Raw genomic sequence first — 57,323 nt, forward strand, 5'->3', positions numbered from 1 at the left:
CCTGGACAGTGAGGTACCACCCAGTAAGACGCATCCCCTGCCCTACCTCAAGGGTGTTGACGTAAGCGCAGCAGCCGCGGGATCAGCACCCGCGTATCGGGCACGAACGGCCAGGCCGGATCGGCCAGATGCGTTTCGAGCTCCGCATCGGTCCACCACCAGCCGTCCACGATCTCTTCGGGTTGATGGCGGATCGGACCGTCCCAGCGCGCCTCGTACGCATACAGGTGACACCGCATGGGCTCACCCGCCCACTGCCCGTCCCACGCCGCCGAGGCGAGCTCGGTCAACGGGAGCCCAGAGATGCCCAATTCCTCGGCCAGTTCCCGGGTTGCGGCCTGCACCGGCGTCTCCCCCGGGTCGACGACACCGCCGGCGAGGCAATCGTGCATGCCAGCGAACACCGCCTTCGTCAAGGTGCGGCGGTGGACGTAGACACGTGTGCCATCCACAGAACGCACCAGCACCCCGGCGCTCGCATGCCACAGGCCCTCGGCATAGACCCGTGAACGGGGCTCCGCGCCAATGACATTGCCACCGGCGTCATACACCGCGACGAGTTCTTCGGTCACGTCGTCACGTTACCGGCCGGCGCGCCGGTGTCGCGGCTACGGCGTAACGATGTTGAACCAGAACGGGAAGGTGTCGAGCAGCCCGACGAAGTCCTCCACCGACTGCTTGTCGCCTTCCAGCGTGACGTTGTTCGCCGAAATGGCGTCGTTCAGGTTGACCTTGCCCATCTGAATGTCGTTCATGGTCGCCTTGGTCAGCTTCAGCGTGGCATCGGACTGCGGCAGCAACCCGTCCGAATAGTTCAGTACACCGTTCTCCACGGTCAGGCCGTACTGCTTCTTCAGATCGGTGAAATCGACGTTGAGCGCGATCTTCTTGCCTGCGGCCTTGGGACCGTTCAACCGGACACCGAGGTAGTCGAACATCATCTCCGGCGGCATCGCGGCGATGGTGTCCGGACTTGCGGTATCGGTACCGCCGGATGTCGGTACCCCGTTGCGCAACTCGTAGGCACCTTGCAGATACACCGAACGCCACGGGCCGGATTCAGCCTGGTAGCCCATCTGTTCGTAACTGTCGGCCAGCAGGTTCTTGCCGTTCACGCTGTCGGGGTTGGCGAAGACGACCTGCTTGAGCACCATCGCGGTCCAGCGGTAGTTGCCGTTGTCGAAGTCCTTTTTGGCCTTGTCCAGGATGGCGTCCTCCCCGCCCATGTACTCGACATACTTCTTGGCCGCCGCTACCGGCGGCAGGTCGTCGAGGTCAGACGGGTTGCCGTCATACCAACCCATGTAGCGCTGGTAGACCGCGCGCGAGTTGTGCTTGAGCGTGCCGTAGTACCCGCGGTCCGGCCAGAAGTTGTTCAGTTCGGGCGGAAGGGCGATCTCCTCGGCGATCTCCGAACCGATCATGCCGTTGTTCATCATCCGGACCGACTGGTCGTGCATGTACTTGTACATGTCACGTTGCTTCTTCCAGTAATCGATGATCTTGTCGCGACCCCACATCGGCCAGTGGTGGCTCTGGAACTTGACGTCGGTGTTGGGGCCGTAGGTGCGGATGGTGTCGTTGAGGAACTGTGCCCACTTGAGCGCATCACGCACCTGCGCCCCGCGCAGGGTCAGCAGGTTGTGCATGGTGTTGGTGGTGTTCTCAGCCATCCACATGGCCTTGAACTGTGGGAAGAAGGTGTTCATCTCGGTCGGCGCCTCGGTGCCGGGAGTCATCTGGAACTCCATGTCGACCCCGTCGATGGTCATCTTCTGGCCCGTGGTGGTGATGATGTCGGTCGGAATGATCAGCGTCGGCAGGCCGGTGGAGACCGTCATACCCAGGCCACCGTTGACCCCGCCCTCGGCATTACGCGGGAGCAGTGCGCCGTACATGTAGACCGCGCGCCGGCCCATCGCGTTACCCGCGATGACGTTCTCACTGACGGCGTCCTCGACGAACGCCTGCGGAGCAATGATTTTGACCTTGCCCGAGTCGACGTCGGCCTGATTCACGATGCCGCGTACGCCACCGTAGTGGTCGACGTGGGAATGGCTGTGGACGACGGCGAGTACGGGCCGGGTGCCCAGGTGCTGATTGGCGAGATCGAGTGCCGCCTTCGCGGTCTCCGGTGAGATCGCCGTATCGATCACGATCCAGCCCGTGTCACCTTGGACGAACGTGACGTTCGACAAGTCATAGCCGCGTACCTGGTAGATCCGGTCAGCCACCTTGAACAGGCCGTACTCCATGCACAACTGCGCATTGCGCCAGAGACTCGGGTTGACGGTGTCCGGGGCCGGCTTGTCGGCGCCGATGTACTTCTTGTACTCCTCCAGGTCCCAGACGACGTTGCCGCTGGCGTCTCTGATGGTCAGTGTGTCCGGACGTGCCACGAGATTCCGTTGCGCGTCCTCGAAGTCACCCTTCTCGTTGAACGGCAGGCTGTCGAGCACCTTCTGGTTCGCCGCCTTGGTGGCCTCGGTGGCGCCCTTGACATTGTTGTCGGTGTTCAATCCCGCACTGCCGCTGGCGGATCCGCTGCCGGTCTGGTCGTCACACCCGGCCACCAGGGCGGTCGCGACACCGGCCACGGCCAGTCCCCCGAGCATTCGGCGTCGCGGCAGTTGCGCTCGCAATTCGTGAGGCTTATCGGTTTGATATGACTTCGAATTGTGATCCATGCCCGCTAATTATGCCGCGCTATCGCGCGATTCGAGCACAATTCGCCCTAGCGACCGACTTCACGCTTTGAGCACCTCCACCACCGGCGCATAGTCGGCAAATCGAATTGCCCAGCAAGCAAACGAGTGTCGGCCTTCGACAGAAGAATCACCAGGCCCACCAAATGGCGTCACACCGTCCACCAATTCTTTCCGTCGGAGACCACATCCACCGCCACGCCACAGGTGAGCGTGAAATCGCACTCACCGTCGATCACCTGTCCCGAAATGGCGTTCAGCGTCGCATCGGAGCCGGAAACGTTCTTGACGGTATACCGGCATGTGTTGTGCGCAGCGGTGGGCAACGTGACGGACGAAACCCCGGATGCGAGCAGGTATACGTACTCGACCCCAGGTGAATTCCCCAACGTCGCGCCTGAAGACGACAACGTATCGACCACCCGTCGCGGTGCTGCCGTCAGATTTCCCGATGTGTTGCCTGCGATCCCGACATTGAGGCCCTCGGCCCGCACCGGCGCCACGCGGTATCCGTTGTTGTCCCACTGGTTTCCGGATATCGCGATGTCGTCGACATACCGGGCATCCACCGCATAGCTCCAGCCCGCACCCTCATCGGTATTCGCGATGAAGTTTCCGGTGATGTTGAAACCCCTGGTCCGGTGGCCGGAATCGACGGAATAGATTCCGATGGCGGGATATTCGTCCGGTGCGCCCTTACCGCCGTTCGTGATGTTGTTCCCGACGATCGCCACCTGCTCGTCATCCGCCTCCAGCCACGGCGGCATCGTGAAGATGATGGCTTCTCTGCGTGCCCCCTCGCAGATGTTGCCGATGATCGTCAGCTGTTTGTTTCCGCGCAGCTCGATGTTGTGCTGCGGGGCCCCGTTGAGGTGATTGGCGAGGACCCGGACCGGACCGGCCTCGATCGACAGGTTGGGACCGGTCGATCCGATGTTGTTGTTGACGATCCACGAGTCGTAGAACCGGTAGGTGGTGTGGATGCCGTAACCCGTGCTCTGTTCGATGAAGTTGTCGTCGATCCAGTTCAGCAGGCCCTCGGCACGGGCGTTGAGCCGCATACCGTAATCGGTCCAACCGACGATCCAGCAGTGCCTGACGTAGCTCTTGTCCAGATCGACGTCGAGGCCGGGAGATCCCTGAGTATCCGCGTCTATCTTGAGGTTTTCGATTCGGCATTCGGTCCAGCGCCCGCTGATCGGCGCGACCTTCGCCTTGACCCGCAACCGTGCCGCGCGTTCACCGTCGCCGAGCAGCCAGACCTGGGAGAACCCGTGGGCGCCGTTACCGATCGAATCAGACAGTGCATAGTCGCCCGCGGGAAAGAACACGGTGCCGCCACCCGCGTCGTCGGCTGCCTGTATCGCCCGCAGTATCGCCGCATGATCGTCGGTCTTTCCGTCCCCGGTGGCACCGTGCGACCTCACATCGATCACAGACATGGTGCCCAATCTATGGCGAATTCCGGGTATTCGATCGGGTATCCGGTCACGTACCGCACCCTCCGATGAAAAGATGGTGGATGCCCGCCGCCAGCTGTGGAAAACCAGGTAAGGGACGTTCGATGGTTCGAGTCACAGTCCTGCTCTCAGTCGCTCTCGCCGTACTCACGGCGTGTGGCGGATCTCCGACCCAGGGATCGGCGGAAGACCCGGACAGCGCCGGCCACGTCGTGTCGCAGGCGCCGTTGGACAACCTGGTGCCCGCGCTGCGCGAGGCAAGTGCGGAAGCCAAGTCCATGACGTATGCCTCTCGCAACGGGGTCAACGACGCGGTCTCGCACGTGACGGGAACGGTGTTCGTCCCCAAGGGCAATCCACCCGCGGACGGCTTTCCCATCGTGGCACTGGGCCACCGGACCGCGGGCACAGCCGCGGACTGCGCCCCCTCGCTGTCACCCGACCTGCGCGGCGAGGCATCGACGGTGGTGGACCTGCTGAACGCCGGCTACGTCGTCACCGCGCCCGACTACCAGGGTCTGGGACAGCCGGCCAAGCCCGACGACTACGACTTCCACCCGTACCTGGACTCGACCACCGCCGGCTACAACGTGATCGACGCGGTACGGGCGGCCCGCACCATGGTTCCCCATACATCGACGTCTTGGGCGGCACTGGGTGCTCGTGAAGGCGGGCAAGCCGCCTGGGCTGCAAACGAACTCATCGACAACTATGGCTACGACCTCAACTTGGTCGCCACCGCGTCGCTGGCACCGATGGCGAACATCGATGCCCTCGCGGACGCCGCGATGGCCGGCACGCTGAACACCGACCAGAAACTGGCCTACGTCGCCTACCTCGCCGCCTTGAAAGATCAGTACTACTACGACTTCGAACTCGACGATTACCGCCGGGGCGCCGCTCAAGAGAATTGGGATGCCCTGCTCGGCTGCAACGACGCCGCGCAACGAATTTCATTGGCCGAGAAGCTGACCGCCGATGACCTTCGTCCCACCGGTCCCGAAGCACTGCAGACGTTGCGCGGCTACCTGCAGAAGACGAACCTGCCGCAAGGACCGACCGCGGCACCGATGTACGTCATCTACGCCGGCAAGGATTCGGTGATCCCCGCCGCCTCGACGGAGCGGGCACTCACCGAAGCCTGCATGATGGGCGACGGAATCCAGATCGCATTCTGGCCCGACCAAACGCGCGAACAGGTCCAACCCGCAGCGGCATTGGGCTGGCTCAACGATCGGATGAAATCCGTTCCGGCGGCCAATGACTGCCCGGCGTTCACCGCAGCGCATCCGCGGTGACCGGTCAGCTCCTGCCGACCGGCTCGTTCACCCGGTACAGCCGCCAGTCCGGTTGACCGTCACCGTCATTGGGTATCTCCAGCTCCAGTGTCGCCACCTCGGCACCCGTGTCGTACAACGTTGGGTACCGCACGTTGAGCGCATCCGAAGTGCCACGGCCGGTTGCCGGCACCGCGAGCAGATACTTGACGCCGTTCGCGCTCGGATCATTGAGCAACTCGGTGAAGTCGGGGTCTGACGGGATCACGAAAACCCGCGGCCGGCTGGAGGCGGCCAGAATGCCGAACCCGTAGACGGTATCGGTGATCACCGAGCTGTCCGGTAGATGGAGGTTCTCCAGATATTGGGCGATCTCGCGCTCCGTCTCAAACGTCCGGGCGATCTGATGCTCGATGGCCTTGCGCTCGGTCACGTTGTACGGATCCGGGTTCAGCACCGCACCGAGTCCGTATTCCTGTGGCGCGTACTTCGGTTGAGCCATGCCGAGCATCGTCACCGGGATACCGATGGCGACCGTGGCGGCGACGGCGATGTACGGCGCGGCGGACCTGGGTTTGACTGGTTCGGCGGTCTGGGCCTGCGCATACCTGCCCCGGCGCGTCGGTGTCCTGAAGACGCCGTCCGGTACCCCGAGCATCGCCATGGTCACGCTCAGCGGTATCGCGATGATGAAGAACCGCAAGAACGGAAAGGTCGATCCCGAGGCGTAGCTGTACGACTGGAAGGCCAACACCGCCCCGAACAAAGCCAGGGGCACGATCAACATCTGCCAGTTCGGACGCCCCCACCGCTGCATCACCGCCCACAACGCCAGCGGCAGCATGGTCGGCGCCAGCAGCATGATGCAGATCGCGGCGAACGTCAGGCCGTCGAACAGATTCGGCGCCGTCTGCCCGGATTGCTCGAGAATCGCCGTGTTGCCGTACTGGGAAGTGAACTGGGCGAACGCCTCACCGGTGATCAACCAGCCGGCGGCCGCCCAGCCCAGGAACGCCAGAAAGCCGGGGCCTGCGACGATCAACATGTCCAGAATGGCGCGCCGCAGCCTGGGCGGTGGTTTGGCCCGAAGGTACGTTGTGATGCCCACCAGGAATCCGGCTGCGGCCACACACGCCGCTGCGTCGTAGCGCGTGAGATAGGCCAATCCCATCGCGATACCACCCGCGGCGACGAGGTGGTGCACGTCGTCGTCGACCATCCAGAGAATGAGCCGACGCACGGCCCACGTCATGAAGAAGATGAACGGCGCTTCGCTCATCCCGTTGGACCCATAGAAGACGATCATCGGGTTGAGCGCGAACAACAGTGTGAGCGTCACCGAATATGCTCGGGGCAGGCCACGGTCGGTGCCCATGCTCAGCATCTGCACTGCGGCGCCGGCCATGAAGGTCGCCGACATGATCGTGCCGGCGAACGCCTTGCCAGCGATGTCCGGCCAGATCGAACCCAGCGCGACCGCGGGTATCTGCACCATGGCGGCCACCGGGGTGAAGATGAACCCGAGCGCGGCAAGATGCGGATCTCGACTGAACAGCACCGACTGGGTGGCCACCACACGTGACAGCGTGTCGCCCATGATGAACCCGTGCTGGACCTGCAACCAGTGCCCGACCGCAAGGTAGACGAAGAGCATCACGACGAAGATCGTCAGCTTCAGGCGGAAATCCGACCGCCCGGTCAACGCTGACATCACGCCGATGCCATCTGCTCGTGGGCAGCCTTGTCGTCCGGACGCTCGGCCAGCCCGTGAAAGGTCTTCTCCCAGAACGACGGCTGCCGAATCATCTGGTAGGCGCCCTTGGCGGCCGCGATGCTCATCATCAGCCAGAACAGCGGCACGCTGAGCGCGGCGAGCAGTAGATCAGATCGATCGTCCTCCCGCAGGGCGATCATGTTCATGTACATGACCGTGAAGTTTCCGATGATCATCGCGAACAGCGCCGGGAAGTAGATCAGTGCCGGGAACACGGAGCCGACGACGGCCGGCTGCCCCAGGAACCACAACACGGTGATGAACCAGAACAGCAGGTTCAGCACCGCGATGATGGGCGTTCCCGCCAACACCAGGTTGAACCGGACGAAACTGCGCAATCCCAATGTGCGGTACAGCTTCACCGGCTGCCGGGTGTGTACCAGCCAGGTCTGAAGGTAACCCTTGTACCACCGCGAGCGCTGGCGAATCCAGTTGATCACATCGCTGTTGGCCTCTTCGAGGGTGTATGAGTCGATCACCGCGGTGTGATATCCGTGCGACGCGATGCGCAGGCCGAGGTCTGCATCTTCGGTGACGTTGAACGGATCCCACGCGCCGATTCTCCGCAGGATGTCCCGGCGGAGGTGATTGGAGGTGCCGCCCAACGGAATCGGAGAGGTGCTCACCATCATGCCGGGCAGCAGATAGCCGAACCAGAGCGCATACTCGGCGGTGAACCACGCCGTCAGCAGATTCTGATGGCCGTTGTGATACACCAGCTTGGCTTGCACACACGCCACGTCGTCGGGCAGGTCGCGGAACGCCGCCACCACCCGGCGCAGCTGCAGCGGTTCAGGCAGATCCTCTGCGTCAAAGATCGTGACGATATCCCCCGTGGCGAAATGCAGACCATAGTTGCACGCCTTGGGTTTGGTGCGCGGCTCGGCCGGCGGCACCAAAAGGATGGTGATGACGTCGGATTCGCCACAGGCCTTCGCGGCGTCGATCGTGATCTGATCGTCGGCTTCGAGCAACAGCAGCACCTGCAGACGGTCTCTGGGGTACTCCAGCGCATCCATGGCCGCGATGAGATCGGCGACGACCTCCGGCTCGTTGTAGGCGGGCACGAGGATTGTGTACGGAGGCAATTCCTCATCGGGAATCGCACGCGCCACGTCGTCGGGAATCACGATCGGACGCGACGCCAACCCGCGCTTGAAGATCAGCACCCGGTCGCCGAGCGTCAAAAGGTAGGCCAGCGTGCACAACCCGATGAGCGTCACGGTGGTCTGCAGGGGACGCCAGATGCCGAAGGCGATCACGATCGCCAGCAGACCCCACAGCACCGGCTTCTGCCAACCCGTCAACGGTTTGGATGCCGAATGTATGGGATCGTCTTCGCGCAAGCCGTTGATCGCCCGGTTGAGTGCATAATCGCGCTGCTCGGCGGTGACGGTCTCGGGGTCGAATCTGTCGTCGAAACTCACTGACCGGCCCCCTTCACAAACTGTTCCGCCACCAGGGCACGGCCGAACTCGGTGAGCAGCTCGGCATCTTTGTATGCCGGTTTGCGCTGCACCAATACGGAATTGCCACGGAACAGCACGGTGAACAGGTTTCGCAGCGTGGAAACCAAGCCTCGCTGCGGATTGGGGAACGGCGCGTCGGGTAGGTGGTTGTCGACCGCGAAGATGTCGATGACCTGGTCCTCTTTGTCGTCACCCCAGGCGAAACGCAGCACATCCCAGCTCACCAGCAGCCGGTCATCGATCGCCGAGAAGAGATTTCCCGTCACTCCGTAGCCGAGATCGACCGGTCGCGGTCTGCTGAGCCGAGTGCCGGTGGTGTCATAGAGCACCTGGCCTGGGTATGCGTCGAACGAGAACGGCAACTCGCTGACGATGCTGTCCACCATCAGGTTTCGCCGCGCCGATAGTTTGTCGAACCGCGGGTCCCCGACATCTGCGGTCATCCGCTGGCGGATGAGTACGGCTTGATCCCCGTAATACCGCTTCACCCCGGTGTATTGCTGCTCGCCGGTGATCGACCAGCCAGGCGGTGCGGCCAGTCGCATGCCCGGGCTCAGGTCGTACGGTGCGCTCCGACTGATCATCGTGGCACTCAGCTGCTTCGGCAGCGGCATCAATGAGAGAGCAACCGCGACCGCGACGACCAGCGGAATTGACGCCCAGATCTGTTTGGCGGCAAGAGGTTCGACCTTACGGACGAGCAGACCTTTCGGTTGACCGCGACGCGTGTAGACAAAGGCCGCGAGCCCCACCGCGACGATCGATGCCAGCGAGGGAACCATCTGATAGACGATGACCGGCGCATGCGGCCACAGCTTGTCCATCACGAACAGGATGACGAAACCGAACGCGAATGCGACGAGCGCACCGACCACCGCGCGCTTACGGGTGCGACCCACCGCAATGGCGGTGGCCGCGGCGGCGATCAGCAGGGTCCCGACTCCGGCGGCGAAGTTGCCGCCACCCAGTGCGATGACGACCACCTGATACGGCAGGGCCGAGATCAGCGACAACAGCACCCATACCCAACCGAACCGGGCCACCGGCCGTACCCCGAACAGCACGAAACTGCTGCTGAGCATGAACAGCCAGAGCGCCAACAGATCCAGCCGCATCAGGTGGAAGAACTCCGAATAGCGCTTCAGCAAGACACCCTGCACCATGAGCGCCAGCCCGAGCCCGATCACACCGACGATGACGTCTGTCTGCCGATCATGGATCGGCAGTTCGGTGCGGCGCCGAAAGGTGATCCCCCACGCAGCCAGCGCGGCGGCGATCGGGACCATCCAGACATAACCGATGAGACCTCCGGCCAGCGTGGTCTCGACCAGGTTGCGCAGACTCGCACGGAATGCCACCAACGTGAGCACCCCGATCAGCGCCCAGCGCGCCACCAGCCGGACCGTCGGAGGCAGACCGAACCACCACTGCGCCAGCCGGTCCCAATCGCGCCGGGTGCCTTCCAGCGTCGTCGTCACGACTGTCCCCGGGACCGCCCACGCCATGCGACCAACCCAGCCCCCAGCGCCGCGAGCACCACGACGCCGGCGCCGACCCACAGCCGCAAATCCTTATGAGTACCGGCCGTCGCGCTTTCCTCTTGGCCGGCGGCCGGAGTGGTCAGGGTGAACGGCGCCCGGCCCGGCATGGCGAGTGCGGCGTTGCCGGACAGACCAGACCACCGCATGACGTCGCCGTCCAGCCAGTTCAACAGCCGGTCCAGTTCCTGGGGGGCCTGGCTGGACGTGGCTACCAGCACCGAGCGTCCACCTGAGTAGACGGTCTGCAGGGATCCGAAGCCGACCGTCGGATCCAACGTCAACGTGGATGAGTTGCCCGATCCGTCAACGTTTTCGACGGTGATCACGCCCTCGGAATTCACCGCGACGGGCAGCACGATCCGCCCGTCGTTCCAGCCGTCGGCGCTGATCAGCAACGCGGGACTGGGCGAGGCGACGGCGTCGCCCAGCGAGCGGACCTCGGCATCGAAGGGACGTGAGCTCAGGCGCTGCAGCCCCGTCAGGATCTGTACCGCACGACGCAGGTTCGCGAACCCCGAGTCCATCCCTACCACGACCCGCGGCATCAAGGCCTGCGGCAACGACTGAAAACCAGACGGGACAGGAGGTTTGGCCAGCTTGGTCTCCACCGGGGTTTCGCCGTCGATGGTCAGGGTGATCGGCTGGAACTCGCCGCACCGACCGGTGTTACCGGCCGCGTCGACCGCGATGTCCAGATTGGTGTAGCGCTGCAGAAGCCAGTCGGGTACGTCGACCCACCTGTCGATCCTGCCGTTTGCCTCGGTAGACCAACGGTCGATGGTCTGCCCACCGATGCTGACCACCACCTGGCCCGCGGTGCTGGCCGGCAACGGGGTGTACGACCCCTGCAGGTGAACTCTCACATCGCGCACCGCACGGCCCAGCCGGGTCTGGTCCAGCGGAACCGTGACACGCGGATTTACCAGCGCGGTGGCGTTGACGCCGGGCTGGCCGAGCTTACGGATCGTGGTGTGGTCGGGCGGCAGCTGCGGAGTATTGGAAAGCGGCCCCACCACGGCCTTCGACTGCACGGCAAGCTGCGAGATGTCACTGGACAGCAACCGGGCCTGGTTCGTGACCTCTCCGGCAGGGCCCGAGATGAGCAGGGCCGGAACACCATTGGGACCCTGCAGGCTCAGTCCGGGCGCGTCTCCCTCGCGCACGATCACCTGCCGCTCCAGGGGCTGTGGCGGCGCCACCGGACCGCCGTCGGTCGTCACGATGTCGACGGCGGGACGTTGCAGGCCATACCGCGCCACCACCGCCGTCGCGATGCGGATTGCGGCGTCGGACTCGGATTGCGACGGATTGGGCGGGACGAACAGAGTGAGCTTGCTCAGTACCGGCGGCAAGAAGTCGGCGATCACCGTCGGTGGCTGTTCGGTACCCGTGAATGCAACGTCGCTGTTGATCAACCGCAGCGGGTTCGTCGGGTCATATGCGCAGTAGTCGTCCGGCACGGTCAGGTAGCTGGTCAGTTGCACCGTCACTGCGTTTTCCACGACCCGGGCGCCGGCCAGCGGAATCGTGATCGGCGATTGATCCCGCGGCAACGGCACCCGCGACAAGACCCGCTGATCCTGGCTCACCTCAAGGGTGCCGCCGCGGGTATTGACCGGAAGTTGCACCGTGGCAACCAGCTCGGCGGGGATCAGTCCGCGCGGCACCGGAATTGTCAGGGTCTGCGAGCCCTGAATGCCATATAGAGCGATATCCGGATTCAGTCCAAGCGTCCGCAAGTTCAATGTCGGGGTACTCACCAACGACGGATCATCGCCGGGGGCGGCCGCGGCGGTCCCTGGCATGATGGCCACCGAGGCGACGAGTGCTGCGGCAAACAGTCGAGTTATCCGGGCAGTCACTCGAAGCAGCCTAAGCCCCGGCCCGCAGTGTTGGCTCGCCTAATGCGAAATTTCTCGAGCGATCCTTAATTGCGGCAGCGAAGCAGTCGGCATTGCGCGCCAGCTGATTCCACAGCTCCACCGAAAGCTGAATGCGCTGATCGAACGCCCCGCCACCGGCTCCGCCCCTGCATCGATCGCCAAAGTGATTCAGCCACCCGCAATTGCTGTCGGCTCGTCGCGCACTACCCGATCAATCAAATTGATCATCAACGCATGCAGACTGATTCGCGCGGATTCCTGGCATGTCGGCGTGACCCCTGACAGGATCGATTTCATGGCTGACGATCCGAATTCCGCATTCCCGCTGTATCTCGATCGTTATCACCTGCCGGAGCCGGAGTGGACGTTTCCCAATGCCACCATCAACTTGTACGCGCAGGATTCGACACCGGACTTTCCGCCGGTGCGCCAAGCCCCTGCGGGTTCGCCCAACATCCTGCTGGTCCTGCTCGACGATGTGGGCTTCGGCTGGCCCAGCGTCAACGGCGGTTTGGTCCGCATGCCGACGGCCGAACGGCTGCACGAGCGTGGCTTGTTCTACAACCAGTTCCACACCACCGCACTGTGCTCACCCACGCGGGCCGCACTGTTGACCGGGCGCAACCACCACTCCGTGGCCACCGGCGTCATCCAGGAGATGGCCACCGGTTACCCCGGATACTGCGGCATCATCCCCAAGAGTTGCGCGACCATGGGTGAACTGCTCAAGCAGGCCGGCTACACCTCTGCCTGGTGGGGCAAGAACCACAACGTTCCCGACAACCAGACCAGCCCGGCCGGGCCGTTCGACAACTGGCCCACTAACCAGGGCTTCGACTACTTCTACGGGTTCATCTCCGGCGAGACCGACCAGTTCTATCCGTCGCTGATCCGGAACACCACACCCGTCGAACCCCCGGCCCGCCCAGAGGACGGCTACCACCTCACGCGGGACCTCGCCGACGACGCCATCGCCTGGATCCAGGCTCAGAAGACCATCGCACCCGACCGGCCCTTCTTTGGATACTTCTCGACGGGCGCAGCACATGCCCCCCATCAACCACCGCTGGACTGGCGGGGTCGTAACGAAGGCCGCTTCGACATGGGCTGGGACGAATACCGCAAGACCGTGCACCAGAACCAGCTCGACATGGGGATCATCCCAGCCGGGACCCGGCTCACCGAACGCCCCGACCAGATCCCATCGTGGGAAAGCCAGCCTGCCGAACATCAAGCGCTGTTCGCCCGCCAGGCGGAGAACTTCGCCGACTTCCTGGAGCACACCGACTACGAGGTCGGTCGCGTAGTCGACGCCATCGACGCGATCGGCGAACTGGACAACACCATCGTCATCTACATCCTCGGCGACAACGGATCCTCTGGCGAGGGTTCATTGATCGGAACACCGAACGAGCTGATGAGCCTCAACGGCCAGCAACCGTCCATCGAGGAGTCCTTGCGGTTCATCGACAAGTGGGGCCTGCCGGGCACCTCCCCGCATTATGCGGTGGGCTGGGCCCATGCGGGCGATACCCCGTTCCAGTGGACCAAACAGGTGGCGTCGCACTTCGGCGGCACCCGTAACAGCATGATCGTCTCCTGGCCCGACAAGATCTCCGAACACGGTGCGGTGCGTTCGCAGTTCCACCACGTCATCGACGTTCTACCAACACTTTTGGAGGTCGTCGGAGTCCGCGAGCCGGTTGAGGTCAACGGGTATATCCAGCGACCGATCGAAGGAACCAGCTTTGCCTACTCGTTCGCCGACGGCGATGCCAAGAGCGCGCACGACAAGCAGTACTTCGAGATGATGGGCAACCGGGCGATGTATCACGACGGCTGGATCGCCTGCTGCCGGCACGGACGACTGCCCTGGGAAACCGCGGGAACCTTCTCCTACGACGACGACAAGTGGGAGCTGTACAACATCGGCGACGACTTCAGCGAATCGATGGACCTCGCCGAGGAACAGCCCGCGAAACTCGCTGAGCTAAAAGACATGTTCCTCGCCGAAGCGGCCAAGTACAACGTGCTGCCGATCGACGACCGGTTCGCCGAACGACTCGATGTGACCCTGCGGCCCAGCTTCTTCACCGGACGCAAGGAAGTCACGTTCTATCCGGGCATGATCCGGTTGCCCGAGGGGTCGGCACCCAAGATGGTCGGGGTGCCGCACCAGATCACCGTGCCGGTAGAGATTCCCGATAGTGGTGCCGAGGGCGTGCTCGCGGCGCTCGGCGGCGATGCCGCAGGCTTCGCGTTGTTCCTGTGGGAGGGCAAAGTCCGGTACCACTACAACTATTTCGGGATCGAACGCTACGACGCGATTGCTGAGGAAGCGCTGTCACCCGGTAGACACACCATCGTCGTCGACTTCGCCCCTGACAGGCCCCAGCCCGGAGCCCCCGCCTCAGTGACGATCTCGGTCGACGGCAGCCAGGTGGCACAGGCCCGCGTCGAACGGCAGGTGCCACAGCGTTGCGGGACAGAGTGCTTCGACGTCGGCATGGACAACGTGTCACCGGTGTGCGACGACTACGCCGACAGGGCGCCGTTCCCGTTCACCGGAAAATTCGATTCGGTGAAGTTCGAGTTCGGCGATCACGTCGAACCGTCGGGGATGGACCGGCTGGAGATGGCGACCAAGTTGGACTAGGACCGGCCTCGTCCTCACGTCAACGACAGCCGGGCCACCATCTCCCCTGTCGGCTGCGTCGACCCGCCGTCAGGCTCCATGGTGAACGCCAACGCGCTCGAATCCCCCAAGTCACGCACCATGGCGGTGGTCGACGGTGCGATGGCCCCCATCGTGCCCGCCGACTCCGGGCCCTGATCGGTCATCAGCCACATCTGATAGACCATCCCGGGCGGTGGTGGCGCGGCGTTGTTCATCACCAGGACACCGCTCCGCTCGTCGCGCGAATACATGAAGGTCGCCGTGCCACCGGCCGCCAGTTGCCCGGTCACCGTGCGGACATCGCCGGCCGACAGCACCTGCTCGGCTGTCGTCGGGGCGGTCAACGGGCGCAGGGCCAATCCCGCCCCGAAGCCGCCCGCGGCGACCACCACAGCAGCCGCCGTGGCCAGCAACCCCGTGCGCCAACGGAAACTGTCACGGTGCGGGTCGCGGGACACCGCAAGTGCCTGTTGCCGCAGCGACGCCGGCGGGGTCACCGCGACCGTCGCAGAGGCCCTCGCCATCGCCTCGCGCACCACACGTACCTCGGCGCGGAATGCGTCGGCGACCTCGGCGGGAGCCTCAGCCAGCCGGTGTTCGATGTCGGCGCGCTCGGCGTCGGAAACCGCGTCCAGCGCGTAAGCCGTCGCCAGGTCCGGCAGGTCGGAATCGCTGGTCATCTCACCCCCAGGCAATCACGCAGGCGGCGCAGTCCGTCGCGCATCCGGGTCTTGACCGTGCCCAGACTTGTCGACAACCGTTCGGACACCTGGGGGTAGGTCAACCCGTCGTAGTACGCCAGCTCGATGACCTGCCGTTGCAGGTCGGTCAGAGATCCCAGGCAGTCGGCCACCTGCCGTCGCTCGTCGGTCCGGATCGCCGAATCCGCGACCACATCGGTGGCGGGTTCGGTGCTCACCGCGACGTAACGCGCCTCGCGCCGGCTTGAGGCCACCTCGGACCGCACCCGATCCACCGCGCGGCGGTGCGCCAAGGTCATGAGCCAGGCCAGCGCCGAACCCTGCTGCGGGTCGTAGTCCGAAGCGTTGCGCCACACCTGGGCGTAGACGTCCTGCGCTGTCTCTTCGCTGTAACCGGGGTCGCGCAGGATGCGCAGGATCAATCCGTAGACCCGGGCGCTGGTGGCGTCGTACAGCGCTTCGAATGCTTCGGCGTCGCCGCGGGCCACCCGGCGCAGTTGGGCGTCGAGTACGGTGCTCACGTCCGGCGATCGGGCCATCAATGGGTAGCCTAGCGCCGATTCGGCAGCGCTCATCGCCGGTCACCCGTAGGTGAACGAGAATGCCTGCAGCCCTTGGCTCAACCGGACCTCGATCTCGCCACGCTGCACGTCGCGGTCACTGACGATCTGCCGCAGGGTTGGCGGGCCACTGACCGGCACGGTTGTCGTCTCACCGCCGCGCAGCACCGTCACGGTGCCGGTGCCACCCACGACGAGGTAGACGTTCCTGGCCTGATAGTCGAGCTTGATGGCCGAACCGGCGCCGTTGGCCGTCGCACCTTGGTAGTCGAGGTGCCAGGGTCCTTGCAGGGCGAACGAGTCCGCGGGCAGGTTCTTCGGGTAATCGAACGCCGCGTCGCCCTCGTCGTACGTCCCGCCGCCGGCGTAGTTGATCTCCTTGCCGACCCCGAGATACGTCTCGGGGGTCAGCGCCGTCGTCGGCGTGACATCGGGTGCATTCACCGGGGCCGGCAAGCTGGTGTTCTTCGCGTCGGTGAGCAACTCGCGGATCAACCGTTCCGTCGTGTCGTAGCCACCCTCACCGAACTTCACATGCCGCACAACGCCATTCGCATCGATCAGGTACTCGGCCGGCCAATACCGGTTCTCGAAGTTCGTCCAGGTCGAATACGAGTTGTCCAGCGCGACCGGATAGGTGATGCCCAGGTCAGCCGCGCCTTTCGCCACATTGCCGGGAACCCGCTCGAACGCGTACTCCGGAGTGTGCACGCCGATTACGGTGAGGCCGGAATCCTTGTATCTGCCGTACCAGTCGACGACGTGGGGAATCGCGCGCTGGCAGTTGATGCACGAGTACGCCCAGAAATCGACCAGCACCACCCTGCCACGCAGCGACTTGAGGTCGACCGGCGCGCCCTCTGGGGTGTTGAGCCAACCGGCGATGCCGGTGATGTCCGGTGCCGCACCGCAGTTCTGGAGTTCCTCTGCGCCCTCGATGCACTTCGACAACTCCCCGCTACCCGTCGGACTCAGCCTGTCCTGAACCTCACCGGCGGTGGCGACCCGGTCCTGTAGCCCGCTGGTGTAATCGGGAATCGCCCGCTGCAACTTCGCCGGGACATTGGCGGCCAACGCCAGCGCGAAAACCAGCATCACGATTCCCCCGATCAGCCGGATCTTGCGCTGCTGACGGCGGAATGCGTTGACCCGCTCGGCAACTCGCCGGCCCGCCAGCGCGAAGACCAGCAGAGGCAGCGCGGCACCCACGGCGAACGACAAGGTCAGTGCGACGGTGTTGGCACCGATCGAACCGGTTGCGCCGGCTACGACGATCGCCGCGAGCACCGGACCCGCGCACGGCACATAGAGCACGCCGAGCGCCAGGCCCAGGCCGAAACCGCTACTCCCGGAGGCGAACTGCTTCTGCGGTATCCGGCTGAACGGCTTCTCCAGCATCTGCTCGAAGCGCGGGAAGATCAGGCCCAACCCGATCAGCGTCAGCGCCAGCAATCCCGCCCAGCGGAGCGCGTCCTGGGGCAGGTGCAACAGCTGCAGCAGCGCCGAGCCGGCCAGCGTCACCACGCTGAAGCTCAGGACCAGCCCGGCGATCACGCGATAGGGCCGCAGCGTCTCGGCCATGGTCGGTTTCGACGCGACGATCGTCGCGCCGTCCGATTCGGTCACGCGGGCACTCTGCGCACCCGAGAAGAAGATCACGGGCAGTACCGGCAGGATGCACGGCGAGATGCCGGTGATAAGACCGCCGAGGAATCCGATGAGCAGCAAGGTGTACATGCTCCGGTATTCGGTACCGACGCCCTGCCGGATTGGTTCGGATCAAATCCCATCCGGATCCGTCCCCGCTCCGAATACCCACTGACCGAGAAAGTGACGGCGGTCACCGTCAATCACCTACAGGGAGTCGGAAGATGTTCATCCTCTACAAGTCAGCCGCGGTGGCAGGGATGGCCGCCGCAGCCATGTTCGCGCTGCCCGCCTGCTCGAACGACACCGCACGCTCCGCACCCGGCACACCGGCGGTCACCAGTGCGCCCGCGGCGCCGATGGCCGGAGACCCGGCATCAGACCTGGTGGGCCCCGGTTGCACGGCCTACGCGGAGAAGGTGCCGTCCGGCCCGGGTTCGGTGGTCGGGATGGCACAGGATCCGGTCACCGTCGCGGCGTCGAACAACCCGCTGCTGACCACACTGACCGCGGCGCTGTCCGGGAAGCTGAATCCGAACGTGAACCTGGTGGACACCCTCAACGGGGGTGAGTTCACCGTGTTCGCGCCCACCGACGACGCCTTCGCCAAGATCGACCCGGCCACCATCGAGGTCCTGAAGACGGACTCCGCGATGCTGACCAAGATCCTGACCTATCACGTGGTGCCGGGGCAGGCCAGCCCGGCCAAAGTCGCCGGCACCCACCCGACCGTCCAGGGCGCATCCGTGTCGGTGACCGGCTCGGGTGACGCGCTGAAAGTCAACGACGCATCGGTGGTCTGTGGGGGCGTCCACACCGCCAACGCCACCGTGTACCTCATCGACACAGTGCTGATGCCGCCTGCTGCCTGATGCCAGGCCGTGGACGCAAAAGTGCCCCAAACCCGAAGGTTTGGGGCACTTTTCAGTCTGCTCGCGCAGGAGAAAGAGAAGGAGCCTTCGCTACTTCGCCTTCTCGAGAACCTCGACCAGGCGCCACCGCTTGGAGGCCGACAGCGGCCGGGTCTCCATCAGCGAGACGCGGTCGCCGATACCGGCGTCGCCGTTCTCGTCGTGCGCCTTGACCTTCTTGGTGGTCCGGATGATCTTGCCGTAGAGCGGGTGGCTCTTACGATCTTCCAGCTCGACCACGATGGTCTTCTGCATCTTGTCGCTCACCACGTAGCCGATGGCGGTCTTGCGACGGCCACGGGTCTCTTCGGTGCGCGGAGTGTGCTTGGGGCCCTTAGTCTCCGCCATTAGCTTTCCTCACCTCCGGGCCCGGAAGCCAGACCCAACTCACGTTCACGCAGCACGGTGTACACCCGTGCGATCTCCTGGCGCACAGTGCGCAGCCGACGGTTGTTGGCCAGCTGACCGGTCGCCATCTGGAAGCGCAGGTTGAACAGCTCTTCCTTCGACTCGCGCAGCTTGTCCTTCAACTCGGTGTCGGACAGTTCGCGCAGTTCACCAGGCGTAGTTCCCACTGCCATCAGAACTGCTCCTCTCGACTCACGATGCGTGCCTTGATCGGCAGCTTGTGGATTGCGCGAGTCAGGGCTTCCTTGGCGATCTTCTCGTCGGGGTAGCTGATCTCGAACAAAATGCGTCCCGGCTTGACGTTGGCGATCCACCACTCCGGCGAACCCTTACCGGAACCCATGCGGGTCTCGGCAGGCTTCTTGGTCAGCGGGCGGTCCGGGAAGATGTTGATCCACACCTTGCCGCCACGCTTGATGTGCCGGTTGATGGCGATACGAGCGGACTCGATCTGCCGGTTGGTGATGTAGGCATGGCCGAGGGCCTGAATGCCGTAGTCACCGAAGCTCACCGACGTGCCGCCGCTGGCGATGCCACGCTGCCGAGGGTGATGCTGCTTGCGGTGCTTGACCTTGCGGGGAATCAGCATGATTAGTTCTCCGTGCTCTCAGCTGCGGGTGCCGAAGCAGCCGCGGCCTCGGTTGCGGCCGGTGCATCGTCACCGGTCGCGGCGCGGCCGGCTTCGGTGCCGCTGCGACGCGGCCGGGTGCCCGACGGACGCTCACGACGCGGCCGGTCACTGGCCGGCGCGGCGGCGGTGAGCTCACGCTTGCCACCGACGATGTCGCCCTTGTAGATCCACACCTTCACGCCGATCCGGCCGAAGGTGGTCTTGGCCTCGTAGAGGCCGTAGTCGATGTCCGCGCGCAGCGTGTGCAGCGGAACCCGACCCTCGCGGTAGAACTCCGAGCGGCTCATCTCAGCACCGCCGAGGCGACCCGAGCACTGCACCCGGATGCCCTTGACGTTGGGCTGACGCATGGCCGACTGGATCGCCTTACGCATCGCGCGACGGAACGCCACGCGGTTGCTCAGCTGCTCGGCAACACCCTGGGCGACGAGCTGAGCCTGCGACTCAGGGTTCTTCACCTCGAGGATGTTCAGCTGAACCTGCTTGCCGGTCAGCTTCTCCAGGTCGGCGCGGATGCGGTCGGCCTCGGTGCCGCGGCGTCCGATGACGATGCCGGGACGCGCGGTGTGGATGTCAACGCGGACCCGGTCGCGGGTGCGCTCGATCTCCACGTCGGCGATACCGGCGCGCTCCAGACCAGTGGCCAGCAGACGCCGGATGGCGACGTCTTCCTTCACGTAGTCCGAGTACTGCTTGTCGGCGTACCAACGGGACTTCCACTCGGTGGTGATACCGAGCCGGAAACCGTGGGGATTGATCTTCTGGCCCACTACTCCGAGCCTCCCTTCGTCTCGGCAGACTTCTTCGTGGCGGCCTTGCTGCCCTGAGCACGACGGCTACGTGCCGAACCGGCGCCCGCACCCTTCTGCTTGGGCGGACGGCTCTCGACGATCACCGTGATGTGGCTGGTGCGCTTGCGAATCCGGAACGCACGCCCCTGGGCACGCGGACGGATGCGCTTGGCGGTCGGGCCCTCGTCTGCGTAGACGGTGGCGACCACCAGGGTCGTCGGGTCCAGGCCCTCGTTGTTCTGCGCGTTGGCGGCAGCGCTGGCGATCACCTTGGCAACCGGCTCGCTTGCGGCCTGCGGCGCCCACCGCAAGATGTCGAGGGCTTCCTCGACGCTCTTGCCGCGGACCAGATCGATGACGCGGCGGGCCTTGCTGGCCGAGACGCGCACAAAGCGCGCCTTGGCGGTTGCGGACGGATATTCGATGACATTACTGACTGTGTTACTCATCGCCGCTTGCTCTTCCGGTCGTCCTTGATGTGACCCTTGAAGGTGCGCGTCGGGGCGAACTCGCCGAGCTTGTGCCCGACCATCGCCTCGGTGACGAACACCGGGACATGCTTGCGGCCGTCATGCACCGCAAAGGTGTGCCCGATGAAGTCGGGGAGGATGGTCGACCGACGCGACCAGGTCTTGATGACCTGCTTGGTGTTCTTCTCGTTCTGAACGTCGACCTTCTTGAGCAGATGGTCGTCGACGAACGGACCCTTTTTAAGACTACGAGGCATCGCTGCTACTCCTTCCGCGGCCTAGCGCTTCTTGCCGGTGCGCCGGCGACGGACGATGAGCTTGTCGCTCGGCTTGTTGGGCTTGCGGGTGCGGCCCTCGGGCTTGCCCCACGGGCTGACCGGGTGGCGACCACCGGAGGTCTTGCCTTCACCACCACCGTGCGGGTGGTCGACCGGGTTCATCACGACACCACGGACAGTCGGGCGCTTGCCCTTCCACCGCATACGGCCGGCCTTGCCCCAGTTGATGTTGGCCTGCTCGGCGTTGCCCACCTCGCCGACGGTGGCGCGGCAGCGCACGTCGACGCGACGGATCTCACCGGACGGCATACGCAGCGAGGCGTAGGCGCCTTCCTTACCCAGCAGCTGGATGCTCACGCCCGCCGAGCGGGCCAGCTTGGCACCGCCACCGGGCCGCAGCTCCACAGCGTGGATCACGGTGCCGGCGGGGATGTTGCGCAGCGGCAGGTTGTTGCCCGGCTTGATGTCGGCGTTCGGCCCCTGCTCGATCACGTCACCCTGCTTCAGGCCCTGCGGCGCGATGATGTAGCGCTTCTCGCCGTCCAGGAAGTGAAGCAGCGCGATGTTCGCGGTGCGGTTGGGGTCGTACTCGATGTGCGCGACCTTGGCGTTGACGCCGTCCTTGTCATGGCGACGGAAGTCGATGACGCGGTAGGCACGCTTGTGGCCGCCACCCTTGTGCCGGGTGGTGATGCGGCCGTGGGCGTTACGTCCACCCTTGCCGTGCAGCGGGCGAATCAGCGATTTCTCCGGAGTCGAACGAGTGATCTCGGCGAAATCGGAGACGCTGGCACCGCGACGACCGGGGGTCGTCGGCTTGTACTTGCGAATTCCCATATCAGTTAAATCCTCTTAGTTCCCGGCTTTAGGCCGGGGCTCCGAACAGTTCGATCGGCTTGCTGCCGGCGGCCAGGGTCACGATGGCGCGCTTGGTGTCCTTGCGCTTGCCGAAGCCCGAGCGGGTGCGCTTGCGCTTGCCCTGCCGGTTGGCGGTGTTCACCGAGCTCACCTTGACGTCGAAGATCTTCTCGATGGCGATCTTGATCTGCGTCTTGTTGGAGTCCGGGTGCACGATGAACGTGTACACGTTGTCCTCGATCAGCCCGTACGACTTCTCCGAGATGACCGGGGCCAGGATGATGTCGCGGGGGTCGGTCACGGTAGCCATCAGGCCGACACCTCCTCTTTGGTATTCGCCGAGATGTAGGCGTTCAGGGCCTCGACCGAGAACACCACGTCGTCAGCGTTGAGCACGTCGTAGGTGTTCAGCTGATCCGGCGAGATCACATGCACACCAGGCAGGTTGCGGACGCTGCGGGCGCCGACCTCATCGGTGCGGCCGATGACGACGAGAACCTTCTTGTTCTCGGTCAGGCTGCCCAGGAACGCCTTGGCGCTCTTGGTCGACGGGGTCTGACCCTCGATCAGCTCGGTGATCGCGTGGATCCGCTCGTTGCGGGCCCGGTCCGAGAGCGCACCGCGCAGGGCGGCGGCGATCATCTTCTTCGGGGTCCGCTGGCTGTAGTCGCGCGGCTGCGGGCCGTGGACGATGCCACCGCCGGTGAACTGCGGTGCGCGGGTCGAACCCTGACGCGCCCGGCCGGTGCCCTTCTGCCGGTACGGCTTCTTGCCGCCACCGGAGACCTCACCGCGGGTCTTCGTCGAGTGGGTGCCCTGGCGCTTGGCGGCCAACTGAGCGTTGACGACCTGGTGCATCAGAGCGATGTTGGGCTCGACGTCGAAGAGGGCAGCCGGAAGCTCCACGGAGCCGTCCTTCTTGCCTGCCGGCGTCTTAACGTCAATCTTCAAAGTCATTACTTCTCGCCTCGCTTGATTGCGCTGCGGACAACCACCAGACCACCGTTGCGTCCGGGGATGGCGCCCTTGATCAACAGCACGCCGTTCTCGGCATCGACCTTGTGAACCTTCAGGTTCTGCGTGGTCACCCGGTCGTGGCCCATGCGGCCCGACATCCGGGTGCCCTTGAACACGCGGCCCGGGGTGGCGCAGCCACCGATGGAGCCGGGACGACGGTGCACCGCCTGGGCACCGTGCGCAGCGCCCTGACCGGCGAAGCCGTGACGCTTCATGGTGCCGGCGAAGCCCTTGCCCTTGCTGGTGCCGGTCACGTCGACGTAAGCACCGTCGGCGAAGATCTCGGCGGTCAGCTCCTGGCCCACCTCGTACTCGGCGGCGGCGGCCTCGTCGACCCGCAGCTCAGCCAGGTGGCGGCGCGGGTTGACACCCGCGGCGGCGAACTGACCGGTGACGGGCTTGTTGACCTTGCGCGGGCTGATCTCGCCATAGGCGAGCTGCACGGCACTGTAGCCGTCACGCTCGGGGGTACGGATAAGGGTCACCACGTTGGGGCCGGCCTTCACGACCGTCACCGGGACGACTTTGTTGTTCTCATCGAACACCTGCGTCATGCCCAGCTTGGTGCCCAAAATGCCTTTTCTAGCCATTTTTCTCGGGTCTCCTACTGGATGTTGACGTCGACACTGGCCGGCAGATCGATGCGCATGAGCGCGTCAACCGTCTTCGGCGTCGGGTCGAGGATGTCGATCAGGCGCTTGTGGGTGCGCATTTCGAAATGCTCCCGCGAGTCCTTGTACTTGTGCGGCGACCGAATGACGCAGTACACGTTCTTCTCGGTCGGCAGCGGCACGGGGCCCACCACACTGGCACCGGTACGGGTGACCGTCTCGACGATCTTGCGCGCCGAGGCATCAATGGCCTCATGGTCGTAGGCCTTGAGCCTGATGCGGATCTTCTGTCCCGCCACGCTTCTCCTACCTCTACTTCGTACATCGGCCGGCCGTATCGGAGCCTCGATGGGAAAACCCACCGAAACCCGTCGGGCCTGGTACCCCCGCGCGGATGCGCCGAGTATTGCCGCCGCTGTTTACCTGTCTGTGGTCCACCGGCCCCCGCGGTCGGGCGTGTCGCCCTCGCGCACATTTTCTCGCCCTGAAAATCAGTTGCGATCTATGTTGGGACCGGATGCGCCCGTGGGGGCGCGGGTCGTATGCCCGGCCAGGAATACCCGGCGCAAGGCAACCCGAACAGTATGCCCTAGATCGGGGCGTGCTCCAAATCCGTGATCGAGCAGGTGGGAACCAGTCGAGCGTGGGCGCTGTGCACGCAAAACCGGCATCGAGCGTACACAAGGGCCACACTCGAGATGCCGCTCGTTCTTACTCACGAGTAAGGTCTGGCCGGTGACCCAGTCGACCAGCACGTATCGGATGTGGCAGCAGCTATCGGACAAGCCCCTGGGTTCGCGGCTGTTCTCCGCCGCGGCCATGGCCCGGGTGCCGTACTTCGCGTCGGTGCTCCCCCACGTGCGGCGCATGGAACCGGGACTGGCCGAGGTGACGGTGCCCAAGTGGTTCTACGTCTACAACCACCTGCACACCGTGCACGCCATCGCATCGTGCAATGCCGCCGAGATGGCGATGGGCATGTTGATGGAGGCCACGGTGCCGACGACGCACCGCTGGATTCCCAAAGCCATGAATGTGCAGTACCTGGCCAAGGCCACTACTTCCCTACGGGCCACGGCCGAACTCACGCCGCCGGATTTCAGCACCATCACCGAGGGCACCGACATCGTCGTGCCGGTCAGTATCACCGACCGCCACGGCGTCGAGGTGGTGCACGCCGACATCACCACCTGGGTGACGCCGGCCTAGTCCAGGTAGGTGCCGTGCCCCTCGCGCACCAGCTCGCCGTCGAACAACAGCACCTCGTTGACCAACCCACCCCGCTGGTTGCGGTAGTGGATCACCAGAGCCGATTGGCCGCGGTAGGTCGCGAGCACCTCGAAGTGCAGATCGGGCATGCCGGCCAGCGCCGTGGTCCAGTAGTGACGCAACGCCTCCTTGCCCCGCACCACGCCGCCGCTCTCGGGCAGCACCCGGGCGGCGACCGGTGAACTGAACACCACGTCGTCGTGGAAATGAGCCAGTACCGCCTCCACGTCGTGCGCGTTCCACGCCCTCACCCACTGTTCGGCGAAAGCCTGCGGATCCGGTGTCGCCATCGAGTTCACTTCTCCCTCAGCCCCGCCCAGAACGGGCATTGATGCACGCGAGCGTAGTCATTGTCGACGCGACTCCCGTCGGCCCGCAACGACATTCGGGCGCCGTCGCCCGCCGGATCGAACCCGGGCCAATCCGGCTGACCGTCGACCGCGGGGTCACCGGCGTGCACAAAAGCGGCCCAGTAGTCGATCATCTGGTCGGCGAGGCGTTGCTGGGCGGGGTTCAACGGGGGCGCCCCGCCGACGTCGAACAGATAGCGCAACTCCAGTGAGTGGCTGGCCCCCACCGGGAAGGGCAGCGTTCGCATGACCTCCGGCGCCGGGGCGGTGCGGTCGTTGAACTCGTACGCGTACACCGGGCCGGTGCGCGACAGCTCACCGGCGATGCGGTCCGACACGCAAGAGAAGTAGCCGTCGGTGACCGCGGCCGAATAGGACTGCGCCACACCGCCATACCGGTCGATCGGGTAGTGCGCACCGACAGCTGCCGCATCGCCGCCGAATGTCTCGGACAGCAACCGCGGGTAATCCTCCGGCACGTAGCGCTGATTCTCCCGCAGATAGCGCAGCGCCACGAAGAGTGTGAACTCATCACGGGTGGTGCCGATCAGGACCGGAACCGGTTCGGTCCGCCCCGACGCGAACGCCGCCACCGGCTCCTGCGGAATCAGCGCCGAGCCGGTGACCGGGCCGGTCAGCTCGTCACTGCCGATGTTGAAGTACCACACCGGTTTCCGCAGCCCGTCCACCGGCAGCGCGCGCAGGCAGGCTGCGGCAGACACCGGATCTGGACATCCGGCCGCGGCGGCGTAATCGAGCGACCGCCGCGTCGCGACGGTGACATCGGCCTGCGCCTGGCACGGGGCGCTCATCAGGATCGCGGCGCGGAACAACCCCGCCGAACCCGGTGAGACCAGGTGATCGCACACCGACATGCCACCCGCCGATTCGCCTGCCACGGTGACCTTTTCCGGGTCGCCGCCGAAGTCGGCGATGTTGTCCCGCACCCACCGCAGTGCCGCCTGCTGGTCGGCCAGGCCGTAGTTGCCGATGTCGCCGCCCGCACCGAGGGCCGGATGGGCGAGGAATCCCAGGGCACCGAGCCGGTAGTTGATCGTCACCACGATGATGTCGCCGCGCGCGGCCAATCGCGCCGCGTCATAGATGCCGCTGCTGCCGCCCACGAACGCACCACCGTGGATCCACACCATGACGGGCCGCAACTCACCCGAGACCGGCGGCGTCCAGACATTGAGCGACAGGCAGTCCTCGGCGGTATTGGCCCCGCGTTCCGGATCGGCATCGGGGTCCTGGATGCAGCGCGGACCCGGCCGGGTGGCGTCGCGCTCCCCCGGCCAGGCCGGGGCCGGAGCCGGCGCCGCGAACCGCATCGGCCCGACAGGGGCCGCGCCGTACGGGATCCCGGCGAACAGCCGATGGTCGGATAGCACTGTGCCACGCAGGGTTCCGGAGGCCGTCCGGACCAGCGCCGGGTCGGTCCCCTGGGCCAGGCCCTGCGGGGGCCCGGGCCGATGACCGGGTGTCACGGCCTCACCGCCGCCACGCACGCAACCGGTGACCAGCATCGCCAGCATTGCCAGCAACGCGACGACGCGCCGCCCTGACCGCATGGCTGCGAGCGTACGGGGCCGATCGGAAAATTCGCCTCCCTTACGTGGCGCCGATCACATATGGTGGGAATTGACACCCGTCAAGTACCCGCCCCGGGAGGAGTCTGTATGAGCGCGCCGACGATGGATGACGCCGCGAAGGTGCTCGCCGACCCGACGGCTTACGCCGACGACGCACGCCTGCACACCGCGCTGACCCAGTTGCGCGCCAACAATCCGGTGGCCTGGGTGGACAACGCCCCCTACCGCCCGTTCTGGGCGATCACCAAACACGCCGACATCATGGCAGTGGAGCGTGACAACGAGCTGTTCATCAGCGAGCCCCGGCCGCTGCTGGCCACCGCGGCCGCCGACGACATGGCCAAGGCGCAGCTCGAAGCCGGCATGGGCCTGCGCACGCTGATCCACATGGACGACCCGCACCACCGCAAGGTCCGCGCCATCGGCGCAGACTGGTTCCGCCCCAAGGCGATGCGTGATCTCAAGGTCCGGGTCGACGAGCTCGCCAAGCGGTACGTCGACCGAATGCGCGAGGTCGGCCCGGAATGCGATTTCGTCACCGAGATCGCCGTGCACTTCCCGCTGTACGTGATCATGTCGCTCCTCGGTCTGCCCGAGGAGGACTACTCCCGCATGCACATGCTGACCCAGGAGATGTTCGGCGGCGACGATGAGGAATACCAACGCGGCAAGTCCCTGGAGGACGGGCTCGCGGTACTGATGGACTTCTTCGCCTACTTCTCGACGCTGACCGCGTCGCGGCGCGCCAACCCGACCGAGGACCTGGCGTCGGCCATCGCCAACGGCACCATCGACGGGGAACCGCTCTCCGACGTCGACACCGCCTCGTACTACGTCATCGTCGCCAGCGCCGGGCACGACACCACCAAGGACGCGATCTCCGGCGGACTGCATGCGCTCATCGAGAACCCCGACCAGCTGGCCCGGCTGCAGGCGCAGCCCGAGCTCATGGGCACCGCGGTCGAGGAGATGATCCGGTGGTCCACCCCGGTCAAGGAGTTCATGCGCACCGCCACCGCCGACACCGTCGTGCGCGGCACGCCGATCGCCAAGGGCGAATCCGTCTACCTGGCTTACGTTTCCGGCAACCGTGACGAGGACGTCTTCGCCAACCCCCACCGCTTCGACGTGGCACGGGATCCCAACAAGCACCTGGCGTTCGGGTACGGCGTGCACTTCTGCCTGGGCGCCGCACTGGCCCGGATGGAGATGAACAGCTTGTTCACCGAGCTGATGGGCCGGTTGAACTCCATCGAATTGGCCGGAACGCCAGAGCTTTCCGCGACCACGTTCGTCGGCGGGCTCAAGCACCTGCCGATTCGTTACTCACTGCGCTGAGCCGGCTCGACCCGGCGGTGGGTGGCCAGGAAGCCGTCCACCGCCGCGCGGACGCAGGTGGTGTAGTCGAACTCCGACACCGTGCTGAGCTTGCCCAGCACGATCGGGCCCAGCAGCAGCGCGGCGGCCTGTGTGCGATCCACCTCGCCGAGTTCGGCGACGGCATCAGCGCTGTCGAAAATCGCTTCGAACGGCAGCGCATAGTGCTCGGCCACCCGCTCGCGCAGGGTTCGCACCTCGGCGCTGTCGCCGGTGCGCCAGGGCAACTTCTCCAGGTCGCCGCCCAGGGCCAGCCATGACATCGCGGCGATGCTGATCGGCGCCTCGGCGATCGAGTCAGCCTGCGCCTGAACCAGTGCGATCAGCCGGTCACGCAGCGTGCCCTCCTCCGGCGGCATGGGCGCCGCCGGTATCAGGGCGCGAAATGCCGCTGCCAGGAGGTCATTTCCGCTCGGGAAGTGCCGGTACAGCGTCGCCCTGGCCACATTGGCGTCCCTCGTGACCGCATCGACGGTCACCGCGCTGGGTCCACCTGACCGCAACAGCGCCGTCGCCGCCTCCAGCAGCCGGGCCCGGGACCGGGCCGGGCGGGGGTCACCGCTCTCGGCAGTCATTCGCCGTCACACCTCCATCAAACAGACTTACGGTCTCGCTCCGAGACTGTTAGTCTCAAAACTCCATCGACGAAGGAGACAACATGTCGCACACCCTCGTCGAGTCCAGTCAGGATATCGACCCGGGCATGGCCTATCTGTCGATCAAGCAGCGGTACTGGCTACTCGCGGTGGCCTGCATGGACGTCTCGATCGTGGTCGCATCGATGGTGGCACTCAACGCCGCGCTGCCCGACATCGCCCGCGAGACCGCCGCTTCCCAAGCCCAACTCACCTGGGTGATCGACGGATACACCCTGGTGCTGGCCTGCCTGCTACTGCCCGCCGGAGCCATCGGCGACCGCTACGGCCGCCGTGGCGCGCTGCTGGTGGGGCTTGCGGTGTTCATCGTGGCCTCGGCCGCGCCCATGGTGTTCGACGATCCCGTTCAACTGATCGCGGCACGCGCGGTCGCCGGGGCGGGTGCCGCCTTCATCATGCCGGCCACCCTGTCGCTGCTGACGGCAGCGTTCCCAAAGTCGGAGCGCAACAAGGCCGTTGGGATCTGGGCCGGTGTAGTCGGCTCAGGGGCGGTGTTCGGATTCCTGATCACCGGCGGGCTGTTGCACTTCTGGGCATGGCAATCCATCTTCGCGGCCTTCGCTATCTGCGGCGCAGGGTTGTTCATCCTGACTTGCACGGTGCCCTCCTCACGGGACGAGGACGCCGCACCGCTGGACTGGATCGGCGCCATCCTGATCGGCGCGGCCGTGGCGATCTTCGTGCTCGGGGTGGTCGAGGCCCCGGTGCGCGGCTGGACGCACCCCATGGTGTGGGGTTGCATGGCCGGCGGCGTCGTCCTGGCCGCCGCGTTCGCCGTCACGCAACTCAGCCGCACGCACCCCCTGCTGGATGTCCGGCTGTTCGGACGACCCGACTTCGCCACCGGAGCGGTGGGCATCACGTTCCTGTTCTTCGCCAACTTCGGCTATTTCTTCGTCAGCATGCAGTACATCCAGCTCGTCATGGGCTACAGCCCGATCCAGACCGCAATCGCCCTGTGCCCGTTGATGCTTCCCGTACTGGTCCTCAGCGCCACCACACACTGGTATCTGCCTCGGCTGGGCCTGCGACTGTGCGTACCGCTGGGCCTGCTGGCCATCGCCGCCGGACTGATGTGTATGCGACTGCTCGAATTGGACTCCAGCTATCTCGACTACGCCTGGCCGCTGATCATCATCAGCATCGGCATCGGCCTGTGCACCGCGCCGACGACATCGGCGATCATGGGAGCCGTTCCCGACGAGAAGCAGGGCGTGGCGTCGGCGGTCAACGACACCACCAGGGAGGTCGGTGCCGCCCTCGGCATCGCGGTGGCCGGCTCGATCCTGGCCGCCAATTACCAGAATCACCTGGGCTCCAAGCTGACCGGGCTACCCACGGAGGTTCGTGAACCGATCCTGAGCTCGTTGGCCGAAGCCCTTGCCGTGGCCGGGCAGCTGGGTCCGCAGAGTACGACCGTCGCGGAGCTGGCCAAGCAGGCTTTCCTGGATGCGACGAACTCGGCACTGCTGGTGATGGCGCTGGTGCTCGCTGTGGCCGCGGCGTTCGTCGGTCTCTGGGCGCCGGGCCGCGACGGTCGGCAACTGCGGGTGGTCCGCCGGCTCAGGTCGCGAGGAACTCCGCGGCCCGATGACCGATCATGGCAATGGTCGCGTGCGGGCCGCGGCTGGTGATGGCGGGCATGATCGACCCGTCCACGACCCACAGGCCGTCGACCCCCAGCACCCGGCAGGTGGGATCGAGAACCGCGGCGGGCCCCGTCCCCATCGGAGCGGTCCCGGCCAGGTGCTGAGAGGTCGACCAGGATTCGACGCCGACCTCGGCTGTGTGACTGACCAATTCGCGCGCCAATTCGGCACCGCGCCGCAGGGCGTCGACATCCTCGGCGACCGTGTCGTAGCGGTGCTCGATGACCGGGGCCACCGCCGGATCGGCAGAGGCCAACCGGACCCGGCCGCGCGAGTGCGGGCGCATCAACGCCACACCGAGGTGCGGGAGTTCGGCGGGGTCGTGCCCGGGTCCGTGCACCATGGCCGCAAAGCCGGCAGTGTACGGGCGCACCTCGATGCCGTCGGCGGTGGTGAGCACCGCCTCCAACGGCGGCAGGTCATGAGTCGGCACCCAGGAGACCGGCAGCACCCATTCCGGATGGTCCACGGTGTGCATCCCGACCGGCAGGCCGGCCACCACCTCGACGCCGAGCGCCTCCAGTTCGGCCGCCGGCCCGACACCGGACAACAGCAACAGGTGCGCTGATCCAATTGCACCGGCAGACAGCACAATTCGATCGGCGTTGAGCACCGAGCCGTCATCGCACCGCACCCCGACAGCCCGGTTTGCCGCGAAAAGCACCTGCTGAACCCGGGTATCGGTCCGCACCGTGAGATTGGGCCGGCCGAGTGCGGGCTTCAGATAGGCGCCACCCGGTCCAACTCTGGTGCCGCCGTTGATGTTCAGCGGAACCGCCCCTACCCCGGCCGGCAGCGCCGCACCGGCATCGGAGCCGTTCAGATCCTCGAGCCAGCCGAATCCGGACCGCTTCGCCGCGTCAACGAATGACGCTGTGCAGCCGTCGAATTCGCGCACCCGGCGCACGGTGATCGGCCCCTGGTCACCATGCAGGGCGGTGTCGAAATCCAGGTCGGTCTCGATGGCACGGAAATGCGGCAGCACGTCGCCCCACCCCCAGCCCGGCACTGCCCAGGTGTCGAAGTCGGTGGGCAGCCCCCGGCAGAAGTAGCCGCCGTTGACCGCCCCCGAGCCACCGACGACCGATCCGCGGATGATCTCGGTATGCCGTCGCGGGTTCTCCGTCAGTACCGACGGATAGTGGCGAACCACAGAGCTGGCCGCCCCGATCGGCAGGCGCAGGGCATCGGCGATCTGCGCCGCCACCCGAGGGTCGCTCGGTGCCGGACCGGCCTCGACGACAGTCACATTGCAGCCGGGATCGCCGGAAAGCCGTTCAGCCAGAATTGATCCGGCGCTTCCGGCGCCGACGATCAGGACGTCCCGCACGCGAGGAGGGCAAGATGGCCGCGGCAACTGGCGTTAACTCCGCAGCTGCGGCTTGAGCGCACCGAGCTGACGTTCCCGCACCACCCCGGTCCACAGGCCGATCCCGTAGGCCAGGTCGTCCAGCCGCTTGAGCAGGATGTGGGCCAGCAGGCCGACCGGTTTGGTGTCGTCATCGGCGTTGCCGCGCCGGCTCGCCCAGTCGACCACGCCGTCGAGCACCGCGGCCACCAGCACCGCGTGTCTCGCCCGGCGGAACAGCAGGGCGGCGATCAGCGCGACCGGCCAGTAGTGCCGGCAGATCGCCGAACACAGCTGCAGGGCCGCTGACCACAGTCCGCGCGCGGTGACCGCGGCGACCTCGGTGGGTTCGGTGTCGACCGTGCTGAGCGAGCGGGCGATGCGCCGGCCGGTGAAGATGGCGATCACCACCGAGCCCAGATACCCGAAGCACGACCCCATTGCCAGGAACAGCCACACCATCAAAGTCCATCCGGAGATCACCACCGGGGCGGTCTTCCCGGGGTGCCGGACGCTCAGCGGCGCCGCCGAGGTGCCGTAGAAAGCCTTGCGGTTGAACCACTCTCGCAAATCGGTCCGGTGATCGTGGGCCACCAGCGCGATGGGCTCGTACCGCAGCCGGGCCCCGGACTCGACCAGCCGCCAGCACAGGTCGACATCCTCACCGGACTGCATGGTCTCGTCGAACCCGCCCACCGCGGCCAGCGCCGACCGCCGGCAGATGATGGCCGCACTCGGTACGTAGGACACCGGGCCGTAGGGCACCACCGGCGCCTCGCGCACGCCGAGATCCAACGACGACCGCACCGCCTCATACCGGGCGACCACATTGTCGGCGGTGTGCAGCCCGACGATGCGCGGCGCCACCAGGGCCACCGCGGGGTCACAGAAGTGTCCGAGCAACGCCTCCAGCCACCCGCGCCGCGGCACCACATCGGAGTCGAGGAACGCCACGAAATCGGTCTCGCAGGCTGCCAGCCCGGTGTTGCGGGCGGCCGCCGGACCGTTGCTGCGGAGGTGCCGGAGCACCTGGACGTCGCAGTGCATCCCGGCGAACTCTGTTTGGGCGACCGGAACCGCTGAGCCGTCGTCGACGACGATCACTCGCAGGCCGCGCAGCGCCGCGATCAGGCGGTGCAACCCGGATACGTTGTCGCGCACCGGAATAATGACGGTCACGTCGCGATGTGAGGGTCCGCTGGGCGGCCGGGGGTGGGCGACCGTGGCGTCGAGCAAAGTCCGCGCCAGTTGCGCGCTCTGTGCGTCATGCACTTCCAGGCGGCCACCGTTGAGCATGGTCTGTGCCGTCGGCGCCAGCCGCAGCAACCGGGTCGGTGACCCGCCGAGCAGAGCCGCCCCGGATCCGAGCACCTTGACACGGCGGTCCACCTGTACGGCGAAACCGTCGGGCAGCCTCGGTCCGGTCATGTCAGCAATCCGTTCCGGTCCGGCTGCCACCGCCCCATCCGACCGGCAGCGCCGTTCACCATCTCAGCAAAGATACGCTCCCCCTCGGCAGCCGTGGCGGTTGTCGGGTCACCGAGGACCCCGACTTCGCTGACTGCGGCGATCCCGCCACGGCGCATCGCCGGCATCAGCTCGGCCAGCGGGGCAGTGTTCCCCGGAGTCAGGTCGTCGATCCAGACATCACCGGGCGAAATATGTAGCAATACAGATGTTTCGGTATGCCCCGCATGCGCGTCGGCCCCCGCGGCGAGGCAGGGAACCCAGCCAACGTCGCGGCCCTCCTGGCGCAAGAGGGCGACCGCAGCGGTCAGCGCCTCCACATTTCCCCCGTGACCATTGATGAAGACGAGCCTGCCGGCCCAGCTCGAAGCGGAACGTCCGTACTCCACCAGCAACGACCGCAACGCGGCGGTGCCGATCGACACCGTGCCGGGGAACCCCTCGTGCTCACCGCTGGCGCCGTAGTGAACGGGCGGCGCGACCATCCAGTCACCGGCCGGCCCGCCCTCCAGGTGCTCCTGGACCGCATGCGCAACGGCGGTGGCGATCCGCGTGTCCGTGTCCAAGGGCAGGTGCGGACCATGTTGCTCGGTAGAGCCCACGGGGATGATCAACATTGGCGACACGCTGCGTAGCTGTCTCGACGTTGAGTTCCCGAGCCCGCTGGGGAAAGCCACGTGCCGATGGTAGGCCGAATTCACCTACTGTGCGCCAATTGTTGGAGCACAGGCAGCAATTGATTTGCCTTAGCTTTCACGACACCGGCCATGACCATCACGTACGTCCCACCTGCCACCCCTGTCACGCTGCACCGCGGCCCGGCGCGGGCCGCCTCAGGAGTCGGCGGGTGGCACGCCGAGGGTTCGGGTGAAGCCCTCAGGTACCAGGATGTCATCCGGAGTGAGGTCGTGGATCGAGGACTTGCCCAGCCCGCGGAGCGCCGAGTCGATGCCACCGCTGAGGATGTCCAGGACATTCTCGACACCCGCCTGGCCGTTGGCGGCCAGGCCCCACAGATAGGCGCGCCCGATCATGACGGCCCGGGCGCCCAGCGCCACGGCCTTGACGACGTCGCTTCCGCGCCGGATCCCGCCGTCCAGCAAAACCTCGACCTGGTCACCCACCGCCTCGGCGATGGCCGGCAGGCAACGGATCGCCGCCGGGGTGCCGTCCAGGTTGTTGCCGCCGTGGTTGGACACCGTGATGGCCGAAACACCCGCATCCACGGCACGTTTGGCGTCGTCGACGCGGACCATGCCCTTGAGCAGGAAAGGACCGCCCCACTGCTCACGCAACCAGGCGATGTCCTCCCAGGTCGGGGGCGGGGTACCCATCCACTGCCCGTAGGCCTCGAAGAACGTCGGGCCCGGCTCGCCGCGCCGCCCCTGGTTGGGCACGCGCAGGTCCGGCGGACGCAGGTGCTTGCCGAAGCTCCACAGCCAGCGCGGCTTGGTGAGCACCTCCGGGGACATCCGCAACATCGTGCGCAGGTCCATTCGCTCCGGGATCTTCGGGCTACCCCAGTCCCGGCCGTGGCTGAAGCTCCAGTCGGTGGTGCAAATCAGTCCGGCGGCTCCCGCTTCTCTGGCCCGCTGCACGCGCTCGGCGATCTCGTCGCGGGACCCGAGCCAGTAGATCTGGAAGAAGATCTTGTCGTTGACGGCGGTGACTTCCTCCATCGGCTTGCTGGCGAACGACGACAGCCCCATGGCAGTCCCACGGGCCGCAGCCGCCCGGGCGACAGCTACCTCACCGTCGGGGTCGACCGCCTGCACACCGGTGGGCGAGATGATCACCGGCATCGAAATGTCTTGACCCATAACGGTGGTCGCCATTTCGCGCTTCTCAGTGGCACCGACCACATGCGGCGCGAAGCCGAGTTCGGAGAACGACTCCACATTGTCGGAGACCGTCACGCCCTTCTCGCTGGCCGAGATCAGCGAGGAGTAGGCGGACTTGGGGAGCCGCTTCTTGGCCCGCTGCTGGGCAATGGCGACGGTCTCGAACCAGGTATCACGAGCCATGGATTACACCGGACTTTCGTTACAGATTCGGGCGGGGGGCTTGGTCAGCAACTTGAGTGCCACCGGCCCCTGCTTGGTACCGCGGGAGTGGTCACCGCTGGGCTTGGGTTTGATGCGCTCGGCCGCCAGGGCCGGCTCGCCCCAGCCTTCGACGCACTCGGGATCCGGTCCGTCCATCGGCAGGCCGGTGAAGAACTTGGCCGCCATGCAGCCGCCACGGCACGCGTCGTAGTGCCCGCAGCCGCTGCAGGCGCCGGCCGACTGCGGCTCGCGCAGCTCCCGGAACAACGGGGAGTTCTGCCAGACGTTCTGGAAACCGGCGCCAAAACCGGTGTCTTCCAAGATGTTTCCGGCCAGGAACTTGTCATGGATGGCGAACGGGCAGGCGTACACGTCGCCCACCGGGTCGATCAGGCACACCACCCGGCCTGCACCGCACAGGTTCAGCCCGGCCAGCGCGCCGGGCTCACCCAGGCCCGACAGGTGGAAGAACGAGTCACCGGTCAACACCCGCTCACCGTGGGCGACCAGCCAGTTGTACAGCTGGCGCTGCTGGTCCGGGGTCGGATGCAGCTCGTCCCAGACGTCCGCGCCGCGGCCTGACGGACGCAGCCGGGTGATCCGCAGGGTGGCGCCGTACCGGTCGGCCAGCGCCTTGAACTCGTCGAGCTGGTCGACGTTGTGGCGGGTGACCACCACCGAGATCTTGGCATCGGAAAAGCCTGCGGCGGCAAGGTTTTCCAGCGCACGCACGGCCATGTCGAACGAGCCCTTGCCGCGCACCGCGTCGTTGACCTCGGCGTTGGCACCGTCCAGTGAGATCTGCACGTCGACGTAGTCACTGGCAGCAAGTTTCGCGGCGACCTCGGGCGTGATGCGCACGCCGTTGGTGGAGAACTTGACTCCGACATGGTGCTCGGTCGCGTAGTCGACCAGCTCCCAGAAGTCCGGGCGCACAGTGGGTTCGCCACCACCGATGTTCACGTAGAACACCTGCATGCGTTCCAGCTCGTCGATGATGTCCTTGCACTGCTGCGTGGACAGCTCGCGCGGATCGCGCTTACCCGAGGAGGACAGGCAGTGCACGCACGCCAGGTTGCAGGCGTAGGTGAGCTCCCAGGTCAGGCAGATCGGGGCGTCGAGCCCGCTCTCGAACTGGTCGACGAGCCTCGGCACAGGGGCAACAGAAGTCATTGTGAGTTCCCGGGGATGAGCATCTTCGAGGACACCAGCACGCTCAGCGCATGCAGGTACGGGCCTTGGTCGGAGTCCGCGATACCGGCCGCGCGGCACGCGGACCGGGCGTCGGGGTGATCAGCCAGAGAGTTGACCACCTCGACGACCGTCCGGTTCTTCAGAAACGACAGCTTGCGAGTTCCGAAGTGATACAGCAGGGCACCGAACGGCTCCGGCCGCACCGCCACCTGGTGGTGCAACCGCCAGCTGACATCCGGGTCGAATACGACGCCAGTGCGCCCAGCCATATCGGTAACCTCCGCGGACACCGTCAGTAAACCCCGCACATACCGTCGATCGAGACCTCTTCGACGAGCGTCTCGGTGACGAGCTGGGTTTCGGTTTCAACCTGCGGGTTCTGATCCATGAATCGCACCTTTCCTGCAACTGTGGGTCTCGACAATTGTGACCTGAGTCGCAAGAATATGGCATCGAGTGCACAAATGGAAGGGCGGGTTTATGCGGCAGGCAGCGGGGTCCCGTGTCGGTCGGCGCCCGTCCACCACGCAGGACCACATCACCGACGTCGCCCTGGCCCTGTTCGCCACCCACGGCTTCGACGAGGTCAGCGTCGACGACGTGGCCAAGGCCGCCGGCATCGCCCGGCGCACACTGTTCCGCTACTACGCCTCCAAGAACGCCATCCCCTGGGGCGACTTCGACGCCCACCTACAACACCTGCGCGACTTGCTCGCCTCCCTGAGCACCGAGATCCCCCTGGCCGACGCGCTGCGCGAGGCCCTGCTGTCGTTCAACACCTACGACGCCCAGGAAATGGCCCAGCACCGGATGCGCATGCGCGTGATCCTGGAAACAGCTGGCCTGCAGGCATATTCGATGACGATGTATGCCGGCTGGCGTGAGGTCATCGCCACGTATGTGGCCCAGCGGATCGGCGCCGCACCCGGCGATCTGATGCCACAGACCGTGGGATGGCTGATGCTGGGCGTCGCGCTGTCGGCATACGAACACTGGCTGGCCGACGAGTCTGTCGCCCTGGCAGACGCCATCGCCGAGGCCTTCGAGGTGGCCCGGCCCGGCCTGGAGGCCCTAGGCCCGCGGTAGCTCGTCCCATACGCAGGCCAGTGCGGGCGGACCTTGGGGACCGAGCTTCTCGCTGAGCATCACCGGCGCCTGCGACATGAAACGTGGTGTGCCCCCGCGATGTACGTCGGCAGCGTGCGCCGTGAAGGGGTGCAACACGTACATGTCACCGGGCCGGCCCGTGGCACGGACCACCGGCCGTGCCCGGCTCACCTCGTCCACCAGCGCCCCCGCTTCGATGAAGTCGATCGGATCGGGCCCGAGCGCGCCGGCGACGTCACGATGTGAACCCACCCGGACCCGCGTCGGCGCATCGGTGGGTCCGACCTCTGACAGCAGCGTCAGCACCAGCAGCGTGTGCGGGCGGCCGCTGACTGCCCACTGCCCACCCGGCAGCGGGGTGTTGGCGTCGATGTGCCAGCCCCGGTCCTCGGCCGGCGGATCGACCGGAAACCGCACCGGAATGTTGCCAAGGGAGCCCCGCGGCTGCCACCGTCGGGTTCCGCAGATCTGGTCCAGGGCATCGGCGAGTGCAGCACTGTGCGCAAGCTGCCCGAACGGCCCGGCGCCGGTCAGGTCGGCCGCCCACACCACCGGACCGGTCCACGATGCCGGCTCATCCGGAGACAACCCGATCTGCGTCCACAGCAGATCCCTGGCCGCATCGGCAATTTCGGCCGGAACGGCCTGCTCGATCTTGACCAAGCCGTCCCGCCGGAATGCGTCGACGTTCACCACACCGACCACCATGACGCAGCCCGCCCCCGGGTGCCACCGATTTTTCGGCGAGAAATTCTTCGCCCAACGCCCGTCGGAGTTCGGTGCCCGGCGGCGACGATATGAATGTGAGCGCCGAAACAGACGCTCCGCGGATGCTGCTGAACCTGTACGACGACGCCCTGCCGGTGGTGTACGGCTACTTCGTACGACGCTGCGGCGACCGCGGAACCGCCGAGGACCTGACGTCGGAGACGTTCCTGGCCGCCATGGACGCGGCCCGCAAACCGTCGCCGCCTCCGATGTCGGTGCCCTGGCTGATCGGGGTGGCCCGGCACAAGCTGGCCGACCACTACCGGCGTCGCCAAGACCGGTTCACCGTGCCGGTCGCCGAGCTACCCGAACCGGTGGATCCGGGCGACGACTGGGACGCCGAGCTGGATCGCATTGTCGCCGAATCGGTTCTGGCCCGGCTGCCCGAACACCACCGCGCCGTCCTGGTCCTGCGCTACCTCGACGACTGCTCGGTGCCCGAATGCGCCGAGCTGATCGGGCGCACCGTTCACGCCACCGAAGCCCTGCTCGTGCGGGCCCGCCGCGCGTTCAGAGCCCAATACCCGACACCGGAAGGAGGGACGTCGTGATCAACAGCCACGATCCATTGACCGTGCTGAACGGCGACGACCAGCCGGTCTCCCCCGACCCGGCGTTCGCGGCCCGGCTGCGTGCACGGCTGGAATCGGCTCTCACCCTTCCCGATCGCACCCAAGGAGTTGACATGAGTGGAACCGACACTGCCATCGCCGAGCTGAACCAACCGACCGCCGCCCCGGCGCCCCCGCGGCCCGCTGCGATCCCCTACTTGGCGATCGCCGGCGCTCGCGAGGCCATCGCCTGGTACACCGATGCCTTCGGCGCATCCCTGGTCGGCGAGATGTACGAGATGGACGACGGCCGCATCGGGCATGCCGAGTTGCGGATCGGTGACGGCATTCTGTACCTGGCCGACGAGTACCCCGAGCTCGGCCTGAAAGCCCCTGCTCTGCAGGAGAATTCAGTGAGCCTGATGCTCCACGTGGCCGATACCGACGCCACCCTGGCACGCGCTCGCGAAACTGGGGCCACCGTGCACCGGGAGCCCTACGAGAACTACGGCGCCCGCAATGCCACGATCGTCGATCCGTTCGGCCACCGCTGGATGCTGTCCGGGCCGGTCACCGGTGCGGCCGTCACCATCCAGCACGGCGACGTCGGCTACGTCTCGGTCTGGGCACCGGACGCCGAACGGGCCGCCCGGTTCTACGGGCACGTGCTGGGCTGGACCTATGACCCCGCCACCCGGCAGGTGACCAACACCCGGCAGCCCATCGGCATCTTCGGTGTCCCCGGTCCGGCGACCCTGTTCTGCTGCTACGCGGTGACCGATCTGGACGGCGCCCGCCAGGCGATCGTGGCCGGCGGTGGCGAGCCCGGTCAGACCCAGGACTTCGACTTCGGCACCGTGCTGGACGCCACCGATCCGGCGGGGACCGCGTTCGCGGTGTTCGTGCCGGCGCCGGGCACGGCGCGGCCGGAGCTGAATGGCGCGGGGCCAGGCGAGCTTTCGTACCTCACCTACGAAGTTCCCGATTCCACGGCGTTCAAGGCCTTTTACAGCCGGCTGTTCTTCTGGACCTTCGAGCCCGGCCGGATCAACGACGGCTGGGGAGTGCAGGGCAGTCGACCGATGTCGGGGGTGGCCGGCGGTGCGGCGAGAGCGACCGCCGTACCGATGTGGACGGTCGCCGACATCGACGCCGCGGTCGCCCGCGTCGACGAGGCCGGTGGCACGGTGCTACAGCAGCCGTCACAGCAGGACTACGGGCTGATGGCCGAGTGCACCGACGACCAGGGTGGCCGGTTCTACCTCGGCCAGTTCTAGCGCGATTTGTGCACCTGCGGCAACGCCTGGCGTCGCCGCAGGTGCACAAATCGCAGGGGAAGTCAGCCCAGGACGTCGGCGATGGGGGCGCCCGCGGCGATCTTGCCGCGGGCCTTCATCACCTTGCCGGGCATGCCGCCGCCGACCACACCGACCACGACGCCGTTCCGCTCGTAGTAGGCCAGGAACTTGCGGCCGTCGTCCTCCACCACATGTACGACATCGTCGGCCTCGGGCTCGCCGAGGCACTGGATCTTGACGTCGTACTGATCGCTCCAGAAGTACGGCACCGACACCACGGGTGAGGCCTCCTGGCCCAGGATCGCCGGCACCATGGCCCGCGCCTGATCGGCAACGTTGCTCCAATGCTCAACGCGCGCTTGGTCACCCACGTGATCGCGCCACGACGCGACATCGCCGATGGCCCACACGCCCGCGGCGCTGGCCCGGCCGACCTCGTCGCACACCACGCCGTTGTCGAGCTCGATCCCGCTGCCTTCGAGCCACTCGATCGCCGGATGCGAACCGATACCGACCACCACCAGGTCGGCGTCGAGCTCGGTGCCGTCACCCAGCACCACCTGCTCGACCCTGTCAGCGCCACGCACCTCGGTCACCCCGACACCGCAGCGCACGTCCACACCTTCGGCCTGGTGCAGCCGGGTCACCAGGGCGCCGATCTGCTCACCCAGCACCGAGGCCAGCGGCGTCGGCTGCGGCTCGACCAGCGCCACCTCGACGCCAAGCTTGCGCAGGCTCGCGGCCACCTCGCAGCCGATGAAGCCGGCCCCGACCACCACGGCACGCTGAGCCTTCCCGGCGTGCTCGCGCAGGGCCATGCTCTCGTCGTAGGACCGCAGCACGTGAATGCCGGGCAGGTCGCCGAAGGCCCGGATGCGCCTGGGCACCAGCCCGGTGGCGATGATGAGCTCGTCATAGGCCACGTCACTGCCGTCGGCGAGCTTCAATGTCTTGGCCGCGGTGTCCAGCGACTGCGCGGCCGAGCCGAGGCGCAGCGTGATGTCGTTCTCGGCGTAGAACTCGGCCGGCTTGAGCGTGACATCGTCCGTCTCGGCCCGCAGCACTTCCTTTGACAGTGGCGGCCGGTCGTAGGGCAGATGATCCTCGTCGCTGACGATCGTGATCGGCCCGGCGTACTCCGAGCGGCGCAGCTGTTCGGCCGTCCGGGCCGCAGCCAAGCCGCCGCCGACGATGACGATGCCCGCTGCTGATCCCGCTGAAGTAGTCACGTGGGGTTTTTACACGATCCGGGTTAAACGTTGTAGGGCACCCTACGTTTGCGCAGGCCGATGAGGTAGGTCACGGCCGACCCCGGTCGATGACATTCGTGAGCACAACGATGCTCTCGCTGCGCTCGATCCGGGCGGTTGAGCGGATGCGTTCCAGTGCCTCCTCGAGGTGCCGCATGTCGCGCGCGAGCACATGCAGTATCGCGTCGGCGGTGCCCGTCACCGTTGCCGCACTGACCACCTCGGGGATGTCGATCCACGCTGCGCGCAACTGATCCGGCGCGATCGTGCCCTGGCAGTAGACCTGCACGTACGCCTCGGTGCTCCAGCCCAGCACGTTGCGGTCGACGACGGTCGTGAAGCCGCGGATCACCCCGTCGGCGACCATGCGGTCCACCCGCCGCTTGACCGCGGGTGCCGACAGATTCACCCGCTGCCCGATCTCGGCGAAGGTCGCCCTGGCGTGCTCGGTGAGCTCGGCCAGGATCCGCTCGTCGGTGTCGTCCAGACGCTCCACATCGATCTCCACGCAACAAACCGCTGCAGTAACCGGATTCGTGCAATATATCGCTACATATCACGCAATAGGCAGCAATTGATTGCGTCGACAAAGCTTCATATCGTCGATTCATGACGATTTCCGAGGAAGTCATGCCCGACGCTGCGCCCGTAACCTCCGACGCGCCGGCCCCCACCCGGTCCGCGACCACCCGCCACTACGCCATGACCGCGCCCGAGCACTTCACCGTCGAATACGCCATCAACCCGTGGATGGACATCTCCACACCCGTTGACACCTCACTCGCGCTCGCGCAGTGGGACGCCCTTCGCCAGGTGTATGCCGACCTCGGCCACACCGTCGACCTGGTGACACCGCGCGACGGGTTGCCCGACATGGTCTACGCCGCCAACGGCGGCTTCCTGCTCGGCGATACCGCGGTGGTGGCCCGCTTCGCCTACCCGCAGCGGGCCGGCGAGGCCGACGCCTACGCCGAGTGGATGGCCGCGGCCGGCTATCGGCCCGTCCGCACCGACCATGTCAACGAGGGCCAGGGTGATCTACTACTGGTCGGGTCAACCCTGTTGGCCGGACATGGTTTTCGCACCGACCGGCGCGCCCACGACGAGATCGCCGCCATCACCGGCCTGGACGTGATCGGCCTCGAACTCGTCGACCCGCGCTTCTATCACCTCGACACCGCGCTGGCCGTCCTCGACGACACGACGATCGCCTACTATCCCCCGGCCTTCACCGACGGCGCCCGAAAACGTCTCACCGAACTGTTCGGCGACGCGATCGAAGTCAGCTCGGCCGACGCCTATGTGCTCGGCCTCAACGTGGTGTCGGACGGCCGCCACGTCGTGATGCCCGCCGCCGCCACCGGATTCGCCGGCCAACTGTGCCAGGCCGGATTCGAGCCGATCGGCGTCGACCTGTCCGAACTCCTCAAAGGCGGCGGATCCGTGAAATGCTGCACCCTGGAGCTACATCGATGACCATGCTGGACAGTGTGGACCACGAGGCCACCCCGGATCCTGCGACCGCCTCGGCGATCGCTCTCGACGATCGCTATGTCGCCCACAACTACTCGCCCCTGCCGGTCGTCGCCGAACGCGCTGAGGGCGCGTGGATCACGGATGTCACCGGCAGGCGCTACCTCGATTGCCTGGCCGCTTATTCGGCGGTCAACTTCGGCCACCGCAATCCCGAGGTCATCGCCGCTGCCCACGCCCAACTGGACCGGCTGACCCTGGTGAGTCGCGCCTTCCACTCCGACCGGCTCGGTCCGTTCGCCCAGGCCCTGGCCGAACTGTGCGGCAAGGACATGGTGCTGCCGATGAACAGTGGCGCCGAGGCCGTCGAGAGCGGCATCAAGGTGGCCCGCAAATGGGGCGTCGACGTCAAGGGCATACCCGCGGACAAGTCGAACATCATTGTGGCGCAGAACAACTTCCATGGCCGCACGACCACGATCATCAGCTTCTCCGACGACGACACCGCGCGCCGCGGATTCGGGCCCTACACTCCCGGATTCCGTGCAGTGCCCTTCGGCGACCACCGGGCACTCGCCGCGGCGATCGACGAGAACACGGCCGCGGTCCTGCTCGAGCCCATCCAGGGTGAGGCGGGCATCATCGTCCCGCCCGCCGACTATCTGCCCAGGGTCCGCGACATCTGCACCCACCACAACGTGCTGATGATCGCCGACGAGATCCAATCCGGCCTGGCCCGCACCGGACGTACTTTCGCCTGCGAACACTGGAATGTGGTTCCCGACGTGTACCTGCTCGGCAAGGCCCTCGGCGGAGGCGTGGTACCGCTGTCCGCGGTGGTGGCCGACCGCGGCATCCTCGGCGTCCTGCACCCCGGCGAGCACGGCTCCACCTTCGGCGGCAACCCACTGGCCACCGCTATCGGCACCACGGTGGTCGGCATGCTGCGCCGTGGTGAATTCCAGCTGCGCTCAACTGAACTCGGCAACCACCTGCACAATCGGCTCAACAGCCTGATCGGGCGCGGCGTGACCGCCGTGCGCGGCATGGGCCTGTGGGCAGGGGTGGACATCGACCCAGATCTGGGCACCGGCAAGCAGTTCGGCCTGGCGCTGGCCGACCGCGGTGTCTTGGTCAAGGACACCCACGGCTCGACCCTGCGGTTCGCCCCGCCCCTGGTGGTCACGGCCGACGAGCTCGACTGGGCCGTTGACCAATTCGCCGACACTCTGGACGAGGCGCGCCGATAATCGGTTGACCGGCAGCAAGGAGACACCATGTCCGCCCCAGCCACCAACCTGACCAGCCAGATGTTGCGGCGACGGCCGGTCATCGGAGCTCCGGTCGCCCACGGCGCGTCCGACCACCTCCGGCGCAGTATCGGCACGTTCCAACTGACGCTGTTCGGCGTCGGCGCCACCGTCGGCACCGGCATCTTCATCGTGCTGCAGCAGGCCGTCCCCAAAGCCGGTCCGGCCGTGCTGGTGTCGTTCGTGGTGGCCGGTATCGCGGCCGGGTTGTCGGCGATCTGTTATGCGGAAATGGCAGCAGCCGTACCGGTTTCGGGCTCCACGTACTCCTACGCCTACACCACCATGGGCGAGTTCATCGCCATGGGTGTCGCAGCCTGCCTACTCCTCGAATACGGCGTCTCCATGTCGGCCACCGCGGTCGGCTGGAGCGGCTATCTGAACAAGTTGCTGGAGAACCTGTTCGGCTGGCGGTTGCCGCACGCACTGTCCGCAGCGCCGTGGGGCGACAACCCCGGTCTGATCAACCTTCCCGCGACGGTCCTGATCATCATGTGCGCACTCCTGCTGATCCGGGGCGCCAGTGAGTCCGCGGCGGTCAACACCGTCATGGTGCTCCTCAAGCTGTGCGTGCTGGGCATGTTCGCGGCCATCGCGTTCACCGCGTTCACCACCGATCACTTCGCCGGATTCTGGGACAAGGGATTCGGCGGAATCACCGCGGCGGCCAGCACCATCTTCTTCACGTTCATCGGCCTCGACGCCGTGTCCACCGCGGGCGACGAGGTGAAGAACCCGCAGAAGACCATGCCGCGGGCCATCCTCGGGGCGCTGATCGTCGTCACCAGCATCTACATCCTGGTCGCCTTCGCCGGCCTGGGCACCCAGTCGGCAGATGAATTCGGTTCCGACGAGCAGGCCGAGGCCGGGCTGTCGGTGATGCTGACCAACATCCTGCACGGCCAGACCTGGGCCAGCACCGTCCTCGCGGTCGGTGCCGTCATCTCGATCTTCTCGGTGACCCTGGTGGTGATGTACGGCCAGACCCGCATCCTGTTCGCCATGGGCCGCGACGGACTACTGCCGCCGATGTTCGCAAAGGTCAACCCGCGCACCATGACCCCGGTGAACAACACCATCGTCGTCGCGGCGGTGACCGGCACGCTGGCCGGGTTCGTCCCGCTCGACTACCTGTGGGACCTGGTGTCGATCGGCACCCTGGTGGCCTTCATCGTGGTGTCGATCGGCGTGATCATCCTGCGGGTGCGGGAACCGGATCTGCCACGGTCCTTCAAGGTTCCCGGCTATCCGGTGACGCCGATCCTCTCGGTGCTGGCCTGCCTGTTCGTGCTCTACGGCCTGCCGCCGATCACCTGGCTGTGGTTCAGCATCTGGGTCGCCCTCGTCCTGGCCTTCTACCTGATCTGGAGCCGGCACCACAGTGCGCTCAACGACGGTGGCGACGGCTACATCCCGGGCGCGGCGGCCGGCGAGGACGACGTGATGACCACTCCCGGAACCGAGGAGACGCGATGACCGTCGTAGTCGGGTACCTGGCCGGCAAGGGCGGGTCGTCGGCACTGCACCTCGCGGTGGGTGCGGCCCGCACCCTGAACACCCCGCTCGCAGTGGCCACCGTCGTCCCACGACCGTGGCTCAACCCCTCGCCCGCGCGCGTCGATGCCGAATATGCCGAGTACGCAGCGCAATTGGCGGCATCCTCGGCAGAACAGGCCCGGCAGCACGTGGCCGCCCTCGACGATCGCCTCGACGTCAGCTTCCACAAGTTCGCGCACCGGTCGGTGTCCGGCGGCCTGCTGGAGGCCGTCGTGGAACTCGACGCGGAGGTGCTGGTCCTCGGCTCGGCCGCCGACGGCCAGTTGGGCCAGGTGGTGGTGGGCTCGACCGCGGACCGGCTGCTGCACTCCTGCCCGGTCCCGCTGGCGATCAGCCCGCGCGGCTACCGCCGCCCGAAATCTACTGCGCTGGCACGTATCACGTGTGCCTACCCCGGCACCCCAGAAGCGGTGGCCGTCGTGGCGCAGGTGACCGACCTGAGCCGACGACTGGACACACCGATGCGCGTGGTCACCTTCGCGGTGCGGGGACGCAACATGTACCCACCGACGGTCGGGCTGCACGCCGAGGACGCGATCCTGCAGGAGTGGGCAAAACAGGCCCAACAGGCAATGTTCCGTCTGAGGGACGACGGGATCGTCGGCGAGGACGTGGATCTGCAGGTCGTCACCGGCAACGACTGGAGCGAAGCGCTCGACGCCGTCGACTGGCTCGAGGGTGAGATCCTGGCGATCGGGACCTCACCCGGCGGCGCGGTCGCCCGGGTCTTCCTGGGTTCACACGGATCGAAGATCCTGCGGCACAGCCCGGTTCCGGTGCTCGTCCTCCCGGGCTGAGGGCCCCGGAACTCAGTACTTCAGGACGCCTCGGTCGACGGCGATCTGGCTGCCCGACAGCGTGGCCGAGTTGTCACTGGCCAACCAGGCCACCACATCGGCGACCTCCTCGGGCGCCATGAATGCTGCGAGTCCCTCGTTCTTGCCGTCGGTCACCTTGTGATACGGCATCGGGGCGAAACTGTGCAGGAAGCTCGGGAACTTGGAGAAGATCTCGGCCATCGCCTCGGGCTCGATCATCGGAGTGTCGATCGAGTAGGGATGGATCGAGTTGACCCGGATGCCGTACTCGCCCACCTCGAGAGCCAGCGTGTTGGTCAGGGCCACCAGACCGTGTTTGGAGGCCGCGTAGTGGCCGTTGCCTGGAGTGGCTTTCACACCGGCCGAGGAGCTGACGATGATGATCGACCCACCGTTGCCGGCCTCGATCATGGCGGGCACGGCGGCCCGGATGGTGCGCCAGGTGCCGTTCAGGTTGACGTCGATGACGGAGTCGAACTGTTCGGGACTCAGCTCCCACAACCGGCCCCAGCTGAGCACGCCGGCGTTGGCCACCACGATGTCGAGCCGGCCGAATTGCTCGACACCGTCGGCCACCACCTGCTGCTGGGCGGCCAGATCGCGGATGTCAACCTCACGCGCGAGCACCTTGCGGCCCGCGGCCTCCACGGCGGCGACGGTCTCGGCCAGATCCTCCGGCGTCGCGGCCGGGTAGGTGATGGTGTCGTCGACCGATCGGCACACGTCGATCGCGATGATGTCGGCACCTTCGTTGGCCAACCGCACCGCGTGCGCGCGCCCCTGACCGCGTGCAGCGCCGGTGACAAATGCCACGCGGCCTTCCAGTGTTGCCTTACCTGCCGCCATGCCAGGGTCCTTTCAGTGAGTCTGGCCACAGGCTAACAGCAGAAGTAGAACCTGTTCCTGGACTCCTACCACTCAACGGGATCCCGAATGATCGGGCAGGTCATGCAGTGCCCGCCACCGCGGCCACGACCCAGCTCGGCGCCCACGATCGTGATCACCTCTACGCCGGCCTTACGCAGCAGAGAGTTGGTGTGGGTGTTGCGGTCGTAGGCGAACACCACTCCTGGCTCGACGGCCACCAGGTTGTTGCCGCTGTCCCACTGCTGACGCTCCGCGTCGTATTTGGTGCCGCCTGTCTCGACCACCCGCAGCTTGTCCAGGCCCAGTTCGGCGGCCACCACCTCGACGAACGGCTTGGTGGACTCCTCGACCTCCAACCCCGGCGCGGTGTCGGAAGGATGCAGCACGAATGTCTGAATCGAGTCGACGATCTCGGGATAGACGGTGACCACGTCCCGGTCGGCGAACGTGAACACGGTGTCGAGGTGCATGGCCGAACGCAGCTTGGGCATGCCCGCCACGACGACCTTCTCGGCCGCATTGTCGGCGAACAGCTTCGCGGCCACCTGGGTGATGGCCTGGCGCGACGTGCGCTCACTCATCCCGATCAGGACCACACCGTTGCCGGGCACCAGGACGTCACCGCCCTCGAATGTGGCCAGCCCCCAACCCTGCTCTGGATCCCCCCACCACACCGTCGACCCCGCGTAGTCCGGGTGGAACTGGTAGATCGCCTTCATCAGCAGGGTTTCGTCGTGGCGCGCCGGCCAGAACAACGGATTGAGCGTCAGCCCGCCGTAGATCCAGCAGGTGGTGTCACGGGTGTAGAGCGTGTTGGGCAGCGGCGGCATCAGGTACTCGGTGACGCCGGCCTCCTCGCGGGCCAAAGCCCGGTAACCGGAACGGATCTCGGCGGGCAGATCGCGGACGGACAGCCCACCGACGAGGAATTCGGTGAGCCGGCTCGTGACGAGCGAGTCCAGGAAGGCACGCGTGTCGTCAACCAGCCCCAGTCCCACCTCGTTGGCCACGATCTTGCGATCGAGCAACCACGCCTTGGCCTCGGGAATGTCCATCGTCTCGGCGAGCAGGTGATGCAGTTCGACGACCTCGACCCCGCGGTCGCGCATCTTGTCCATGAAGTCGAAGTGGTCGCGACGCGCGTTCTGCACCCACAACACGTCGTCGAACAGCAGGTCGTCACAGTTGGTCGGGGTGAGCCGCTCGTGGGCCAGCCCAGGCGAGCACACGAGCACCTTGCGCAGCTTTCCGACCTCGGAGTGCACGCCGTACGTGGCGGACGGATTCGACATCATCTTCCTTTCACGATGTGTGGCACTAGATCTGGATCTGCCCGGTGACCAGACCCACGACTCCGGCCACCGCGCCGAGCAGGATGACCACGAACAACACCATTTCCGGCGGCGAGAACACCCGCAGGCCACGCTCGCGGCGGGCCATCACATACAGGACGGCTCCGGCGGCGTAGAGGATGCAGGACAGCAGCAGATGGTCGAACCCGGCCGCATACACCAGGAACAGCGTGTAGACGGTAGCCAGCCCAGCCACCACTCCGTCGGCGAGCAGGGGCTTTCGATCCTCGTAGGTCTCCCGGGTCAGAACCAGTTTCAGCGCGTAGCCGGCGGCCAGGAAGTAGGGAATCAGCGCCAGGGCCGCGGTGAGGTCCAGCATGAAATCCAGTGCCTCGGAGGTGAACAGCAGCAGGATGAGCAGCAGCTGCACCAGGCCGCCTGCCATCACCAGGGCCGTCACCGGCGCGCCGTGGCTGTTGGTCCGGGCCAGGAACCGCGGCATGTCCTCGGATTTGGCCGGGATGTAGAGAATCTCGGCGGCCATCAGCGTCCAGGCCAGGTACGCCCCCAACACCGAGAGCACCACACCGACCTTGATGAACACCGAACCCCATGGGCCGACGATCGATTCGAGCACCGAGGCCATGGACGGCTGGTTGACGGTGGCGAGCTCGGACTGCGGCAACACACCGTAGGACACCAGGGTGACCAGAGCGAAAACGGCGAGCACAGAAAGGAATCCGAGCACCGTCGCACGGCCGACATCCTCACGCTTTTTCGCGTAGCGGGAGTACACACTGGCGCCTTCGATGCCCATGAACACGAACACCGTGATCAGCATGGTGCCCTTGGCCTGTTCGAACACCGAGGCCGACGGCCCGCCCTCGGCCTTCCAACCGCCCCAGAAGTTGTCGGCGAACACACCCGCCTTGAACGCGATCAGCGCGATCACGATGAACGCCACGATCGGAACGACCTTGGCGATAGTGGCGATCCGGTTGATGATCGCCGCTTCCTTGACCCCGCGCAGGATCAAGAAGCAGAACAGCCACACTCCGATCGAGGAGATCAGCACCGCGAGAACGGTGCTGCCGTCGCCCAATTGCGGGAACATCGCACTGGCGGTGGCCATGATGAGCACCCAGTACGACGCATTGCCCGCACACGCCGAAGCCCAGAATCCGAAGGCCGAATTGAATCCGACGTAATCGCCGAAGCCGGCCTTGGCGTAGGCGAAGATGCCGGCGTCCAGATCGGGCTTGCGGGTGGCCAACCGCTGGAATACGAATGCCAGCATCAGCATTCCCGTGCCGGCGATGGTCCAGGCGATGGTCGCCCCCAGCACCCCGGACTCCGCACCGAACCGTCGCGGCAACAGGAATACCCCCGAGCCGATCATCGACCCGACCACCATCGCGGTCAAGGTCGGCAGACTGACCTTCTCGCTCGTCGATTCTGTCTTCGGTTCAGCCGTGGTCATCTGTCGTCTTTCGCAATGCGCTGGACGGTGCTTGAACAAGCATGAATGCGGTCAACCATAGATCAGATTCACCAAACGTCCGGTGAACCTGCAGCGCTTAAACGGTGAACGCACCAACCGCGTTGATCCTGAACGAGATCAGAGATCGGCGATGATCTGCTGTCGTTTCGCCGTGTACTCGTCCTCGCTGATGGCACCCGTCGCCCGCAGAGTTTCCAGTTCCTGAAGACGCTGTGCGGTCGACGGCGCGGGCGGTGCCAGGAAAGGAGCGGACGGCGCACCTGATTCCGATGGCGGCACCGACGGAGCCGGCGGCGCCTGCTGCGCGGCCGCACGGCGCACCACGGCCTGGACTTCTTCGCGGGCAGCGGGATTGGTCCGCAGGTCGACCATGTTGTTGATGGCGATGCCGTGTGACTTGAGGATCTGCAGGATCTCCATCAGCGGACCGGATTGACCGGTGAGGTCGTAGGTCCGATTCTCCTCGGCGATGGTGAACGTGGCCGGCATCAGACCGCTGACCAGACTGCTTCTGTCCCAGTCGATCCGATACTCGTTCGTGGCCGGATCGACGATTGCGACCAACTTGCGGTTCGTGATCATCGGCAGCCTCGACACCGAGGCCAGCACGCGGTCCTGGCTGGCGAACGGCGCGATGCCAGGCCCCGAGATCTGCAGATCCAGCTTCACCAGCGGCTGCTCGTTGATCCGAGTATTGGTCTCATGGATACCGGTGACCTGCGCCAGCGCCAGCACGCCGACCTCTTCGAGCTTTTCGTTCTGGGCCGCCGACTTCGCCCCGGCGGCGGTGAGCCCCAGCGCGATGAGGACGTCGATCGCGGTGACCAGCAGACCGGTCCAGAACATCCACTTCATCATCGGATCCGCGCCACTGACGAAGTAGATGGTCAAAAAGATCGGACCGACGATGCCACACAACAGCACGAAAGCCTGGATGCGAACGTACCGCCAGAATGTGGACATCACAGACTCCTGTCGTCGGTCGGGCGCCATCAGATTAGCGCCCGGACCCGCTCCGTTCAGGAGTGAACGACACCATCCGCGGCGACACTCGTCGGCACCGTCTGCTGCTGCACCGGCGACGGGCCCAGCATCCGGTACAACGGCCACGTCCACCGGTATCCCCCGCTGCTCGCCCGCGCGTAACTGGTGTGCACGGCGATCGCGTGGGCCGTCACCTCTTCGGCGTCCTCGTCGTAGTCGCAGACCGCGTCGCCGCGATCGCACACGCTGATCGTGCGACTACCCACCGACGGCGGCAGCGGGCCCGGCGCGTGAGCCAGGATCGGCCAGTCCTGCGCGACACCCTTGCCGGCCCCGACAACTGCGGTCGCGGTGCCCAAGTTCACCGTCGGGTCGGCCGGCAGGCGGTCACCGTCGGCGACCAGCAGCGCGGCCGCCAGGTTCGGGCTGGCCGCCAACGCGGCCAGATTGCGGTGGACCACCATCGCACCCTGCGAATAGCCGGCCAGCACCACCTTGCTCGACGGGCATTGCTGAGTGAATGCCGCGTACTGGTTGCCCAGTGCCGCCACGCCCGCGTCGACACTGCTCATGAAGCCGCCCCAGCCCAGCAGGTCACCGTCGGCGGGTACCGCCACGGCCGGGTAGGCCACCGACTCGGCGGTCATCGTCCGGCCGTCCTGCTGCACCCACACGGACAGGTCGCGCAGGGAGTTGTAGACCACCCGGCCCATCCCGGCGTCAACCGTGGGATCGTCACGCTCACCAGACCCGGCGACGCCGATCCAGTGCAGGTCAGGACACCCGGGGCTGGCGGCCGCCTGGCCCGTCAGGCCGATCAGTGCCGCACCGGCAACCGCACCGGCACCTACCAGTGCACCTATCCGTCGAAACATCAGCGGACCCCCATACCCTTTGGCCTACGTGGGATCCATCGCCTCACGGATCACATCCGTTACAGCAGGCCCGCGGGATCAGAACGGGAGGCCGACCGCCCGGGTGATGCTCGGCAGCTTGGTGAGCGGGTTGTCGAACGACGGCGGCGGCGGCGGAGGCGGCAACGCGGGCGGTGGCGGCAGCTTCGAGAAATCGAACGACGGCGGTGGCGGCAGCTTCGAGAAATCGAACGACGGCGGTGGCGGCAACTTGGTGAAATCGAACGCCGGCGGCGGCGGCAGTGCGGGCATGCCTGCACCAACCGCGGCAGGACCCAGCATCAGCGCGGCCAGACCATCAGGGGAAGGCAAGCCGACGTTCTGATTGCCATAGCTGGCAGCGGTGATGACGGCCCCCAGGAAGTCCAATGCGCCACCGCCGATGCCACCGACTCCGCCGGAGACCGAAGAAGCGATGGTGCCCGCGACGTTCTGCGCATTGGCGTCGGCGATCGCCGTCCACGGCGGCTGCACGGAGCCGGCGTCGAACTGGGGCCAGGAGATGGTGGGCACCTCGGCCGGCGCCTCGGGCAGCGACGGAACGGCAGGTGCGGACCGGTTCATGTTGCCGGGATTCCAACTGGTCCCACCGGTAGACGGTAGCGCTGAGGTGGATCGACTCGGCGGTTTCGGCGACGGCGTCATAGGCGGCACCACATCCGGGATGATCGACGGTGCGGGGTGCGCGGCAACGGGCTGTACATGCTCGGCGGGTGCCGACGCGACGGCAACCGGCCTCGGGTTCTCGGGGGCTGGTTGCTGCTCCGGTTCCTGCCCGACCACCCACACCAGGGCGCCGACCGCAGCCACCGCGACCGTCGTCGACACTCCCGCCACGATCCGGGACGGACTCAATTGCGCCCGGACCCGTTCGGCGAGCGGCAGCGACGCCGGGATCGGTTCTGTCACATCAACGTCCATCTTCAGCTCGCCCCGTAACGATCAATGGTCGGAGACCGTTGATGATTCAACGATGTCGCCCCAGCCAAACTATCACTCGGACCCGCCACACGCGCATGTCCGTCCTCCCGCCGACACCATCAACACACAAAAGCCCCCGAAATCCGAAGATTTCGGGGGCTTTCGCGTGCTAGATCAGATCATCACTTAGGTGATCCCAGTAGGCGGAGCCTACTTAATGATCTTGGTAACCCGGCCGGCGCCGACGGTACGGCCGCCCTCGCGGATCGCGAAGCGCAGGCCCTCGTCCATGGCGACGGGCTGGATCAGCTTGACGGAGATGTCGGTGTTGTCACCGGGCATCACCATCTCGGTGCCCTCGGGCAGGGTAACCACGCCGGTCACGTCCGTGGTACGGAAGTAGAACTGCGGGCGGTAGTTGTTGAAGAACGGCGTGTGGCGGCCGCCCTCGTCCTTGGACAGGATGTAGACGCTGCCCTCGAACTCGGTGTGCGGGGTGGTGGTGCCGGGCTTGACCACAACCTGGCCACGCTCGACGTCCTCGCGCTTGATGCCACGAACCAGCAGACCGACGTTGTCGCCGGCCTGGCCCTGGTCGAGCAGCTTGCGGAACATTTCCACACCGGTGACGGTGGTCTTGGTCGTGGTCGGGCGGATGCCGACGATCTCGACCTCTTCGTTGACGTTGATCACGCCACGCTCGACGCGACCGGTCACCACGGTGCCACGACCGGTGATGGTGAAGACGTCCTCGACGGGCATGAGGAACGGCTTGTCGGTCTCGCGAACCGGATCCGGGATCGACTCGTCGACCGCGTCCATCAGGTCCTCAACCGACTTGACCCACTTCGGGTCACCCTCCAGCGCCTTCAGCGCGGAGACCCGGATGACCGGGGCGTCCTCGTCGAAGTCCTGGGCGGCCAGCAGTTCGCGGACCTCCATCTCGACGAGCTCGATGAGCTCCTCGTCGTCCACGGCGTCCGACTTGTTCAGCGCCACCAGGATGTAGGGCACACCCACCTGGCGGGCCAGCAGCACGTGCTCGCGGGTCTGCGGCATCGGGCCGTCGGTCGCGGCGACCACCAGGATCGCGCCGTCCATCTGGGCGGCACCGGTGATCATGTTCTTGATGTAGTCGGCGTGACCGGGGGCGTCCACGTGGGCGTAGTGGCGCTTTTCGGTCTGGTACTCCACGTGGGAGATGTTGATCGTGATGCCGCGCTGACGCTCCTCAGGCGCATTGTCGATCTGGTCGAATGCGCGCGATTCGTTCAACTCCGGGTACTTGTCATGCAGAACCTTGGTGATTGCTGCAGTGAGCGTGGTCTTGCCGTGGTCAACGTGACCGATGGTCCCGATGTTGACGTGCGGCTTCGTCCGCTCGAACTTCGCCTTCGCCACTGTGGTGTCCTCCTGGACTTGTTGGTGCTTTTCCTGAAAGCAGTGTTGATGTGTTCAGTTGTGTGCCGCGACAGTTGCCGCGACGAGCCTACTGACCCGTCGCCTTCGCGATGATCTCCTTCGCCACGTTCGCCGGAACTTCGGCGTACGAGTCGAACACCATGGAGTAGTTCGCCCGGCCCTGGGTCTTCGACCGAAGGTCGCCCACGTAGCCGAACATCTCCGACAGCGGCACCTGCGCCTTGACGACACGCGCACCGCTGCGCTCCTCCATGGCCTGGATCTGACCACGGCGGGAGTTCAGGTCGCCGATCACGTCACCCATGTAGTCCTCGGGCGTCGTGACCTCGACAGCCATGATGGGCTCCAGGATGACCGGCTGGGCCGCCTGGGCGGCCTTCTTCAGCACCTGCGAACCCGCCACCTTGAACGCCATTTCCGAGGAGTCGACCTCGTGGTAGGCGCCGTCGAGCAGCGTCACCTTCAGATTCACCAGCGGGTAGCCTGCCAACACGCCGTACTGCATGGCGTCCTGCGCACCGGCATCCACCGAGGGGATGTACTCGCGCGGGATGCGGCCACCGGTGACCTTGTTCTCGAACTCGTAGGTGGCACCGTCCTCGCCGATGAACGGCTCGAGGTCGATGAGCACCTTCGCGAACTGGCCCGAGCCACCCGTCTGCTTCTTGTGGGTGAACTCGACCTTCTCCACCTTGCGGCGGATGGTCTCGCGGTAGGCCACCTGGGGCTTACCGACGTTGGCCTCGACCTTGAACTCGCGACGCATGCGGTCCACCAGGATGTCCAGGTGCAGCTCGCCCATACCGCCGATGACGGTCTGGCCGGTCTCCTGGTCCAGGTGCACCTTGAAGGTCGGGTCCTCTTCGGCGAGCTTCTGGATCGCGGTGCCCAGCTTCTCCTGGTCGCTCTTGGTCTTGGGCTCGATGGCCACCTCGATCACCGGATCGGGGAAGGTCATCGACTCGAGCACGACCTGCTGGTTCGGATCGCACAGGGTGTCGCCGGTGGTGGTGTCCTTCAGACCGATCACGGCGTAGATGTGACCAGCGGAGGCCGACTCGACCGGGTTCTCTTTGTTGGCGTGCATCTGGAACAGCTTGCCCAGACGCTCCTTCTTGCCCTTGGTCGCGTTGACGACCTGGGCACCGGACTCGACCTTGCCCGAGTACACGCGGACGTAGGTGAGCTTGCCGAAGAAGGGGTGCACGGCGATCTTGAACGCGAGCGCGGAGAACGGCTCGTCGGTCGACGGCTTGCGCAGAACCTCTTCGTCCTCCTTGCCGGGGACGTGGCCCTTGACGGACTCGACATCCAGCGGCGACGGGAGGTAGTCGATGACGGCGTCCAGCATCGGCTGCACACCCTTGTTCTTGAACGCGCTGCCGCACAGCACCGGGTACAGCTCGCTGCTGACGGTCAGCTTGCGGATCGCGCCCTTGATCTCATCGATCGTGAGCTCTTCGCCGCCGAGGTACTTCTCCAGAAGCGCCTCGTCGGTCTCGGCGACGGTGTCCATCAGCTCGCTGCGGTACTCGGCGGCCTTGTCGGCCAGGTCCGCGGGGATCTCGATGGTCTCGTAGCTCTCACCGAGCTTGGTCTCGCCGCGCCAGACCTTGGCATTCATCTCGACCAGGTCGATGATGCCCTCGAAGTCGTTCTCGGCACCGATCGGCAGCTGGATCACCAGCGGCTTGGCACCGAGGCGGTCCTTGATGGTCTGCACGGTGAAGTAGAAGTCCGCGCCGAGCTTGTCCATCTTGTTGACGAAGCAGATCCGGGGCACGTCGTACTTGTCGGCCTGACGCCACACCTGCTCGGACTGCGGCTCAACACCCTCCTTGCCGTCGAAGACGGCAACGGCACCATCGAGCACACGCAGGCTGCGCTCCACCTCGACGGTGAAGTCGACGTGCCCGGGGGTGTCGATGATGTTGATCTGGTTGTTGTTCCAGAAGCAGGTGACGGCTGCGGAGGTGATGGTGATACCACGCTCCTGCTCCTGCTCCATCCAGTCGGTGGTGGAGGCACCGTCGTGCGTCTCACCGATCTTGTAGTTGACGCCGGTGTAATAGAGGATGCGCTCGGTCGTCGTCGTCTTGCCGGCGTCAATGTGCGCCATGATGCCGATGTTGCGGACCTTGTTCAGGTCTGTCAGCACGTCCTGTGCCACGGAAGTCTTCCCAACTCTTTCGCTTGCTTGATTAGGTGTTCGATTGCGCGCTTACCGGCACCCGACGCTGGATGCCGGGCGCGGTTGTCACCAGCGGTAGTGCGCGAAAGCCCGGTTCGCTTCGGCCATCTTGTGAGTGTCCTCACGACGCTTCACGGCGGCACCCAGGCCGTTGCTCGCATCCAGGATCTCGTTGGCGAGGCGCTCGATCATGGTCTTCTCGCGACGGGCCTTGGAAAAGCTGACCAGCCAGCGCAGGGCCAGGGTGGTGGAGCGATCGGGGCGGACCTCGACCGGCACCTGGTAGGTGGCACCACCGACGCGGCGGCTGCGGACCTCGAGGGCGGGCTTGACGTTGTCGAGCGCGCGCTTGAGGGTGACGACCGGGTCAGTGCCGGTCTTGTCGCGAGCCTGCTCCAGCGCACCGTAGACGATGCGCTCGGCCAGTGACTTCTTGCCGTCCAGCAGAACCTTGTTGACCAGCTGGGTGACCAGCTGCGACCC

The 57,323-nt window shown here is 66.0% G+C and carries 56 protein-coding genes (1 of these 56 only partly in view); 13 read left to right on the forward strand and 43 right to left on the reverse strand.

What is annotated here, in order from left to right:
* Positions 1-47: 47 nt before the first annotated feature.
* The 3 genes from BN2156_RS14775 to BN2156_RS14785 all read right to left on the reverse strand — a co-directional run bounded on the left by BN2156_RS14775 (position 48) and on the right by BN2156_RS14785 (position 4,147).
* The gene (locus tag BN2156_RS14775; RefSeq protein ID WP_090515017.1) at positions 48-572 is read right to left on the reverse strand and encodes an NUDIX hydrolase; all 525 of its coding nucleotides are present in this window, start codon (positions 570-572) and stop codon (positions 48-50) included.
* A gap of 36 nt (positions 573-608) precedes the next feature.
* Complete coding sequence (locus BN2156_RS14780) at positions 609-2,642, reverse strand: alkyl/aryl-sulfatase (RefSeq protein WP_235625313.1); 2,034 nt, start codon at positions 2,640-2,642, stop codon at positions 609-611.
* 215 nt (positions 2,643-2,857) lie between these two features.
* Positions 2,858-4,147, reverse strand: a complete 1,290-nt coding sequence (locus tag BN2156_RS14785; protein WP_090515020.1) for a glycosyl hydrolase family 28-related protein — start codon at positions 4,145-4,147, stop codon at positions 2,858-2,860.
* 122 nt (positions 4,148-4,269) lie between these two features.
* On the opposite strand from BN2156_RS14785, the gene BN2156_RS14790 reads away from it, so the two are divergent.
* Positions 4,270-5,463, forward strand: a complete 1,194-nt coding sequence (locus BN2156_RS14790; RefSeq protein WP_159402838.1) for a lipase family protein — start codon at positions 4,270-4,272, stop codon at positions 5,461-5,463.
* A gap of 4 nt (positions 5,464-5,467) precedes the next feature.
* Here BN2156_RS14790 and BN2156_RS14795 read toward each other — a convergent pair whose 3' ends face one another.
* Genes BN2156_RS14795 through BN2156_RS14810 form a run of 4 tightly spaced genes read right to left on the reverse strand, consistent with a single transcriptional unit; the run spans position 5,468 to position 12,088 of the window.
* Positions 5,468-7,153 (reverse strand): ArnT family glycosyltransferase, encoded by a 1,686-nt coding sequence (locus BN2156_RS14795; protein ID WP_162839222.1) that lies wholly within the window; start codon positions 7,151-7,153, stop codon positions 5,468-5,470.
* A complete protein-coding gene (locus tag BN2156_RS14800; protein ID WP_090515023.1) occupies positions 7,153-8,643 on the reverse strand; it encodes a glycosyltransferase in 1,491 nt (496 codons plus the stop codon). The genes BN2156_RS14795 and BN2156_RS14800 overlap by 1 nt, the downstream gene beginning before the upstream one ends.
* Complete coding sequence (locus BN2156_RS14805; RefSeq protein WP_090515025.1) at positions 8,640-10,190, reverse strand: hypothetical protein; 1,551 nt, start codon at positions 10,188-10,190, stop codon at positions 8,640-8,642. Before BN2156_RS14805 ends, BN2156_RS14800 begins: the two co-directional genes overlap by 4 nt.
* Complete coding sequence (locus BN2156_RS14810) at positions 10,160-12,088, reverse strand: cellulose biosynthesis cyclic di-GMP-binding regulatory protein BcsB (RefSeq protein WP_308208247.1); 1,929 nt, start codon at positions 12,086-12,088, stop codon at positions 10,160-10,162. Before BN2156_RS14810 ends, BN2156_RS14805 begins: the two co-directional genes overlap by 31 nt.
* A 316-nt stretch (positions 12,089-12,404) precedes the next feature.
* Here BN2156_RS14810 and BN2156_RS14815 point away from each other — a divergent pair, with 316 nt between their 5' ends.
* Positions 12,405-14,765, forward strand: a complete 2,361-nt coding sequence (locus tag BN2156_RS14815; RefSeq protein ID WP_090515956.1) for an arylsulfatase — start codon at positions 12,405-12,407, stop codon at positions 14,763-14,765.
* 14 nt (positions 14,766-14,779) lie between these two features.
* Here the strand turns inward: BN2156_RS14815 and BN2156_RS14820 are convergent, their stop codons facing one another.
* Genes BN2156_RS14820 through BN2156_RS14830 form a run of 3 tightly spaced genes read right to left on the reverse strand, consistent with a single transcriptional unit; the run spans position 14,780 to position 17,784 of the window.
* The gene (locus tag BN2156_RS14820; RefSeq protein WP_090515027.1) at positions 14,780-15,466 is read right to left on the reverse strand and encodes an anti-sigma factor; all 687 of its coding nucleotides are present in this window, start codon (positions 15,464-15,466) and stop codon (positions 14,780-14,782) included.
* Positions 15,463-16,026 carry an ECF RNA polymerase sigma factor SigK gene (gene sigK, locus BN2156_RS14825; protein ID WP_090515029.1) on the reverse strand — a complete coding sequence of 188 codons (564 nt, stop codon included), beginning with the start codon at positions 16,024-16,026 and terminating at the stop codon, positions 15,463-15,465. The genes BN2156_RS14820 and sigK overlap by 4 nt, the downstream gene beginning before the upstream one ends.
* A gap of 42 nt (positions 16,027-16,068) precedes the next feature.
* On the reverse strand, positions 16,069-17,784 hold the full coding sequence (locus tag BN2156_RS14830; protein WP_090515030.1) for a cytochrome c biogenesis protein DipZ: 1,716 nt from the start codon (positions 17,782-17,784) through the stop codon (positions 16,069-16,071).
* 134 nt (positions 17,785-17,918) lie between these two features.
* On the opposite strand from BN2156_RS14830, the gene BN2156_RS14835 reads away from it, so the two are divergent.
* Positions 17,919-18,566, forward strand: a complete 648-nt coding sequence (locus tag BN2156_RS14835) for a fasciclin domain-containing protein (RefSeq protein WP_090515032.1) — start codon at positions 17,919-17,921, stop codon at positions 18,564-18,566.
* Positions 18,567-18,656: 90 nt separating this feature from the next.
* On the opposite strand, the gene rpsQ is transcribed toward BN2156_RS14835, so the two are convergent.
* The 11 genes from rpsQ to rpsJ are packed head-to-tail and all read right to left on the reverse strand — an operon-like array spanning position 18,657 to position 23,968.
* A complete protein-coding gene (rpsQ, locus tag BN2156_RS14840; RefSeq protein WP_036441247.1) occupies positions 18,657-18,953 on the reverse strand; it encodes a 30S ribosomal protein S17 in 297 nt (98 codons plus the stop codon).
* Positions 18,953-19,186, reverse strand: a complete 234-nt coding sequence (gene rpmC / locus BN2156_RS14845) for a 50S ribosomal protein L29 (protein WP_036441250.1) — start codon at positions 19,184-19,186, stop codon at positions 18,953-18,955. The genes rpsQ and rpmC overlap by 1 nt, the downstream gene beginning before the upstream one ends.
* Positions 19,186-19,602, reverse strand: coding sequence for a 50S ribosomal protein L16 (gene rplP / locus BN2156_RS14850; protein ID WP_036441254.1), 417 nt, complete (start codon positions 19,600-19,602; stop codon positions 19,186-19,188). The genes rpmC and rplP overlap by 1 nt, the downstream gene beginning before the upstream one ends.
* A gap of 2 nt (positions 19,603-19,604) precedes the next feature.
* The gene (rpsC, locus tag BN2156_RS14855) at positions 19,605-20,414 is read right to left on the reverse strand and encodes a 30S ribosomal protein S3 (protein WP_090515034.1); all 810 of its coding nucleotides are present in this window, start codon (positions 20,412-20,414) and stop codon (positions 19,605-19,607) included.
* Positions 20,414-20,884, reverse strand: coding sequence for a 50S ribosomal protein L22 (gene rplV, locus BN2156_RS14860; protein ID WP_090515036.1), 471 nt, complete (start codon positions 20,882-20,884; stop codon positions 20,414-20,416). Before rplV ends, rpsC begins: the two co-directional genes overlap by 1 nt.
* The gene (rpsS, locus tag BN2156_RS14865) at positions 20,881-21,162 is read right to left on the reverse strand and encodes a 30S ribosomal protein S19 (protein ID WP_003883480.1); all 282 of its coding nucleotides are present in this window, start codon (positions 21,160-21,162) and stop codon (positions 20,881-20,883) included. The genes rplV and rpsS overlap by 4 nt, the downstream gene beginning before the upstream one ends.
* A gap of 21 nt (positions 21,163-21,183) precedes the next feature.
* Positions 21,184-22,020 (reverse strand): 50S ribosomal protein L2, encoded by an 837-nt coding sequence (gene rplB / locus BN2156_RS14870; RefSeq protein WP_090515039.1) that lies wholly within the window; start codon positions 22,018-22,020, stop codon positions 21,184-21,186.
* Between the two features lie 28 nt (positions 22,021-22,048).
* Positions 22,049-22,351 (reverse strand): 50S ribosomal protein L23, encoded by a 303-nt coding sequence (gene rplW / locus BN2156_RS14875; RefSeq protein WP_077742206.1) that lies wholly within the window; start codon positions 22,349-22,351, stop codon positions 22,049-22,051.
* Positions 22,351-22,998, reverse strand: a complete 648-nt coding sequence (rplD, locus tag BN2156_RS14880) for a 50S ribosomal protein L4 (protein ID WP_090515042.1) — start codon at positions 22,996-22,998, stop codon at positions 22,351-22,353. The genes rplW and rplD overlap by 1 nt, the downstream gene beginning before the upstream one ends.
* The gene (gene rplC / locus BN2156_RS14885) at positions 22,998-23,648 is read right to left on the reverse strand and encodes a 50S ribosomal protein L3 (protein ID WP_090515044.1); all 651 of its coding nucleotides are present in this window, start codon (positions 23,646-23,648) and stop codon (positions 22,998-23,000) included. Before rplC ends, rplD begins: the two co-directional genes overlap by 1 nt.
* 14 nt (positions 23,649-23,662) lie before the next feature.
* Positions 23,663-23,968: a 30S ribosomal protein S10 gene (rpsJ, locus tag BN2156_RS14890; RefSeq protein ID WP_003883485.1), complete on the reverse strand. Its 306-nt coding sequence runs from the start codon at positions 23,966-23,968 to the stop codon at positions 23,663-23,665.
* Positions 23,969-24,431: 463 nt separating this feature from the next.
* On the opposite strand from rpsJ, the gene BN2156_RS30800 reads away from it, so the two are divergent.
* Complete coding sequence (locus tag BN2156_RS30800) at positions 24,432-24,878, forward strand: hotdog fold domain-containing protein (RefSeq protein ID WP_162490863.1); 447 nt, start codon at positions 24,432-24,434, stop codon at positions 24,876-24,878.
* On the opposite strand, the gene BN2156_RS14900 is transcribed toward BN2156_RS30800, so the two are convergent.
* Together BN2156_RS14900 and BN2156_RS14905 are read right to left on the reverse strand one after the other, a co-directional pair.
* Positions 24,875-25,228 carry a nuclear transport factor 2 family protein gene (locus BN2156_RS14900; protein WP_090515958.1) on the reverse strand — a complete coding sequence of 118 codons (354 nt, stop codon included), beginning with the start codon at positions 25,226-25,228 and terminating at the stop codon, positions 24,875-24,877. The genes BN2156_RS30800 and BN2156_RS14900 overlap by 4 nt on opposite strands.
* A gap of 5 nt (positions 25,229-25,233) precedes the next feature.
* Positions 25,234-26,859 carry a carboxylesterase/lipase family protein gene (locus BN2156_RS14905; protein WP_090515046.1) on the reverse strand — a complete coding sequence of 542 codons (1,626 nt, stop codon included), beginning with the start codon at positions 26,857-26,859 and terminating at the stop codon, positions 25,234-25,236.
* A gap of 108 nt (positions 26,860-26,967) precedes the next feature.
* Here BN2156_RS14905 and BN2156_RS14910 point away from each other — a divergent pair, with 108 nt between their 5' ends.
* Positions 26,968-28,218, forward strand: a complete 1,251-nt coding sequence (locus BN2156_RS14910) for a cytochrome P450 (protein ID WP_090515048.1) — start codon at positions 26,968-26,970, stop codon at positions 28,216-28,218.
* Here BN2156_RS14910 and BN2156_RS14915 read toward each other — a convergent pair.
* Positions 28,203-28,832 carry a TetR/AcrR family transcriptional regulator gene (locus BN2156_RS14915; protein ID WP_090515050.1) on the reverse strand — a complete coding sequence of 210 codons (630 nt, stop codon included), beginning with the start codon at positions 28,830-28,832 and terminating at the stop codon, positions 28,203-28,205. The two genes, BN2156_RS14910 and BN2156_RS14915, sit on opposite strands and share 16 nt — an antisense overlap.
* Positions 28,833-28,915: 83 nt before the next feature.
* Between BN2156_RS14915 and BN2156_RS14920 the strand changes: the two genes are divergently transcribed.
* A complete protein-coding gene (locus tag BN2156_RS14920) occupies positions 28,916-30,547 on the forward strand; it encodes an MFS transporter (RefSeq protein WP_090515052.1) in 1,632 nt (543 codons plus the stop codon).
* Here BN2156_RS14920 and mftG read toward each other — a convergent pair.
* From mftG to mftA, 7 genes are all read right to left on the reverse strand, one after another.
* Complete coding sequence (gene mftG / locus BN2156_RS14925; RefSeq protein ID WP_090515054.1) at positions 30,477-31,892, reverse strand: mycofactocin dehydrogenase MftG; 1,416 nt, start codon at positions 31,890-31,892, stop codon at positions 30,477-30,479. The two genes, BN2156_RS14920 and mftG, sit on opposite strands and share 71 nt — an antisense overlap.
* Before the next feature lie 33 nt (positions 31,893-31,925).
* Positions 31,926-33,338, reverse strand: coding sequence for a mycofactocin biosynthesis glycosyltransferase MftF (gene mftF / locus BN2156_RS14930; RefSeq protein WP_090515056.1), 1,413 nt, complete (start codon positions 33,336-33,338; stop codon positions 31,926-31,928).
* On the reverse strand, positions 33,335-34,078 hold the full coding sequence (gene mftE / locus BN2156_RS14935; RefSeq protein WP_090515058.1) for a mycofactocin biosynthesis peptidyl-dipeptidase MftE: 744 nt from the start codon (positions 34,076-34,078) through the stop codon (positions 33,335-33,337). Before mftE ends, mftF begins: the two co-directional genes overlap by 4 nt.
* A gap of 132 nt (positions 34,079-34,210) precedes the next feature.
* Complete coding sequence (gene mftD, locus BN2156_RS14940; RefSeq protein ID WP_090515060.1) at positions 34,211-35,401, reverse strand: pre-mycofactocin synthase MftD; 1,191 nt, start codon at positions 35,399-35,401, stop codon at positions 34,211-34,213.
* Positions 35,402-35,404: 3 nt separating this feature from the next.
* On the reverse strand, positions 35,405-36,595 hold the full coding sequence (gene mftC, locus BN2156_RS14945) for a mycofactocin radical SAM maturase (RefSeq protein ID WP_090515062.1): 1,191 nt from the start codon (positions 36,593-36,595) through the stop codon (positions 35,405-35,407).
* A complete protein-coding gene (mftB, locus tag BN2156_RS14950) occupies positions 36,592-36,885 on the reverse strand; it encodes a mycofactocin biosynthesis chaperone MftB (protein ID WP_019344465.1) in 294 nt (97 codons plus the stop codon). Before mftB ends, mftC begins: the two co-directional genes overlap by 4 nt.
* 23 nt (positions 36,886-36,908) lie before the next feature.
* Positions 36,909-37,004, reverse strand: a complete 96-nt coding sequence (mftA, locus tag BN2156_RS14955; RefSeq protein ID WP_019344466.1) for a mycofactocin precursor MftA — start codon at positions 37,002-37,004, stop codon at positions 36,909-36,911.
* A gap of 92 nt (positions 37,005-37,096) precedes the next feature.
* On the opposite strand from mftA, the gene mftR reads away from it, so the two are divergent.
* Positions 37,097-37,702 (forward strand): mycofactocin system transcriptional regulator MftR, encoded by a 606-nt coding sequence (gene mftR / locus BN2156_RS14960; RefSeq protein WP_090515064.1) that lies wholly within the window; start codon positions 37,097-37,099, stop codon positions 37,700-37,702.
* Here mftR and BN2156_RS14965 read toward each other — a convergent pair.
* On the reverse strand, positions 37,688-38,419 hold the full coding sequence (locus tag BN2156_RS14965) for a phytanoyl-CoA dioxygenase family protein (protein WP_210436609.1): 732 nt from the start codon (positions 38,417-38,419) through the stop codon (positions 37,688-37,690). The two genes, mftR and BN2156_RS14965, sit on opposite strands and share 15 nt — an antisense overlap.
* A 107-nt stretch (positions 38,420-38,526) precedes the next feature.
* Here BN2156_RS14965 and BN2156_RS14970 point away from each other — a divergent pair, with 107 nt between their 5' ends.
* On the forward strand, positions 38,527-39,042 hold the full coding sequence (locus BN2156_RS14970; protein WP_090515960.1) for an RNA polymerase sigma factor: 516 nt from the start codon (positions 38,527-38,529) through the stop codon (positions 39,040-39,042).
* Complete coding sequence (locus tag BN2156_RS14975) at positions 39,039-40,319, forward strand: VOC family protein (protein WP_090515068.1); 1,281 nt, start codon at positions 39,039-39,041, stop codon at positions 40,317-40,319. The genes BN2156_RS14970 and BN2156_RS14975 overlap by 4 nt, the downstream gene beginning before the upstream one ends.
* 62 nt (positions 40,320-40,381) lie before the next feature.
* Here BN2156_RS14975 and BN2156_RS14980 read toward each other — a convergent pair whose 3' ends face one another.
* Positions 40,382-41,569, reverse strand: a complete 1,188-nt coding sequence (locus BN2156_RS14980; RefSeq protein WP_090515070.1) for an FAD-dependent oxidoreductase — start codon at positions 41,567-41,569, stop codon at positions 40,382-40,384.
* 70 nt (positions 41,570-41,639) lie between these two features.
* On the reverse strand, positions 41,640-42,086 hold the full coding sequence (locus BN2156_RS14985) for an Rv2324 family transcriptional regulator (protein ID WP_090515961.1): 447 nt from the start codon (positions 42,084-42,086) through the stop codon (positions 41,640-41,642).
* A 113-nt stretch (positions 42,087-42,199) separates the two neighbouring features.
* Between BN2156_RS14985 and ddaH the strand changes: the two genes are divergently transcribed.
* The 4 genes from ddaH to BN2156_RS15005 are packed head-to-tail and all read left to right on the forward strand — an operon-like array spanning position 42,200 to position 46,727.
* Entirely contained in the window at positions 42,200-43,066 is an 867-nt protein-coding gene (gene ddaH, locus BN2156_RS14990; RefSeq protein ID WP_090515072.1) for a dimethylargininase, read from the forward strand.
* A complete protein-coding gene (rocD, locus tag BN2156_RS14995) occupies positions 43,063-44,313 on the forward strand; it encodes an ornithine--oxo-acid transaminase (RefSeq protein ID WP_090515074.1) in 1,251 nt (416 codons plus the stop codon). Before ddaH ends, rocD begins: the two co-directional genes overlap by 4 nt.
* Positions 44,314-44,340: 27 nt before the next feature.
* Positions 44,341-45,849: an amino acid permease gene (locus BN2156_RS15000; protein ID WP_090515076.1), complete on the forward strand. Its 1,509-nt coding sequence runs from the start codon at positions 44,341-44,343 to the stop codon at positions 45,847-45,849.
* A complete protein-coding gene (locus BN2156_RS15005) occupies positions 45,846-46,727 on the forward strand; it encodes a universal stress protein (RefSeq protein WP_090515078.1) in 882 nt (293 codons plus the stop codon). Before BN2156_RS15000 ends, BN2156_RS15005 begins: the two co-directional genes overlap by 4 nt.
* A 12-nt stretch (positions 46,728-46,739) precedes the next feature.
* On the opposite strand, the gene BN2156_RS15010 is transcribed toward BN2156_RS15005, so the two are convergent.
* From BN2156_RS15010 to rpsG, 9 genes are all read right to left on the reverse strand, one after another.
* The gene (locus BN2156_RS15010) at positions 46,740-47,594 is read right to left on the reverse strand and encodes a mycofactocin-coupled SDR family oxidoreductase (RefSeq protein WP_090515080.1); all 855 of its coding nucleotides are present in this window, start codon (positions 47,592-47,594) and stop codon (positions 46,740-46,742) included.
* Positions 47,595-47,659: 65 nt separating this feature from the next.
* The gene (locus BN2156_RS15015; protein ID WP_090515963.1) at positions 47,660-48,907 is read right to left on the reverse strand and encodes an arginine deiminase; all 1,248 of its coding nucleotides are present in this window, start codon (positions 48,905-48,907) and stop codon (positions 47,660-47,662) included.
* A 25-nt stretch (positions 48,908-48,932) separates the two neighbouring features.
* Positions 48,933-50,387 carry a basic amino acid/polyamine antiporter gene (locus BN2156_RS15020; RefSeq protein WP_090515082.1) on the reverse strand — a complete coding sequence of 485 codons (1,455 nt, stop codon included), beginning with the start codon at positions 50,385-50,387 and terminating at the stop codon, positions 48,933-48,935.
* Between the two features lie 138 nt (positions 50,388-50,525).
* On the reverse strand, positions 50,526-51,371 hold the full coding sequence (locus tag BN2156_RS15025; protein WP_090515083.1) for an SHOCT domain-containing protein: 846 nt from the start codon (positions 51,369-51,371) through the stop codon (positions 50,526-50,528).
* Positions 51,372-51,427: 56 nt separating this feature from the next.
* Positions 51,428-52,267: a cutinase family protein gene (locus BN2156_RS15030; RefSeq protein WP_210436610.1), complete on the reverse strand. Its 840-nt coding sequence runs from the start codon at positions 52,265-52,267 to the stop codon at positions 51,428-51,430.
* 78 nt (positions 52,268-52,345) lie between these two features.
* Entirely contained in the window at positions 52,346-53,215 is an 870-nt protein-coding gene (locus BN2156_RS31000; RefSeq protein ID WP_210436611.1) for a hypothetical protein, read from the reverse strand.
* A gap of 222 nt (positions 53,216-53,437) precedes the next feature.
* The gene (gene tuf, locus BN2156_RS15040; RefSeq protein ID WP_090515085.1) at positions 53,438-54,628 is read right to left on the reverse strand and encodes an elongation factor Tu; all 1,191 of its coding nucleotides are present in this window, start codon (positions 54,626-54,628) and stop codon (positions 53,438-53,440) included.
* 88 nt (positions 54,629-54,716) lie between these two features.
* On the reverse strand, positions 54,717-56,819 hold the full coding sequence (fusA, locus tag BN2156_RS15045; protein ID WP_090515087.1) for an elongation factor G: 2,103 nt from the start codon (positions 56,817-56,819) through the stop codon (positions 54,717-54,719).
* 87 nt (positions 56,820-56,906) lie between these two features.
* Positions 56,907-57,323 carry the 3' portion of a 30S ribosomal protein S7 gene (gene rpsG / locus BN2156_RS15050; RefSeq protein ID WP_003881868.1) on the reverse strand. Its footprint extends 54 nt past the window's final position, so 417 of the gene's 471 nt are visible here — the last part of the coding sequence; the start codon falls outside the window, past its right edge; the stop codon is at positions 56,907-56,909.

The organism is Mycolicibacterium neworleansense (assembly GCF_001245615.1).
GTDB lineage: Bacteria > Actinomycetota > Actinomycetes > Mycobacteriales > Mycobacteriaceae > Mycobacterium > Mycobacterium neworleansense.

Excerpts from the sequence above, each read along its gene's own strand:
- mftR (WP_090515064.1), top strand. The coding sequence starts at position 37,097 with ATGCGGCAGGCAGCGGGGTCCCGTGTCGGTCGGCGCCCGTCCACCACG.
- BN2156_RS15010 (WP_090515080.1), bottom strand. The coding sequence starts at position 47,594 with ATGGCGGCAGGTAAGGCAACACTGGAAGGCCGCGTGGCATTTGTCACC.
- rpsS (WP_003883480.1), bottom strand. The coding sequence starts at position 21,162 with ATGCCTCGTAGTCTTAAAAAGGGTCCGTTCGTCGACGACCATCTGCTC.
- BN2156_RS30800 (WP_162490863.1), top strand. The coding sequence starts at position 24,432 with ATGTGGCAGCAGCTATCGGACAAGCCCCTGGGTTCGCGGCTGTTCTCC.
- rpmC (WP_036441250.1), bottom strand. The coding sequence starts at position 19,186 with ATGGCAGTGGGAACTACGCCTGGTGAACTGCGCGAACTGTCCGACACC.
- BN2156_RS14835 (WP_090515032.1), top strand. The coding sequence starts at position 17,919 with ATGTTCATCCTCTACAAGTCAGCCGCGGTGGCAGGGATGGCCGCCGCA.
- BN2156_RS15030 (WP_210436610.1), bottom strand. The coding sequence starts at position 52,267 with ATGTTTCGACGGATAGGTGCACTGGTAGGTGCCGGTGCGGTTGCCGGT.
- BN2156_RS15025 (WP_090515083.1), bottom strand. The coding sequence starts at position 51,371 with ATGTCCACATTCTGGCGGTACGTTCGCATCCAGGCTTTCGTGCTGTTG.
- BN2156_RS15005 (WP_090515078.1), top strand. The coding sequence starts at position 45,846 with ATGACCGTCGTAGTCGGGTACCTGGCCGGCAAGGGCGGGTCGTCGGCA.
- BN2156_RS14815 (WP_090515956.1), top strand. The coding sequence starts at position 12,405 with ATGGCTGACGATCCGAATTCCGCATTCCCGCTGTATCTCGATCGTTAT.
- sigK (WP_090515029.1), bottom strand. The coding sequence starts at position 16,026 with ATGGCCCGATCGCCGGACGTGAGCACCGTACTCGACGCCCAACTGCGC.
- BN2156_RS14920 (WP_090515052.1), top strand. The coding sequence starts at position 28,916 with ATGTCGCACACCCTCGTCGAGTCCAGTCAGGATATCGACCCGGGCATG.
- BN2156_RS14790 (WP_159402838.1), top strand. The coding sequence starts at position 4,270 with ATGGTTCGAGTCACAGTCCTGCTCTCAGTCGCTCTCGCCGTACTCACG.
- BN2156_RS15000 (WP_090515076.1), top strand. The coding sequence starts at position 44,341 with ATGTCCGCCCCAGCCACCAACCTGACCAGCCAGATGTTGCGGCGACGG.
- BN2156_RS15020 (WP_090515082.1), bottom strand. The coding sequence starts at position 50,387 with ATGACCACGGCTGAACCGAAGACAGAATCGACGAGCGAGAAGGTCAGT.
- rplV (WP_090515036.1), bottom strand. The coding sequence starts at position 20,884 with ATGAGTAACACAGTCAGTAATGTCATCGAATATCCGTCCGCAACCGCC.
- rplB (WP_090515039.1), bottom strand. The coding sequence starts at position 22,020 with ATGGGAATTCGCAAGTACAAGCCGACGACCCCCGGTCGTCGCGGTGCC.
- ddaH (WP_090515072.1), top strand. The coding sequence starts at position 42,200 with ATGACGATTTCCGAGGAAGTCATGCCCGACGCTGCGCCCGTAACCTCC.
- BN2156_RS15015 (WP_090515963.1), bottom strand. The coding sequence starts at position 48,907 with ATGTCGAATCCGTCCGCCACGTACGGCGTGCACTCCGAGGTCGGAAAG.
- BN2156_RS14785 (WP_090515020.1), bottom strand. The coding sequence starts at position 4,147 with ATGTCTGTGATCGATGTGAGGTCGCACGGTGCCACCGGGGACGGAAAG.
- rpsQ (WP_036441247.1), bottom strand. The coding sequence starts at position 18,953 with ATGGCGGAGACTAAGGGCCCCAAGCACACTCCGCGCACCGAAGAGACC.
- BN2156_RS14830 (WP_090515030.1), bottom strand. The coding sequence starts at position 17,784 with ATGTACACCTTGCTGCTCATCGGATTCCTCGGCGGTCTTATCACCGGC.
- rocD (WP_090515074.1), top strand. The coding sequence starts at position 43,063 with ATGACCATGCTGGACAGTGTGGACCACGAGGCCACCCCGGATCCTGCG.
- rplW (WP_077742206.1), bottom strand. The coding sequence starts at position 22,351 with ATGGCTACCGTGACCGACCCCCGCGACATCATCCTGGCCCCGGTCATC.
- mftC (WP_090515062.1), bottom strand. The coding sequence starts at position 36,595 with ATGACTTCTGTTGCCCCTGTGCCGAGGCTCGTCGACCAGTTCGAGAGC.
- BN2156_RS14805 (WP_090515025.1), bottom strand. The coding sequence starts at position 10,190 with ATGGCGTGGGCGGTCCCGGGGACAGTCGTGACGACGACGCTGGAAGGC.
- BN2156_RS14910 (WP_090515048.1), top strand. The coding sequence starts at position 26,968 with ATGAGCGCGCCGACGATGGATGACGCCGCGAAGGTGCTCGCCGACCCG.
- BN2156_RS14820 (WP_090515027.1), bottom strand. The coding sequence starts at position 15,466 with ATGACCAGCGATTCCGACCTGCCGGACCTGGCGACGGCTTACGCGCTG.
- mftD (WP_090515060.1), bottom strand. The coding sequence starts at position 35,401 with ATGGCTCGTGATACCTGGTTCGAGACCGTCGCCATTGCCCAGCAGCGG.
- rplC (WP_090515044.1), bottom strand. The coding sequence starts at position 23,648 with ATGGCTAGAAAAGGCATTTTGGGCACCAAGCTGGGCATGACGCAGGTG.
- BN2156_RS14795 (WP_162839222.1), bottom strand. The coding sequence starts at position 7,153 with ATGTCAGCGTTGACCGGGCGGTCGGATTTCCGCCTGAAGCTGACGATC.
- rplD (WP_090515042.1), bottom strand. The coding sequence starts at position 22,998 with ATGACTTTGAAGATTGACGTTAAGACGCCGGCAGGCAAGAAGGACGGC.
- BN2156_RS14905 (WP_090515046.1), bottom strand. The coding sequence starts at position 26,859 with ATGCGGTCAGGGCGGCGCGTCGTCGCGTTGCTGGCAATGCTGGCGATG.
- BN2156_RS14915 (WP_090515050.1), bottom strand. The coding sequence starts at position 28,832 with ATGACTGCCGAGAGCGGTGACCCCCGCCCGGCCCGGTCCCGGGCCCGG.
- mftF (WP_090515056.1), bottom strand. The coding sequence starts at position 33,338 with ATGACCGGACCGAGGCTGCCCGACGGTTTCGCCGTACAGGTGGACCGC.
- rplP (WP_036441254.1), bottom strand. The coding sequence starts at position 19,602 with ATGCTGATTCCCCGCAAGGTCAAGCACCGCAAGCAGCATCACCCTCGG.
- mftA (WP_019344466.1), bottom strand. The coding sequence starts at position 37,004 with ATGGATCAGAACCCGCAGGTTGAAACCGAAACCCAGCTCGTCACCGAG.
- mftB (WP_019344465.1), bottom strand. The coding sequence starts at position 36,885 with ATGGCTGGGCGCACTGGCGTCGTATTCGACCCGGATGTCAGCTGGCGG.
- BN2156_RS14900 (WP_090515958.1), bottom strand. The coding sequence starts at position 25,228 with ATGGCGACACCGGATCCGCAGGCTTTCGCCGAACAGTGGGTGAGGGCG.